Genomic DNA, 55,128 nt, shown 5'->3' with positions numbered 1-55,128 from the left:
GCTTCGAGGAGTGCCATTCGGTCGGTGTGCTCCGGCCAGAGCAGTGCCTTGAGCCAGGCCACGTCATCCGGGTCCCGGACATCGAGCGGGTTGATGTCGATGCCGAGGCGGGACGCCACGGCCGGCATGAGCACTTCGGGGGGCGCACCGCGAGGCTCGGACACGAGGAGCACGGGGGATTCCGGGGAGCCCAGTTCGGTCGTGCCGTAGCGGTAGCGGTACCGATCAAAGAGCAGGTTCAGCCCGGCGCTAGGTCCGATCTCGAAGAGGGCGAGCGGCTGGCCGGCGTCCTCCGCGACAGAGGCAAAAGCGGGGAGCAAGACGGCCGACCGGCGGACTTCGTTGGTCTGGACGAGACGCGCGCGAACAACGGGCAGGAGTTCGCGGCGGCGAGAGATGCAGAACTCGCGGAACAGGCCGACCGCTTCGGGAGCGGCCGCCCGGGAGCCGCCGAGGGTGCCGTAGTAAGCGGCGAGAGGATGATCGAGATGTTGGGCGAGCCGGGCGTGGACCGCGGCAAAAAGGACGTTCGGCGGGGGTTGGCCCGGGAGCGCCTCCGCGGCCAGGTCGAGGAGTTCTTCGTCTGCAGCGACAGCATTCCCGAGAAGCTGGTAGAGGGGCGAGAGGTTCGCGACGGCTTCGATGTCGCTCCAGTTGCGAAAGAGTGCGACGAGGCGTTGGCGGTCCATCCGGGACAGATTGTATACAAGGTCTCCGGGACGGCACGGCACGGTCGCCTAAGCGAGAAGAGGCTTGCGGCCGAAATCAGACGCCGGGCGCCCGGGCGCGATGTCCCGCCGCGTCGAGGTCTCGGTGGATGATGTTGATTTTCTGCCATATCTTCTGGCTGAGGCCCGTCGCGGTGCCCTCCAGGTCGGTCACTGCATCCGTGACGACGGGGTCCGGATAACTCTGCGCGTAGATGGCCGCGACCTTTGAAGTCAGTGAGAGCAACTCGCTGCAGTAGTCCAAGTAACGGAGAAGCTGTTCCGAAGACAGGTTTCTTACGGGCGACGAAGCGGTCGGGACACTCGCGGAGACGCCCGAACCCGCGTCCTTGGTGAGCTGGTGCATGTCAATAACGTGAACGATCGAGCGTAATTCGTGGAGGGCCGAAAGGACGCGAGAGCGCCGCTTGCGGTCTTCAAGGCGGACCAAAAAGAAGAGACTCGCCCCCATGAGCAGCACGATGTTGAAGGCGCTGTCGATACCCTGGACCGTGTCGAAAAGGTCATTGCTCGTGTGCAATCCCGACATCATCACGATGGTAAGAGCCAAGAGGAGGACGAAACCCGCGACGAGGATGCCAGCGACCAACGCGCGCAGCCGCAGGTCTGGCTTCGCGATGGCTGCCGCGCGTGCCTGTGCTTCACCGGCTGCGTCGGCCAACTCACAACAAACGGCCGCGAGGCCGGCGCCCGGGAACCGTTCGCGGATTCGGCGCTCGAGGACCTTGATTGTGGCGACGAGCCGCGCCGCATCCAGGGTGCGGTACATGTCCAATACCCTACTGGCCGGGCGATCCGAAGGAAAGCAGTGAACAGTTGCTCGAGTGGCGAGCGAAACCGCGCTGCGATCCTGCCGCGTCTTGGTGTCTTCCGTCCGCACTCGCTACCATTCCTCCGCGAACTTTCGCCGGAATCGAGCAGGCACCGATGCATCGGGACGCAGCGTGGGACATCCTCGTCGAATACTCGCAGGAAGAACGCACGCGAAGGCACGGCATCGCCGTGGAAGCCGTCATGCGGGCATACGCGCGGCTGTTGCACGAGGACGAGGAGAAGTGGGGCATTACCGGCCTCCTGCATGACTTCGATTGGGAAATTCATCCGACTGAAGACCTCCATCCGAAGGCCGGATCTGTGCTCCTCGAGGCGCGCGGCGTGCCCGCCGACATCCGGTATGCCATCCTTTGCCACGCGCCGTTCCTGGGGATGGAGTACACCTCGAAAATGGACCGCGCGATTTACGCTTGCGACGAACTTTCGGGGTTCGTCACGGCCTGCGCGCTGGTGAAGCCGGACAAGTCGCTCGCTTCGATCGAGCCGGCATCGGTGCGGAAGAAGATGAAGGACAAGGCGTTCGCCCGGAGCGTGAGCCGGGACGACCTGGTAAACGGAGCGAAAGACCTGGGCGTGGAGCTCGACGAACACATCCGATTTGTGGCGGAAGCGCTCAAACCGGTGGCAGAAAAACTCGGAGTGAACCCTTGAGAAACGAACGTGTCCCCGACCGAAACATCGCGATGGAACTGGTGCGGGTAACGGAGGCTGCGGCGGTAGCAGCGGCGAAGTGGATGGGCCGCGGCGACAAGATCGGCGCCGATCAGGCGGCAGTCGACGCCATGCGGATGATGCTCGACACGGTCGACATGGACGGCGTTATCGTGATCGGCGAAGGCGAAAAGGACGAAGCGCCGATGCTGTTCAACGGCGAGCGCGTAGGCAACGGCCACGGACCCCAGGTGGACGTAGCGGTGGACCCGCTGGAGGGCACCCGGCTCACGGCCCAGGGGCGGCCGGGCGCGGTGAGCGTCATCGCGTGTGCACCGCGGGGCACGCTCTACGACCCCCACGAGATGTTCTACATGGAGAAAATCGCGGTAGGCCCGCAGGCTCGCGGCGCTATCGACCTTTCGGCCCCGGTGGACTGGAACATTCGCCAGGTGGCGAGGGCCAAGGGCATCCCGGTGGAGGAGGTGACGGTCATCATCCTGGACCGGGACCGGAACACGGACATCGCCGACCAGGTACGGGCAGCCGGGGCACGGATCAAGTTCATCACGGACGGCGATGCCCCGGCGGCGGTTTCAGCGGGCATCCCGAGTGCGGGTGTCGACATGATGCTGGGCATCGGCGGTTCACCTGAGGGTGTCGTCGCCGCGTGTGCGCTGAAGTGCCTGGAAGGGGACTTCCAGGGGAGGCTATGGCCGCGAAACGACGATGACCGGCGCCTGGCCGAGGAGCGGGGGATCGACCTCACGAAGGTGCTGCGGATCGAAGACCTGGTGAAGGGCGACGACGTGTTCTTCGCGGCCACCGGCGTGACCGGTGGCGACCTCCTCCAGGGCGTTGAATACACCGCCGGAGGCGCCGTGAGCGAGTCGCTCGTCATGCGTTCACGCTCCGGGACGATCCGCCGAATCCGGACCGAGCACCACTGGCGGAAGCTCCAGGGTCTCGACCACACGGTCAACTGATTCACGACTCGAGGCCGGACTGGCAATCGACTTCCTCGGCAACGGTCCATCACACGCGCCAGAGACGCTCGTCCTGGCGCACGGGGCAGGCGCGCCGATGGACTCCGAGTTCTTGGGGTTTGTGTCTGAGGCGCTCGCGGCGCGGGGGGTTCACGTACTCAGGTTCGAGTTTCCCTACATGCGGGCGAGACGTGAGAGCGGCAAGCCGCGGCCGCCCGACCGCGAGGCAGTCTTACTGGATACCTGGCGGCAAGCTATCCGCGAATGTGGAGTCGAGGGCCCCTTCATCGGCGGCAAATCGCTCGGCGGCCGCATGGCCAGCATGGTCGCAGACGAGATGGGGGCGGCCGGACTCATCTGCCTGGGGTATCCGTTTCACCCACCGGGAAAGCCGGAACGGACGCGCACGGCACACCTCGAAGGCCTCCGGACGCCGACGCTGATCGTTCAGGGCACCAGGGACCCTTTCGGCAACCGTGAAGACGTCGCCGGGTACGCTCTCAGCACTGCCATCCAGGTCCGATGGATAGAGGGCGGCAACCATGACCTGCAAGTGCCGGGCAGGGCGAAAGCAGAGACGTGGTCGGAGACGGTTGAGGCAGTGGGAGCATTCGTCCGCGGCTGACGTCCGGTTCAGTTGGCGGCGGCCTTTTCCACGAGCGTGCGTACCTCATCGGGCGTGTAGGGGCCAAGGGCGGCGTAGGTCACCTTCCCGGCTGCATCGAGGACGACGAACCCTGGCTGGTAGTTGATGCGGTAGCTTTCCGAGAACTTGCGACCGGCATCGGAATCACGGTCAACCTGGATGAGCTGGACGTCGGCGCCGTATTCGGCCTGTAGCGCCGGCCACACGGGCCGGATCTTCTTGCAGGTCGTTCACCAGTCGGTGTGGATCCAGTAGACCACCGGTTTGCCCGGCGATGCGCCGAAGACAAACCGTGACGGGTCGACCGACGACGGCGACGCGGCTTCGAGCGAGGCACCTGGGGTCGATTCGGTGGCGCGAACCGCCGCATCCGGTTGTGCCGTAGACGCCGGTGAATCGCTGCCGCCGCAGGAAGCGGCGAGCGCGGCGAAACCGAAGAGGACTGGAAAGACGAGCAAGCGGCGTAGCATCGAGTTGGAATGATAGCGGTGGCGCCGCATTGGACGGGAAAGGCGCCTTTCGCGAGCGTATCGGCCGAGCGGGGGCCGAGAGGATGTCCGGGGGCCTGAGGAAAGCCGAAAGAGCGAAACGCCGTATGCGGAGTGGCACCGTAAAGAGGCGATCCACGGCCGTGCAAAAGTTACACACCGTTTACATGGGACTTGGAGCTTGAGGGCGGTACTCGTTGACCCTACTTCTACGCGGTTCCTACACTGCCGAGTGATGAGGAGAAACATCATGGAGCGAATTCGTATCCGGCGACTGGCGCTTGCAACAGTGCTCGGCGCCCTGACCCTTATCCCGGTAGCGTCCGCGAGTGCGGGCAGCATTCCGGGCAACCGGCAGGAGCTGGCACCAGGACGCGGCTTCGACCACGTTGCCGTCCTCCCCGCGCTGCTCCCCAACAGCAAGGAAAACACGAGCTCGATCGCCCAGAACAATGGCAGCGCCCCCGCAACCATTGTGATGGACATCTACACCCCGCAAGGCGTGCAGATCCCTTCGGCTACCGTGGTCTTCCCGAACGTGCCTCCCGGAGGCACGCGCGTCTTCGCCCAGGCGCTGAACACGGGCCTGACGCCCGGCTTCCGCGGCGTCGGCGTCATCAGCAGCGACCAGCCGATCAATGCGCTGCTGGTGCGCGACATCGAGTCGAGCAGCACATTCGCGAAGTCCTACTCGATCCACAACGCCTATCCCACCGGCGGCACGAAAGTGACTTTGCCGTACGTCGCGAACGCCCTCGACGCAACCTATAACACTCGTTTCGCGATCGCGAACACGGGGGCGGCTGAAGCGTGCGTGACGATCCTTTACACCTTCCCCGGCGGCGTAAAGTCCCCGGTCACCGATGCAGGGTCGGGCAGCGCAGCATGCGCTGGCGGCGGATACAAGATCCCGGTTGGCGGCCAGATTAGCTTCGCGCCGACCGCCATCGACGGCGCCATCCCGATGCCGGGCAGCACCGCCAACTCAATCATGGCGGCCACGATCACGACCTCAACTTCCAGCGTGACGGTCGGTGTCGACGCCTACCTCTCCGGTGGGCTTCGCAAGCTGGCTTCGTACGATGGCTTCATCGTCGGCGGGGCCGGGGACACGACCGACGACGTTGGCACAACGATCTCGATCCCGCTGGCCATCAAACTCGATGGCTACTACACCCAGATCCTCCTTTCGAACGCCAACGCGACGGCTGCGACTGCAACGGTTACCTACACGGGCAACACCGGGACCTACGCGGTGCCGCTGAGCATCCCGGCGAACGGTACCGCCAGCCACAGCGTTTACGAAGCAGCCGGTGGAATCCCGGAAGGCTTCGTCGGGGCGGCGAAGATCACTTCTGACCAGCCGCTGGCGGCTGTGCTGTTCCGCTCGAAGATGACTTCGGCGGGCAGCTTCGTCGATGAAGACCTTTACACGGCGGTGAACGGAGTGCCGACCGACCGCGCGACGACAAGCGCGAAGTTCCCGCTCATCTTCCGCCGGGCGTACGCCTCGGGTGGGGCCGGCGGATACAACACGTGGGTCAGCGTAACGGTGGCGAGCGGCGGGACGGCGACCCTCACCTTGACCGCGATCAATGACACGTCGAACTCGGCGCCGGGCTGTAACGCAGCCGGGACGTACACGGCGAGCAAGACGATCACGGGCTCGTTCATCTTCTACCAGGGGCTGACGACGGATAGCGGCATTGGCGCTTCGCCGCCTGCCTGCTTCTGGGGCGGCATGACGATTACGAGCGACGTGCCGATCATCGCCATCGCGGATGCGACGAACGACCTGAACGCCGGCGACAACGACGGCCTCTACAACGCCTTTAGCAACTAGGCCAAAGGCTTCCAGACCGACGAAGGGCTCCCCGCACGGGGAGCCCTTTTTCGTGTGCGGGGCGGTAGCCCTTCCGGTTATTCACGATAGGATGGCTTCATGTCGATCGCACTTGGCGGCATCGTTGCGTTCATCTTCCGCGGAATGAACCTGCTCGTCGCGCTCGCGCTGATCTTTCTCTGCTCGCACCAGCTCGACAAGGACGGCTATGGGACGTTCGTCCTCGGGCTCACGGTCGTGGGCATCGTCAACGCGGCCACAGGCGGACTTACGGCGGCGACCGGCGTCCAGATCTCGTCGCACCGGCGACCTCCGGGGATGGCCCTGGCGAACGGTGGTGTGCTTGGGCTGGCGCTGGGAGCAACCGCGGTGATCGCGGGGTTCGGGGCGAGCACGCTCTACGCCGGCGAAGCCCATCGCGAAGCGATTGCGGTCGGTCTCTCGTGCGCAGCGGTGATCGTGAGTAGCGTCGTCGCAGGGACGTTCCTGGGGCGAGAGGCATTTGTCCGCTACAACATGGCTCTGGTGGCGCCGCCACTCTTCTCACTCGGACTAATCACTTTCGCGTTCTTCGGCATGGACAAGCCCTCACCCGCCATCGCGCTGGAGATGTACGCGCTGGGGCAGTGGCTCGCAATCGTCTTGTTGTTGGTGACTGCCGGACGGACGTACCTGCGCGGGCTGTCCCTGCATGCGCCCGTCGCGAGACAGATCATCGGCTTCGCAGTTGTCGCTGGAGCTGCAAGCGGGATCTCGTACCTGAACTACCGCGCCGACGTCGTACTCGTAGACCACTGGGAAGGGCGGGCGAGCGTGGGGACTTACTCGCTCGCGGTCTACCTCGCCGAATCGGTGTGGCAGGTGAGCGGTTCGCTGGCGCTGGCGACGTACGCCCGCCTGGGAAGCAGCAGCCGGGAGGAGGCGGTAGCGCTGACGACGCGGGTGATGCGGCACACGGTCATCCTGCTGGCCGGCATCTGCACGGTGCTGTTCGCCGGCGCAGACGTTATCCAACGGGTCCTGTTTTCGGAGTACGAAGGGATGGCCTCTGCGCTGCGCCTCGTGCTCCCGGGCGTGCTGATGTACAGCCTTGCTCAGTCCTACTCCGGCTACTACACGTGGCAGCGGGGCATGCCCTGGGTCTCGGCTGCCGTCGCGGGGGCGGGTCTCTGCCTGGACCTCGTGCTCGCCGTGGTGCTCATCCCGAAGTTCGGTATCAACGGCGCCGCGCTCGCAAGTACGCTCGCAAAGAGCGTGGCTATCCTCGTGGCACTGGTTGTCTTCGTGCGGGCGGAACGCATCTCGCTACAGCAAGTGTTCCGCTTCGGCCGGGCTGATGTGGACGACTACCGGGTGTTGTTTGGCCGAGTGCGGGCGCGTCTCGCTCCGTGAGCCTGGCCGGGAGCGAAAGGTTCCGCGGCATTGGGACCGTGCTTTACGGGCGGTCCGTGGAGATAGCGTCGCGCGGAGTCAGCGAAGCCTTCGAGCGTGGGATAGGAATCGGCAGGCCGCTCTCAGGGTCAGTCAGCACGGTCATGGCGATCCCGAACACTTTCGCCAGCCCGACCGGTTCCATGACTTCGGCGGGCGCTCCATCGAAGGCGACGCGGCCTTCGCGCATGGCGATGACGCGCCGCGTATAGCGCGCTGCCAGGGCGAGGTCATGGAGCACGGCAACCACCGTTATGCCGTCGTGATTGAGACGCTGGAGCAGCTCCATCACTTCCACCTGATGAGCGATGTCGAGGAAGCTTGTCGGCTCATCCAGGAGGAGGACCCGGGGCTGCTGGGCGAGCGCCATGGCAATCCAGGCGCGCTGGCGCTCCCCGCCGGAGAGGTGGGCAAGCGTGCGGGCGGCGAGGAGTTCGACATCGGCGGCTTTCATGGCCCAATCGACCGCCTCGAAATCGGTGCGAGTGAGGCGCTGCAAGATGCCCTGGTGGGGAAAGCGGCCGCGATAGACCAGTTCGCGGACGGTCAGGTCGGCTCCGCCATCGGGCGACTGGGGGAGGACGGCGAGTTGGCGGGCAACCTGGCGCGCACCAAGCGAGCGGATGTCGGTTTCGCCCAGAAGCACGCGACCGCGGGTAGGGCGCTGGAGGCGGCCGATCCCGCGGAGGAGAGTGCTTTTACCGCTGCCATTGGGGCCGACTATCGAGACCATGTCGCCGGATTCGATATCGAGCGAGACGTCGTCGACGGCGGTGAGGCGGCCATAGCCGAGAGAGAGGCCCTGGATGGAGAGCCTCACTCCCGGAATCTCACGAGGTAGAGCAGGAAGGGGGCACCAACGCCGGCCGTGATGATGCCCATGGGGACTTCGCTGGGGCTGATGACGAGCCTGGCGATCAGGTCGGCGATGCTCACGAGGAGCGCGCCGTAGAGCGCGGAAACCGGAATCAGCGCGCGGTTGTCGCTGCCGACGGTGTAGCGGGCGAGATGGGGACAGACCAGCCCGACGAAACTGACCATCCCCGCTGTCGCAACGGCCATGGCCGTGAGGACGCCGACGACGGCGAGGATCGCAAGCCGGGTCCTATCGGTGACTACACCCAGGCCAGCCGCGACGTCATCTCCGAGGGCGAGAATGTTGAGCCGGCCGGAGAGCAAGATCGCGGCAGCGAATCCCGGCACGAGGTAGGGAAGCATCGCCCGGAAGTCGCGCCACTCGGACCCGTAGAGCCCGCCGGCGAGGAAACCCAGGCTGGTCTGGAGAAATGTGCGGGAACTCGCCAGCAGGCCAACGATGGCGGCCCCAAAGAAAGCGGAGAGGGCCACACCGGCGAGGGCCAGCCGCACCGGCGAGACCGCGCCACGATAGGCGATCACAAAAAGCACGCCGGCCCCGATGAGACCACCGGCTGCACAGGCGGCAGCTATTGCCCACTGCGGCACACGCGGGTCGATGACGATGACGGTGGCACTTGCGAGGCCGGCGGCCGCGGTGACGCCGAGGATGGTTGGGTCGGCGAGGGGGTTGCGGGTGACCCCCTGGAGCAGCGCGCCGGAGACGGCGAGGGCGGCGCCGACGAGCATCGCATCGACAAGCCGTGGGAACCGGATCTGCCAGACGATGTTCCGAGCGAGCGGCTCCGAATCGGATGTCAGCCCGCTCCAGACTTCGTTCCAGCTGAGGTGGACGGCGCCCAGTTTCATCGAGAGCAGGGACACCGCAAGCAGCCCGGTGACGCACATCAGGAGGACAACGGTGGAGCCAGCGAGGCGGGCGGGAACGCGCCTTTCGAGCGCGCTCCCTTGCTTTGGAGACTCGGCTGCCATGCCGGTCATCGTATCGGGCCCTTCTGCTACGGGGCGCTTACGGCCGCGGCTACGGCCTTGAACGCTTCGATGATGCGCGGGCCGGGGGCCTGGACGAAGTAGTCGACCTTTGCGTCGATGACGTGGTTCGAGGTGACGGCCTTCAGTGCCTTGAACGGCGGGATGGCCGGGATCAGTGTGGCAAGCCGTGGCGCCGGTTCCGGGGCAGCGGTTATGGCGAAGATGTAGTCCGGGTTGAACTGGACGAGCTTCTCGGCCGAGAGGGTGGTATAGCCCGGGAAGGGGCCGGAGTCCGCCTGGCTGGCGGCCGGGTTTTCGATGCCCAGCTGGGCGAGGATGTCGCCGGCGTAGCTGGTGGTCTTGGCGGCATAGAACGTATTGTCGCGGTCGGCGATGAGGGCGAGTGCGGTCACCTTCTTCCCGGCGATGGCCTTCTTTGCGTCATCCTTCGCCTTTTCGATATCGGCGATGACCCTGTCAGTCGTCGTCTTGCTATCGAACACCTGGCCCATGAGCTTCAAGGCATCGAGCACCTGCTGGTAGCTTTCGGCGCCGGCGAAGATGACCGGGACCGGCAACTGTTCGAGCGGTTGTCGCAGCGCGGGCTGGGCATGGATGGAAGAGTCCGCGACGACGAGATCCGGCTTGAGGGCGAGGATCTGTTCGAGGTTCGGCTGGTAGGCGGTCCCGATTTCTTTGGCCGACTTCGCGGCTTCGGGGAAAGTCGCCGTGGTTGTGCGACCGACGACCTTCCCGCCAGCGGCGTAAACCAGTTCCACGGCTGTTGGGCTGACTGCGACAATGGTCACCGGCTTTGACTTGATCTCGACTTCGCGGCCGAGGAGGTCTTTCACCTTGACTGGATAGGCCGCGGCCGCGACTGGAGGGCTGGAGGAAACGGTGGCGGAAGCGCTGGCATCAGCCTGAGTGGGCTCAGTGTCTCCGTCATCGTCATCCCCGCCGCAGGCAGTTGCGAAAGCGGCGACGGACAGGGCTGCGAGGGGCAGAGCGACGAGACGGATAAATCGGCCGTTGAAACTTATCATTCTTACCACAACCATCCTTAGTACATGTGAACCAGGTAGATTTTTGCAGTATAGCAGCGCTTCGCCTTGCGTCACGTCGACTGCGGACAAGCTCGCCTCGGCTACCGAAGATGGAGCGTGCGAAGATAGCCGCAGGCATTCGCCCAAGGAGCCGCGCCATGACCCATCCCGAACTCCCGCACCTTCCCGGGTCTCCGCTCGAACTGGAGGGCGTCGAGAAAGCGCTCCTCGCGCTGAGCTACGGAGTGCATGTCATCGGCTCCCGGGCCAGCGACGGCACGATGAACGCGATGCTCGCTGACTGGGTGATGCAGGTTTCGTTCAAGCCGCGCCTGGTGGCAGTCTCGATTGAAAACGACGCGCGGACGTTACGGTTCATCCGGGAGACCGGGGCTTTTACGGTGAACCTGTTGCACGAGAAGGACGGCATCGACATCGCGAGGAAAGTGGTGATGCCCTCGGAAGCGAAAAAGGTGCGTGGCCGTTCTGAGGAAGCCGCGGCGCAAGTGATTAACAAGCTGGCAGGAATTCCCTACGGGCTGCACGGGAACGGATGTCCGGTACTTGACCGCGCGCTCGGCTGGATCGCTTGCACCGCGGAAGCGTTCCACCCGGCAGGCGACCACACGATCGTCGTTGGCCGCTGCATCGATGGCGAACGCATACGCCCCGGCGAGATGCTCATCGAGCGCGACCTCGGGTGGGAGTACGGGGGGTAGCGGCCCGGCCGTCGCGGTGTGGCCTGCGGAGTGAGTAGACTCCGTGCCGTGGCGCGGATCGACTACGCGAAGATTGCCGGGGACTACGCGCAGGCCCGCGGACTGACGGAAGGGGGCCTCGCGGGCTGGCGCGAGGCAGTCCGGCCGTATCTCGGGGGCCTGGCATTACCGGTGGTCGACGTTGGGAGTGGCGCCGGGCAGTTCGCCGCTCTGTTCCCGAGTTGGTTCGGCGTCCAGGTTGTGGGGGTGGAGCCCTCGGCTGCCATGCGTGCTGAGGCAGTGGCGAACACATCGGACGCGCGGGTCACCTACCTCCACGGCGATGCCCAACATCTGCCGCTGGCGGACCTGAGCGCCGGGGCCGCCTGGATTTCGACGGTCATCCACCACATTCCGAACCTGCCGGCTGCTGCCGCCGAGATCCGGCGGGTGCTCACGCCCGGAGCCCCGGTACTGATCCGAAGCGCGTTTCCCGGGAGAACTGGAGGAGTCAGCCTGTTCCGCTTCTTCCCCGAGGCCGCGAAAGTGGTGGAAACGTTCCCAAGCATCGAGCAGGTGGAACAGGACTTCGGGGCGGCCGGCTTCAGACTGGAACGCGTCGAGCCGGTGGTACAGGTAAGCGTCCAAAGCCTGCGCGAGTTCCGTACACGGGTGGCGCTGCGGGCCGACACCACGCTGCGAGGCATCACGGATGAGGCATTCGCAGCGGGACTGGCACGCCTGGATACAGCCATCCTGGGCGGCGAGGCCGAAGGGCCAGTGATCGACCTTCTCGACCTGGTGGTATTGCGCTGATCACCGGTTACCGCGTCATATCTGATGGGACATAGACCGGAGCGATGAACCAGAGCGGCCGGTACCCGCAGGAGAGCGCGTTGTTCATGGAACGCACGTTGGTGAAGCCGTAGGTATAGATGGGGAGGCGCCCCTGGGAGCGAATCCAGCGAGTTGCATGGATCGTCAGGACCGCAGCGAAGCCGTTTCCGCGAAACGTCCGGAGGACGTCGAGTCCCAGTTCATCCACGCCGGGGTACTGATCCCAAATGCCCGTGACCGCGACGGGCGCACCGGTGGAATCGACGACGGCGAAGGCGATTCGGGAGGCTGCGATGCGGCGGCGCTCTTCGGGTTCGCCGAGGGCGTTGTCGAACTCACCTCCCACGCGCAACTGTTCTTGCTCGGAGAGGGAAAGCTCGCGAAGGGCGAACCCCGGGGGCAATTCTCGGACGGGCAGGTCCGCCGCGAGGACTGTCCCGCCCGATGCGCTGTGGGCCTTCGCGCCTTCATGGCCGAGCTCGCGAGCATAAGCGGCGAGGTCTTCGAGGAACGACGGGAGAAAGACGCGCTGATTCGCGTTGAGCTGCTGCTGGCGCGCCCAATCGCCGAGGCGCGGGTCACGGACGGAGAGGACCGAGCCGGCACCGCAGGTAGTGGCGAGGGCAAGGTGCGGCTCGCGCGACGCTGTCGGGCGCCCAACGATCGCGAGGCCGTGGGACTGGTAGTCCTCCGGTGCGCAGCCCATTTCGGCGGCGAGGGCGCGCTTGAACGCCTCTGCGGACTCGCGGAAGAGCTTCGTTGTCACAGTGCGGATCACATCCCGGGGGCGGCGACGCGGACCGCGGAGGCGACAGGCACGAAGCCGCAGGTGAGCGCGTTGCGATGCGAACGGATGTTGGTGGGGCCGCAGTAGTAGGTTGCGACGGAGCCTTCATCGGCGATGAGCCGGGCGAGGTTCGTCACGACCACCGGAGCGAGTCCGAGCCCGCGGTAGGGGCGAGCTACATCGACGCCGATCTCGAGCATCCCCTGGCCATCGTCGTATGCGCCGGCGACGGCAGCCGGGGAGTCGCCAGCGAAGAGCACAAAGCCGAACTTCCAGATCGAGGCGACGTACTCGTGCCCGGCCTCGCCGAGGGCGTTGTCGAACTCGTTGGAATCCACATGGAGGTCATGGAAGCCCCTATCGACGCGGCGGCCAGCGAATCCGGGCGGGACGCTGATGGCTACCGGGTCCGAGCCGGGGAGGAAGCTCAGGTTCGGGCTGCGATAGGCAAGGGACTCGCCGCGGCTCTTCGCTTCCTCGACCAATGGGGCGAGGAGCGTGGGAGGGAACATCACGCGGTAGTGCATCGCCGGCGCGTGCGCCTTCACCCAGTCCAGATATTGGGGGACGACGGAGACGACCGTGCCCGTCCCGAAGGTGACCGCGATCAGGGCAAGCGGCTCATGCGCGCCGGCGGGCCGTTCGACGATGACGAGCGAGTGGTCGTCGAAGTGCTCGGGGGCGCAGCCGAGTTCGGCAGCTCTTGTGACCCGGTAGCGGTCCAGGGCTTCGATGAAGTAGTCGGTGGCCATCGCCGGGATCATAGCAGTCGGGCGCGAGTGCCCGGTGAGGCTCAGTCTCTCGGTAGCCCGAGGCCGCGCGTGGCGATGATGTTCCTCTGGATCTCGCTGGAGCCCGAATAGATCTGCGGTGACACGTTGACGAGGTGGCCCTTTTCCATATTGCCATCGAACACGGCGTGCTTAGACTCGGGCTCCAGGTAACCGGCGGGGCCAAGCTGATTGACGCCGAAGTTCGTGATCTTCGCGCCGAGTTCGGTCGCGAAGACCTTGATTACAGAGGCCTCGTAGTTGGCGATACGCCCGGCTTCCTGCATCCATGCGGTGCGGTAGCTGAGGAGGCGGCCCGTCTCGTTCGAAAGCCAGAGTTCGGCCAGGCGATGGCGGAGGATATCCCGGTAGGCGCCGCCCGGCCTGCGCGCTTTCATGTCGCTGATGAGCATCTCGAGCTGGCGCTGGTTCGCGGCGATGGAGGCGACGTTCGAGCGCTCGAAATCAAGAAGGGTCATGGCGACGTACCAGCCATTGTTCTCTTCGCCCACGCGATTGCGGACCGGGATGCGGACGTCTTCGAAGAAGACTTCGTTGAACTCGTGGTAGCCAGCCATGTTCACGATCGGCCGGACCTGGATTCCGGGCGACTTCATGTCGACGAGGAGGAAGGAGATGCCCTTGTGCTTGGGGGCATCCGGGTCGCTGCGGACCAGAAGGAAGCACCAGTCGGCATGGTGCGCCCCTGTCGTCCAGATCTTCTGACCGTTGACGACGTAGTCATCGCCATCGCGGACTGCGCGGGTCTGGAGGGCGGCGAGGTCGCTGCCGGCGCCCGGCTCGCTATAGCCCTGGCACCAGGTGACATCAGCCTCGGTGATCCGGGGGAGGTGTTCAGCCTTCTGTTCGGGGCTGCCGTGGACGATGAGGGTGGGGCCGATCATGCCGACGTTGAAGACGCGCCCGCCATCGGGCGCGCCGGCGTAGGAGATCTCTTCGCTGAAGACCATCTGCTTGATGTGGCTCCAGGCGAGGCCGCCGTACTCCTTCGGCCACGCGGGGGCGACCCAGCCCTTCTTCGCAAGCTTCTTCATGAAGTCCATCTGTTCGGGCCAGTTCTCCTGGCTGGTGGGGCGGACGGGGCCGGCGCCTCGCTCATCGGGGAGGGCATCAGCGAGGAAGGCGCGGACCTCTGCTCGAAGTGCGTTATGTTCCTCAGTGAACTTGAATTCCATCGATCCTGACCCCAAACCGGGCAAACGTCCGGGATATCCGGAGAGGAGCTTACCGCAGGGGTCCGGCGAGTGTCGCCCCGATCGAGTGGGCACCGGTGGTACTCCCGCACAGGCGGCGCACCCGCGAAGGAGGGGGTACGATGGGGAAACGGCGCGCGGACAGTGCCGGTCCATCCTCAGCAGGCAGGGGCGAGCGACTCGTGAACATCTTCTTCGACGTGGACAACACCATCATCACGTGGGATGTGAAGTTGCGGCCGGGGGTGCACGAGGTCTTCACGCGGCTGCGCGAGGACGGGCACACGATCTACCTGTGGAGCGGCATGGGGCCTCGCTGGGAAGTGGTGCAGCGGTTCGACCTGCACGAACACGTCGCCGACTGCTTCTGGAAGCCACTGCACAACCACCACGCACGAATGGAAGAACTCGGGATCACGATCTTCCCGGACTACGTCATCGATGACCACGTTGAAATCATCCACGCATTCACGGGTTCACACGTCCCAGAGCCGATGCTGCCGCTCGACCGGGACAAGGTGATGTGGCGGGTGTATGACGAAATCAGCGCGCATGTGAGCCGCACACAACTGGACTGAGAGGAGCCTGGCTCGCGGTGGGCCGAGTTTCACGGAGCTTCCCGCAAGACCGGTGAGGTTACCGTCGAGTCGTGCCGCGAGGATCGGAGAGCGTGGACCCTTAGATCTGCTTGTTGGCTTCCAGTTGCTGCTTGAGGGACTCGAGCGAAGGGACGGGCTTACCGTTGAGCGAGTCGAGGGCATCGATGACGTCGTCGTTGGCGTCTTCGGCGAAGGCGAGATCGACCAGCTCCTGGCGGTCGGGCTGTAGGCCCGCTTCAAAGAGATGCTTTACGAGGGCTTCGACGTCGGTCCAGCTGGCAGGCATGTGCGAGTCCTTCTTGTTGCGGAAGCAGGCGACACCTGCGCCCGTCCGGGGGATTCGAGATGGCGGTGCGGCTACTTCGAGAAGATGTCGCCAGTGAGCGGCTTGCCGTAGTCGATGTAGGGGGGCCACAGGGATTCGAGCTCTTTGCGGATGGGATCGCCGTCCGGAAGATAGCGCTGGAACTGGGGCTCGACATCGCGGCGGACCCATTCCTTGCCGATGGTGTCCTTCTTGATCTTGTCCTGAAGGAGCATGAGGCCGGTAAGGAGCGATTCGGGACGCGGCGGGCAACCGGGCACGTAAACATCGACGGGGACGAGCGTGTTGACGCCGGGGGTGACGCTGTAGGCATAGGCGAAGGGCCCGCCCATGATGGCGCAGCCGCCCATGGCGAGAGCCCACTTCGGTTCGGGCATCTGGAGCCAGATGCGGCGGACAGCGGGAGCCATCTTCCAGGTGACCGTCCCGGGCACGAGCAGGAGGTCGGCCTGGCGGGGAGAGGCGCGGAAGATTTCGGCGCCGAAGCGGGCGATGTCGTACCGCGGGGTGGCGGTTGCAATCATCTCCATGGCGCAACAGGCCAGCCCGAACATGCACGGCCAGAGCGAAGAACGACGAGCCCAGTTGAGGAGCTGATCGACGCTCGTGACGAGGATGTTCTGCTGGAGTTCTTCCTCAACGCTCGTGTCGATGAGGGGAAGCGGCGCGTAAACCTTGTTGGCCTGTGGCATTGCTTGCGGATTCTATCACAATGTCTGGGGCGAAAAGCCACTGTCCCGGATGGGACTGGACGGCCTTCCGGCGACGCCGTCAGCGGCGGTTGCTGTAGTGGACCTGGCCGTCGTTGATGGGCTCATCGATGTAGAGTTCGCCGTTGCGGATCTTGATGTTGTAACCGCAATCGGGGTTGGTGCAGACCCAGGCCTTGTAATGGATTGGGGCGCCCTGGCTGCCGAAATCGCTGAACGGGACCAGGTCGCCGTCACCGCACTTGCGGCACTTCGGTAACTGATACATCCCAACACCCTCCCCGTAGTGGGCGCGGATATTACGACAAGATTTTACAAAGGGCCAAGACAGCGGGAAGTGAGCGGGCGAAGGCGGCTCAGTTCGCTGATACGGGCTTTGCTCTGGCCGCCTTCATGTCAGCCAGGAGAAGGTCCATGTCTTCCTGTGGGACTTCATGAAGGTTGCCCTGGTAGGCAAGCGTCCAGTTGGCGCGCGGCCACTTCTGGGTCCACTGGAAGCGGTCGTGGTAGGGCTCGGCGTCCAGCCACTGGTCGTCATCGAGGACGATGACCTTCTCGATGCCGGCGCGGTAGGGGTACATCTCGTTTGGCTTCTTATCGCTCTGCCAGATGCGGGTGTGCTCTTCGACGACGGGGGTGGTGACACGGGCGATGGCGGCGAACTGCTTTCGGCCTGTGACATAGAAGGCGAGCAGGTCACCCGGCTGGATGCTGTTGGCCATGTTGCGCCGCGTGCTCTTGAAGCCGTGGCGGGTGAAGCCCAGTTCGCGTGTCTTCGCGAAGATTTCGGGGCCTCCGACGACAACCCAGTTCCGTGCCATGTGATCCTCCTACGCCGTTAGGGCGCCCGGTTTCCAGTGTAATGGCCGACGAGGACGCCGCGGGAGAGCCATGGGAGGTCGCGGCCACCAACCAGCGACGGGTTCCGCCTCATCCCCGGCCCCGGGCGCCCGGGCTGATGTGTCGTCTTGCAGGCAACCCGCGGCGCCCGCGAAGGGCCGCTAACCGGCCGGGTTGGCGGCGAGGTGGCTGAACTGTGCGGGCGGCCTTTGCCGCCGGTATGCCTCGACGATCGGGGCGAGTTCTGCCGGGCTCGCCCCGTGCAGGATGACGCCGTCGCAGCCGAGTTCGAATTGACCCCGGATCTTGGCTACGCATTGCTCAGGGCTCCCCGTGGCCGCCGACGCGAGCCATTCGTCCGGGATGAGCGTGGCGACATGCTCGAGCTGCTCGGTGGTCGCCAGCGTGTCGAGGGCGCCCGGAAAGCCGCGGACGAGGTCGTCCGCCCGGAACCGCTGGAGGACCGCGGGATCCCACCGGTTCGTGGAGACCATCAGGTCGCCATAGGCCTGGAGGTAGGTGGCCATCCGGCCGACGGTCTTCTTGAGCCTTAGGTCGGCGGGAAGGTGGTCGCCAATCGTGGCGAAGCAGGACCAGACTCTGACGCTGGCAGGGTCGCGCCCGGCTTCTTCAGCCGCCCGCTTGACGGCGCGCACGCAGCGGTCTGTTGTCTCATCGGTGAAGAAGGTATGGAGCACTACGGCGTCGAACGCGCGCCCACCCAGCGCGAGCGAGTTCGGGCCGAAGGCGGTGAAGGTCATTGGGATGTGCTCAGCGTAGCCAGGCATCGCGAGCAGCGGATAGCGGCCGGCCGGTCCGTCATGGCCAACGACCACCTCGCCCCTCCAAATGCGCCTCATGAGGCCGACGAAGTCCTCAATCTGGGCGGTCGTGATCCGACCCAGCCCGAATCGATCGAACATTGGGCCAATCCCGCGTCCGAGGCCCAGCGAAAACCGTCCATCGGTGAAACGATGCATGGTCATCGCATAGGCAGCGGTCACCATCGGGTGCCGCGTGTTGTGATTGGTGGCCGCCGTCGCGATCCCGATCTCCGTGGATACCGCACCGACGGCGCCCGAGAGCGTGGCGGCCTCTTTGATGTTGAAGCGTTCCGAGATGAACGCAGACCCGAGGCCCATCGCCTCGCCCTGCCGGACTTCATCGATGAGATCGCGCGGGGAGCGGGGCGCTCCCGCCAGCGTGTAGAAGCCGAGTTCGTTCATTCGTTCCATGGGTACCCTCCGCGGCTGACCCCGCCGTGCCGGCGGTCGCCGTGGCCGGGCAAACTGGCCTGCCGCCTGACGCATCGCGAATGGTACACGGCGATGGCTCCCTGGAAGGCATCGGCATGTTCATGGCCCCGAAGGACTCTCTGGTTGGGGCAACGGGCCGCTCTACGGCGACCAGTCGCCTGTGTATCCGCGAATGAGGACATCCGGGGGAAGCGGTTCGATCGCGACTTCGCGGAGGGCGAACGGGGCCGGCCCGGGCCCCGAGGGGACGAGCGGAATGCCTGACTGGCCGAGGATCAGCGGGGCGACGTAGGCGTGGACTTCGTCGACGTGCCCACCATCGAACAACGACGCGAGGACGGATGGGCCGCCTTCGGCGATGAGCGAGACGATATCCCATTGCCCGAGCGCCCGCAGCAGCTCACGGAGGTCGATGCCGGCTTCGCGGTAGTCGAGTTCCAGGAGCTCCGCGCCGGTGGCTGCCACGGCTCGACGCCACTGCGGCGAAGACTTACTCGTCACGACGAGCGCACCAGGCCCCAGCACGCGCGCAGCAGGGTCCGTGCGGCCGCGGCCGTCCAGGATCACGCGCAGCGGCTGGCGAGCGAGAAGTGAGCCCGCTTCCCGGGCGGTGAGCGCCGGGTCGTCGGCCAGGACGGTGCCGCTGCCGACGAGAATGGCGTCGACCCAGGCGCGGTCCTGGTGGGCGCGAGCGAGCGCGGGCTCAGAAGTGAGCCACGTGATACCGGCCGAGGGCGCGCCGACCTTTCCGTCGAGGCTCATGGCGAACTTGGCAATGACGTATGGGAGGCCGGTCTGGCGGAACTTCAGGTAGGGCCGAAGGAGTTCCGTCACGGCCTCGGAGCCGTCGCCAAGATCGACCTGGATGCCCTGTGCCCTCAAGAAGGCTGCACCCTGACCGCGCACGGGCGCATGGGGATCGCTGAGGCTGATTACTACGCGACTGACGCCCGCCTCGATGATGGCTTCAGCGCAAGGGCGCGTCCTCTTGCCTTCGAATGGCATGCAGGGTTCGAGGGTCGTGTAGAGGGTGGCTCCGCGGGCATCGACGCCGGCGAGGGCGGCAGCTTCGGCGTGGGGGCCGCCGTAGGGCGCGGTAGCCCCGATGGACACGACTTTACCGTCGCGGACGACGACCGCTCCGACCCATGGGTTTGGGCTGGTGCGGCCCCGGACGGCCCGGGCGGAATCGATTGCCACCTGCATGAACGTGGAGGCTTGCACGGGACAAGCGTAGGGGAGCGGGGCCGCATGCCGCGAGCGGTGGCGCGCGGAAGATGACTGCTTCGACTCAGTCCTCGGGAGAAGTCGAGTCCCAGGTGATCTGGTACTTGCAGTTCGGGTCGCCCTCGAGGCGATGCGCCGTCCTCGTGATGGTGGCGCCCGGAAGGACACGTTGCATGGACTCGCACTCGACCCGGCAGATGCCTGGATGGCGGGTCGCGACGCTGAGGAGGGGGCAGTGGCGGAGGGTGAGCTCGGCCGGACTCTCATCGACGACTTCGAGGCGCGGGAAGTAGCCGAAGCGCTCGATCAACTGCACGAGTTCGAGGAGGCGTTCGGGACGCGAGCCGGCGAGGACGAGCTGTCCGGCGAGCTGGACCTGCTCCTGGACCAGGCGGCCGACGATGCGTTCGACGACGGAGGAATCCTCGGCCTCGATAGCGGCGAGGAGGGTGTTGGCCACTTCGGCGTAGAGCTGGGGGAACATCCTCTCGCCGCTGGCAGTGAGCCGGAACATGTGGCGGGGCCGGCCGGGGCCGTTGCGAAGGCGGACGAACGTGACCAGGCCCAGCGCTTCGAGGCCAAGCAGGTGCTGCCGGACGGCGCCGGGGGAGAGGAACGTTTCGCGAGCAAGCTCTTCCGTCGTAGCTTGACCATCGCTCTTGATCGCGATGAGAAGCGTTTGGCGGGCCTGGCTCAGAAATTCCAGACCTCCGCCGGAGGCGCGAAGCTGCATGTATCCCTACCATACCGCCGCACTGCCAATAGGCGACGGGGGAAAACCTTTCCCCGGAGAATTCTCGACAAATTCTGTCGAATTGTTGATTGGGGACCGGCGAGCCCGCGTTTTCGAGGCCGGAGCTCAGCTCGTGAGCATCTTGAGGGCGTACTCCATGTTGCTCTTCATGGAAGGCTTTATGTCCTCCCAGTGAGGGTCATCGCGCTTCCCCCGCCGGTGCAGCATGAGGTTGAAGCCGCTGATGATCCCGAACTTGTACATGGCAAGCGCCTTGAACCAGCGAACGTTGCCCTCGACTTCGCCGTAGCCCTCGCGGTACCAGGTTTCGAGTTCGTCGCCGTGGGGCATGCGGGTCGGCTGGGTGTGAGCCCAGGCTTCCGGATCGCTGAAGGCGCAGATCCAGCCGAGGTCGTTCAGGGTGGGACCGATGCCGCAGAGCTCCCAGTCGATGACGGCCAGGAGTTCCGCCTTTCGCGAGTAGAGCAGGTTCGACCACTGGAAATCGCCGTGATAGACGGCGATGCGCGCGTCGTGGGGGATGTTTTCGAGGAGGAGCTGCTTCACGCGCGGCTGGAGTGCCAGGAGTTCAGGTTCGGCGGCGCGCTCGTAGAAGCGGTCCCAACGGGTTACATCGAATTCGTAACCCCAGAACTGCCCGAGGTAGGGGGCGTTCGCCGGGTCGACCTTGTGGATGCCGGCGAGGGCGGTCATTGCATCCCTGGCCATCGCCCGTAGCTGTGCATCCGAAAACTGGAGGGGCCATTCGTCCTTGAGGGTGTCGCCATCGAGGCGCGGCTGGACGAAGTAGGGCACACCGAACCAGTCCTCATCGGCGCTGGCCCAGAGAATCGGGGCATGAGGGACGTTCGTGCCCTGGAGCGTACGGATAGCCGCGACCTGGCGCATAACATCGGCAGTGCCCTCGTGCTTCACCCCGGGGGGAGGGAGGCGCAGGAAGTAGCTGGTGCGCAGGCCATCGGAGATCGTGTCGAAGAAGTAGGAGAATCCGGCGTGACCGGGGCCTTTGGCGACATTTTCGATGGTGGCGTTCGGGTCCTGCAGCTTCGTCCGGATGAACGGGACGAGCCTGTTCCCGACTTCTTCGAGTTCCATGTTCCCCTCCGGAATGAAACGAGGCGGCGGGCGCTGGCCCACCGCCTCGGGGTGTGATCCGCGGCTGGTCCGAGCCTACTGGACGCCGAAGTCCCACTTGTTGCCGGCCTTGAAGCTCTGGAGGATGCGGCGGGACACGACCATGCGGTGGCTTTCATCCGGGCCATCGTAGATGCGGGCTCCGCGGGCATTGCGGTACATCCCTTCGAGCGGGGTGTCGCCGGAGACGCCGCGGGCGCCGTGGACCTGGATTGCGCGGTCGATCACATCGTGGAGGACCTTGGCGCCGAAGAACTTGATGGCCGAGATCTCGACACGGGCCTCATCGCCCTGGTCGATCTTCTTGGCTGCATTGAGGGTGAGCGCCCGAGACGCCTGGATTTCGACGTAGGAATCGGCGATCCAGTTCTGCACGGTCTGCTTCTCCGAGAGCGTCGAGCCGTAGACCTCGCGCTGGAGCGAGTACTCGATCATGAGTTCGAAGGCGCGTTGCATCTGGCCGAGCCAGCGCATGCAGTGGTGGATGCGGCCAGGGCCGAGGCGCTTCTGGGCGATGCGGAATCCGCCTCCGGCTTCGCCCAGGATGTTCGTGAGCGGCACACGGACATCGGTGTAGCGGACTTCAGCGTGGGAGCCTTCGGTTTCGCCCATCACCGGGACAGGCCGGACGATCTCGAAGCCGGGAGTGTTGGCGGGGACGACGATCTGGCTCATGCGGCGGTGGGGCGGCTGGTCGAGCTCGCTGGCGCACATGACGATGGCGAAGGTTGCACCTTCGCCCTGGCTGGTGAACCACTTGTGGCCGTTGATGACCCATTCGTCGCCATCGCGCCGGGCAGTGGTCTGGAGGTTCGTGGGGTCGGCCCCGGAGACTTCAGGCTCGGTCATGGAGTAGCAGGAGTAGATATCGCCGTTGACGAGCGGCTTCATGTACTTATCCTGCAGCTCCTTCGAGCCGAATTGCCAGAGGATCTCGGCGTTCCCGGAATCCGGGGCCTGGGAGCCGAACGCCAGTGGGGCGATGGGACTCCGGCCGAGGATTTCATTCATGTAGACGTAGGGCATGAAACCGATCCCCATGCCGCCGGCCTCAGACGGGAGGTGGGGCGCCCACATGCCCATGGCTTTCGTCTTGGCCTGGAGTTCCTTCATCCTGGCTACGCCTTCGGTGCTCCGGCGCGGGCTGTGATGGTGGAAGAAGTCCTCGTTCGGGTAGATATCCGACTCCATGAAGGTCTTGACCCGTTCACGAAGGGCCTGAACCTCGGCGTCTGTGAGCTTGCGATCGGTGGCGTGGGCGTGGGGGGCAGTCATTTCGGTGGGCATCCTTGGGTGATTTGGAGGAAGAGGAACTGTAGCGCGATAGGGCAAGGGATTCCAGTCACATGGGACGAGGCCGGGTTACTCGCCGGAGGTTGTCCAGTACTCCCGCCCGTCGGGCGTGCGGGCGATCAAGCCTTCTTCCACGAGGGTGCGGCGCAGGAGCGCGGCATCGCGGAAGGGCGCCCATCGGTCCAGGACCTCGGTCACGCTGGACTCGTTGTAGCGGCGGCCGCGTTCGAACTTCGCGATGAGGTAGAAGGCGGCCGCCCGCTGGTGCTTTCGCCGGGTTGGCCATTGCTTCAGCCGGCCCTGCGGATCGAGCCAGTGGCCCAACTCGCGGGCCGCTTCGGCGGGAGTGGGTGTGGTCATGCGTGGCGACTTTCGGATGCCAGCAGCCGCGCGAGGACGAGGTAGTCCCGGTCGGCGTGCGTGATGTTCGCAGGGACCATGGCCTCGGCGAGGGCGTTGCAGGTTGTCTTGGTCAACGCCAGCGAGACCGGGTCTTTCTTCAGCAGTTTCTCGGCCAGCGTCCGGGCCCTGGGGAGAGCCTCCCCATCCGGGACGCGGTGGTTCAGGAACCCCCACCGCAGCGCATCTTCGCTCGAAAACCGGTCGCAGGACATGACCAGTTCCTTGGTCCGGGCAGGGCCGAGCTCGCGCATGAGGCGGGGCAACGCATTCCAGGTCAACGGGATATCCAGGTCCACCTCCGGGATGGAGAACCAGGCGGATGCGGAAGCCAGCCGAATGTCCATGCACGAGAGGAAGACCACTGCACCGCCGATCGCGAGGCCGTTGACCGCGCCGATAGTGACCTGGTCCAGGCCTTCGATCGCCGCCGAAGTCCGGTTCCCGGCGCTCGACCGAATTCGCTCGCGGAGTGGCGAGGGCTCCGCGTTCGCCGCCGCGAGTGCGGGCCGGTTCGGGTCAGAGGTGCTCCCACCCAGGTCGGCCCCGGCGGAGAACGCGCGCCCTTCGCCAGTGAAGATGACAACGCGGGCATCCGCATCGTCGGCGAGGTTGCGGCATGCCTCCTGGATTTCCGCGTGCATCCGGAAGTTGATCGCGTTCAACTTGCCGGGGCGTGCGAGCGTGATTGTGACCAGGCCGGGCAGTTCCCGGTCGCGTTCAATGCGAATCGTCTCCATGGCTGCTCCTCCGGCGGCATAGTCGCCCGCGGGAAAGGAGTTCGGCAAGTTGTTGCTAATGAGACTTCATCTCACTATGATGCAACTGATACTGAATCTCAGGTAGCACCCGTGAGTCTCCTCGCCCGTCTCTCCGCACTCATCGTTTTCATCTTTGCAGTGGTCGCGGCGAGCGCGTGTGGCGGCGGCGGACCGGAGACGACAGGATCGGGGATCCAGGTTGTTGCAACGACGACTCAGATCGGCGCGCTCACCCGGGCGGTCGCCGGCGAAGGCGTCGCGCTGACGGTGCTGCTTTCAGCCGGGGCTGACGCCCACGACTACGAGCCCAGTCCCCTCGCGGCGAAGAAGATCGCCGCGGCGCGCGTGATCCTGCGCAACGGCCTCGGCCTGGACGACTGGCTCGACTCGACAATCGAAGGTTCGGGCACGAAGGGCACCGTCGTCACGGTCACGGATGACATCGACCTCAGGGTTGGAGACGGCGAGGCGGACCCGCACGTCTGGCACAGCCCTGCAAATGCGAAGTCGATGGTCGACAACATTGTCACGGCTCTCAGCGAAGCCGACCCGGAACACGCATCGGCGTTCGCCCAGAACGGCGAGGCCTACAAGAAGACGCTCGACGAGACGGACGCGGAGATCCGGAGGCTGATCGACCAAATCCCTTCCGAGAACCGCAGGGTGGTCACCAACCATGACGCACTCGGCTACTTTTTCGACCGGTACGGCATCGTCTTCATCGGGGCGATTATCCCCACGGCGAGCAAAGACGCGCAGCCCTCGGCGAAGGAGCTCGCCGAACTGCAGGACCTCATCGAGACGCAAGGGGTGAAGGCGATACTGGCCGAAAAGGAGGTCGACCCGAAAGTCGCCCGCGAACTCGCGGAGGACACCGGCGTGAGGATCGTTGAAGGCCTGTATGCTGACTCCCTCGGGGAGAAGGGCAGTGGCGCCGAAACCGTCGACGGGATGCTCCTTGCAAACGCACGCAAGATCGCGGAGGCACTGCGATAACGGCTGAGACACAGGCCCCAGGTTCGGCGTCCGGCGGCCCTGCGCTTGAAATTGCAGGGCTCTCCGTCAGCTATGGGGCGAACACGGCGCTGAGCGGAGTCGAGGCGCGGATCCCGGCCGGGATGGTGGTCGGGCTGATCGGGCCGAACGGGAGCGGCAAGAGCACGCTGCTGAAGGCGATCGCCGGCGTCCACACGCCGTCCGCGGGCAGCATCCGCCTCGGCGGTAAGCCGATCCGCGAGAGCGCCTCGCACGTCGCCTTCGTGCCGCAACGGGAAGAGGTGAACTGGGACTTCCCGGTGACGGCGCGTGACGTGGTGCTGATGGGCCGTTATCGGTCGGTTGGTTGGCTTCGCTGGCCCGGGCGCGAAGACCGCCGCCGGGCGGATGAAGCATTGGCGCGGTTGGGACTGGAAGGCATGGGCGACCGCCATATCTCGCAGTTTTCGGGCGGGCAGCAACAGCGCGTGTTCCTCGCGCGTGCGATGGTCCAGGACCCGGAACTGGTCCTGTTGGACGAGCCGTTCACGGGCATCGACGTGAAGAACCGCGAGGTATTCCATGGGGCCATCCAGGACTTCGCGCGGGCGGGCATTTCGGTCCTCATCGCGACTCACGACCTGGCGGAAGTGCAAGCGACGATGGACATGGTGATGTGCCTGAACCGGAGGATGGTTGCCTTCGGGCCTACCGCCGAGACCTTCACTCCAGGGAACCTGCGCACCACGTTCGGCGGACAGGTGGCGGTCTTCGAGGCGGCCTCATGAGCTGGCTGACCGAGCCGCTTGAGTACCCCTTCATGCAGCGAGCGCTGATGGAAGTCGTCATCATTGGCGTCCTCTGCGGGCTGGTGGGCTGCTTTGTGGTGCTGCGCGGGCTGGCGTTCATCGGCGACGCCCTGGCGCACGCCGTCTTCCCAGGCGTCGTGCTCTCGTACGTAGCGGGGCGGAGCATCCTGTTCGGGGCGTTCATCTTCGGGTCGCTCACTGCTCTCGGGATCGGGATCCTGTCGCGCTCCCGCCGTGTAAGCGAAGATTCGGCGATCGGGGTCATCTTCGCGGCGTTCTTCGCCCTGGGGGTAGTCATCCTGAGCCGTCAGGGGGGCTTCCGCCAGGACCTGGGCTCGCTGCTCTTCGGGAACATTCTTGGTGTTTCGACGACGGACGTATGGGTCACGCTGGTGGTCGCGCTGATCGTGGGCGGCATCCTCCTTGGCCTGCTGAAGGAGTTCACGCTGACCGCATTCGACCCCACGATGGCCCGTTCTGCGGGCTACCCGGTATTCGCGCTTGACCTGCTCCTCTTGCTACTGGTCTCGGCGACCATCGTGGTGAGCCTGCAAACGGTTGGGAACATCCTCATCCTGGCGCTGATAGTGACGCCGCCAGCTGCCGCCAGGCTGCTGACCGACCGCCTCAGCTACATGATGATGGCCAGCGTGGGGCTGGCCGTGTTTAGCGGCGTAGCGGGTCTTTTCGTCTCTTACCACGCGGCGACGGCTGCCGGCGCGACGATCGTCCTGACCGCGACCGGAGTCTTCCTCGTGTGCGTCGTGCTCGCGCCCAATCACGGCCTCCTGGCGACGAGCAGGGCGCGCCGGCGGGGCCGGCATCACGCCCACCACTTTCACACCAACGAAGAGATCGAAGTCAGCTAACGGGTGTCCTCGGCGAGCGAACCAGGTGCTACTCGCGCTCCATCTGAGGACGCCGGTGGCGGTCTTCCGGGTTGTCCCAGCCTTTGAAGTTCGGCGCGCGTTTCTCGGCGAAGGCAGCACGGGACTCCATCAGATCCGACTTCGCACCATGGTCGCGTAGGCGGTCGGCGAAGCGGTCGACTTCCGGTGCAACGCGCGGCCGCATTTCGCGCATGATGGCGAGGGTGTTCGCTCGCGAAGCGGGCGGGAGCGACATCAGGTGCGCAGCCATCCGGTGCGCCTCCGGCAGAAGGTCTTCGGGCTCCACGAGGCGGTTCAGAAACCCGAGCTGGTAGAGCCGCTCGGCATCGAACCGGAACGCAAAGGCCATCTCAGTGGCGACGGCGTGGGGAATGTTGGCGATGTGGCCGTGGTTGAATCCCCCGAGCAGCCAGCGCTTGGCTTCCGACATCTCGAAGACGGCGCCTTTGACGGCCAGCCTGAGGTCGCAACGCTCGACGAGTTGGAAGCCGCCGCCCATGGCGTAGCCGTTGATCGCACAGATCACGGGCTTGTCGAGCGTCCCGGAGGTGAACGGATCGCGGCGGATGCTGGAGTCGAGCCCGGGAGCGCCGCGCTGGAGCGACTCTTTCATGTCCTCTCCCGCGCAGAAGGCCCTCCCGGTACCGGTGTAGATAGCGGCTTCGAGTTCGCTGCGTTCGTCGAACTCGTTCCATGCGTCCGCGAGCGCAGCCCGGAGTTCGTTGCCGAGGGCGTTGAGTCGCTCCGGACGGTTCATGCGAATGACGAACACCGCGCCGTTGGTCTCGGTTTCGACGATTGCCATGTTCAGCTCCGAAGGGTGGTGTCGCGTTCGCCGATCCTACACGGTGTAGACTCGGGCGATGCCGCACGGCCGCCCAGCCCTCGATGGCATCCGCATCCTCGACTTCACGCGGGCCCAACAGGGGCCGTTCGCGACGATGCTCCTCTGTGACATGGGCGCGGAAGTCATCAAGGTGGAGCCGCCCGGCGGCGAGCAAGGGCGGGCGAACGGCCTCGGGCCCGACGGGTTTTCGTCGTACTTCGAGGGTCACAACCGTGGGAAGCGCAGCATCACACTCGACCTCAGGGTGGCGGAGGCCATCGACATCGTCCGCCGGCTCGTGCCGTCATGCGATGTCGTCGTCGAGAACTTCCGGCCCGGGGTCATGGAAGCGATGGGGCTTGGCTACGAGAGCCTTCGGCTGCTCCGCCCGGACATCATCCTGGCATCGGCTTCGGCCTGGGGCCGGAACGGCCCGTGGGCAGAACGGCCAGGGTATGACCATGTCGCCCAGGCACTGAGCGGAGTGATGTACGAACAGGGAGAAGGTCCGGGTGGCACCCCGCAGGCGCTCATCGGCGGCTTCGCCGACCAGATCGGGGCGATGCTGCTTGCCTTCGGCGTGTCCACGGCACTGGTGGCCCGGGAGCGGGAGGGGATCGGCCAACACATCGATGGGTCGCTCATCGGCGGCATGGTGGCGATGCAGTCGAAACAGATCATGGAGTTCCTGCGCACCGGGAAGCAGACCGGATTCGAGCGCCGGCGGGCGGCAACCTACACGAACTACGAGTGTGGAGACGGCAGGCACATCGCGATCGCGGCGCAGGACCAGAAGTACTGGGAACGGCTCTGCGAGGCGCTCGACGAGGGTTGGTTGAAAGACGACGAGCGGTTTGCAAGCCCCTTTCCACGTGCGCGAAACAAAGACGCGCTCGTCGGGGAGTTGGACCGCATCTTCCGCAAGCGGCCGATGGCGGAGTGGTTGGAGCCGCTTGCAGCAGCGGGCGTGCCCCATGCCCCGGTGTTGGACTACGCGGGCATGTCGGAGCACCCTCAGTACTGGGCGAACGAGTACCTCGTGGAGATCGAGACGCCGCACCTGGGCCGACTGCGTGTGCCGGGGGCGCCAGTCCGGATGAGCGCGACCCCTCCCCGTGTGGATTCGGCGGGACCGATCCTGGGCGCCGATACCGAGGATATTCTGCTTGCCGCTGGTTACGACTGGGACGAGATCGCGGCTTTCAAGGAGTGCGGCGCGACGCGGACGGCGTAGCCGGACTCACACCGGGGAGACGCGCCGGTGTGCGAGCGGCAGAAGGTCAGTGTTGGACGGCGTGGCCGCCATCGAGATTTATGGATTGACCGGTGAACCAGGCGCCCTGGTCGCTGCAAAGGAACATCACGGCGTGGGCGATCTCCTCGCCGGCGCCCATACGATGAAGGGCGATGCGGGCAGTCGCCTGATCCCAGGCCGGGGTCCCGCGGATGTCATCGATCCGAACGGTGTCCACGAGTCCCGGACAGATCGCGTTGACGCGGATCTTGTACTGGCCAACTTCCTGGGCCATCCCTGCAGTGAGCGCCTGGATACCGGCCTTGCTCGCGGCATAGGCGGTGGTGTTCGGGGGAAGCAGCTTCCCGGCGATCGAGGAAATGTTGACGATGCTGCCGCCATGGCCGGCATCGATGAGGTGCTGGCCGAAGACTTTGCACATCAAGAAGGTCCCTCGCAGGTTGACGCGGATGACCGTGTCCCAGGCATCTACGGGCATGTCGACCACTGGCACGCGGTCGCGTCCCCGGGCGGCGCCGGCGTTGTTGACGATGAAGTCGACGCGCGCATATTCGGCGAGAGTCCTCGCGAGTAGCGCCCTAACGGCGGCTTCGTCGCCGACATCCGAAACGACGGCAAGAGCGGTGCCGCCGAAGGCGCGGATTTCGTCGACTACCGAGTCGATATCACGCCAGCCTGCGGCTTTCTCGTCTTCGGGGTACTGATCTTGCGGCCGGCCGGTACCGGTCAGCACGACCATGCAGCCGGCGCGTGCCATCTCGACGGCGATGGGCCGGCCGATGCTGCGCATGCGGCCAGCACCGGTGACGATGGCAACCTTGCCTTCGAGTCCCGTCAGTTGAAGCGGCTGCATGTGGATCCCCCGCGGAGCGTGTTGAAGCCGCAGCCTACAGGTCGCGGGCGCCAGCCGGGAACGCCTCCGGGATGGGCGACTTCCACTGCCCCGGTGTTGAATCGGCCGCGAGCCGCCGGGCGAGGGGTGGTGGCGCGGACTACCGGGCCGCTTCGGCAGTGAGACCACCACCGTGGCGGGAGAGGTGTTCGGCCATCACTTCCAGGTACATCGCCTTGCAGGGGTTGGCCGAGCCTTCGGAGTGGCCAAGCACCACGATCTCGCTCCGCACGCTGGCCGGAGTCACTTCGAGGATCCCCACGGTGCCGAGGCGGGTGGAGAGGTGGTGCGGGAGGATGGGGCTACCTGAGTTAATGAGGAGGACATTGTCGCGAAACTCAAGCCGCTCGACGTGGGTATCGCCGCCGATGAGGACGTCAACCCGCTCTCCATCGAGCGAGGACTGGAGGATCTGGTCGATCGGGCGCGATTCGGGGCGCAGCTCATGGGCCATGCCGATGCGCCAGCCGTGGATGTCCAGCATTTGTTTCTTCGCCATGCGCGCGTCATCAAAGATATCGTTGTTTCCCTCGGCGATGAGCACCGGCGCGAACTGTGCGCACCACTCGACGACGGATGGCGCGGTGACATCGCCCGCATGGAGGATGAGGTCGACGCCGCGGAGGACGTCGGCGATCTGCGGGCCGAGTTCATCGAGCGAGCGGACGAGTGATGGGAGGTGGGTATCGGCGATTAGCCCTATTCGCACCCGAGTACGCTATCCTTGCGCGGCTAAGCGGACAAGCCGTGTCGCAGCCACCACGCGGGAGTCCCGGGAGACCGGGGAATCTCCTCGCGCGCAACGCGGACGGCGGCCGATCTTCGAGGAGGTTCGTTGTCCATGAGTCAATCGCGCCAGGCGGCCATCGCCGGCATCCACGAATACCCACTGCGCGTAGCGCCGGGTGTTTCCGCCATGCAGATCAAGGCTGCATCACTGAAAGCTGCTCTCGATGACGCCGGGCTCAAGTGGAGCGACGTCGACGGGTTGTACGACGCCGGCGACGGCGAAGGCGGAGGTGGGCTCGGCCTCGCGGCATACCTCGGCCTGAAGCCACGGGTGATCGATACAACCCAGGTGGGCGGCTCTTCGTACGAGTTCCATACGGCCCATGCCCTGCGGGACATTGCAGCGGGCCGGGTCCGGGTCGCCGTCACCACGTACGGTTCCACCGCTGCATCGAGCCGGATGGCGATCGGCACAGGCGGCCGGTTCGGCGGCGCGTCCTGGCAGACGAACATGGAAGCGCCATACGGGTCCACCCTCATCAGCAACTACGCCATGGTGAAGCAGCGGCACATGCACCAGTACGGCACCACGAACGAACAGCTCGCCGAGATCTCGGTCGCAACTCGCAAGCACGCGATGCGTAACCCGGATGCAGTGAAGGCGATGACTGACCTGCAGTTCGTGAAAGTGGACAACATCACCGTGGCAGACGTGCTTGAATCACGGGTCGTCGCTACGCCGTTGCGGCTACTGGAGTGCTGCATGGTATCGGACGGCGGTGGCGCACTGGTGATCGTTTCGCCGGAAGTGGCCCGCGACATCAAGAAGAAGCCCGTCTGGGTCATTGGCTCGGGCGAAGCGACGAAGTACCGCGAAAATGGCGGCGACATCACGGTCAGCGCCGGCGCCCAGAGCGGCCCGGCGGCATTCGCGCAGGCGGGGGTGACGCCGAGCGAGATCGACATCGCGATGATCTACGACTCGTTCACGATCACCGTCGCCACGTGCCTGGAGGACCTGGGGTTCTGCAAGAAGGGCGAAGTTGGGGCGTTCATCGGCGACGGCCACCTCGCGTTCGACAAGCCGGGACTCACCATCAACACCGATGGCGGCGGCCTCTCTTCGAACCACCCGGGCATGCGCGGGCTGTTCCTGTTGCTCGAAGCCACGCGCCAGCTCAGGGGTGAATCGACTTCGCAGGTGAACGGCGCGAAGCTCGCGGTCGCACACGGGAACGGGGGCCTTCTCGGCGCTACCCACACCGGCGGGACCGTGGTCCTCGCTGCGGACTAGTACACCACTGAGACAGGGGTGCCAGGAGGGTGCGGGAGATCACCGCACGGCCCCGGCCCCCGGCCCCTCGATGAAAGGACTTTGAGATGCCAAATCGACCGCAACCGCACTTCCCCGAACCCGATACAAAGCACTACTGGGACGGCGTCAAGGAGGGCGAACTCCGCTACCAGACGTGCAACAGCTGCAACGCCGTGAACTTCTACCCGACCGCCCACTGCCAGGCTTGCGGCAGCGGAAGCCAGGCCTGGAAGGTTTCGAAGGGCGAAGGCACGGTCTACACGTTTTCGGTCGTGATGCAGAACCGCATCCCCGGCTTCCAGGAGTTGGGCGCGTACGCCGTCGCCTACGTGGACCTCGATGAGGGCTTTCGCATGCTCACCAACGTGCTGGTCGACGGCGACCCGACAACGGGTGTGAAGATCGGCCAGCGCGTACGAGTTGACTACGAGAAGCAGGACAGCGGCGAATACCCCATTCCCGTCTTCCGCCCGATCTAGACCTCTCCTCCCCTCTTCTCTCCCGTTTTCGGGAAGAGAAGAGGGGTTGGTGGAGAGAATGAATCCCACCAGAGGCAACAGGAGCCGCCCATGCCGCTGAACCCGCAGGCCCGTGCCGTCCTCGACGTGATGGCCACCACCGGCTTCAAGCTCGCCGGAGACCCGGCGGCCGTCCGAGCCATGATCGCCCTGACGCCTCGGCCGCAAGGGGAGGCGGTCACCGCCGTCGAAGATCGGATGGTCCCCGCGAACGGCGCCGAGATCCCGGTGCGGATTTATCGACCCGACGACGCGCGGGCTGCGAAGCCTGCGCTCATCTGGTTTCATGGCGGTGGATGGGTGATCGGAAGCCTCGACGGCGCCGATTTCGGCTGCCGGATGATGGCGAATGCAAGCGGTTGCGTGGTCATCTCGGTGGACTACCGACTGGCGCCCGAACACAAGTTCCCAACCGCGGTTGACGACTGCATGGGCGTCACTCAGTGGATCGCAGAGAACGGGGCGTCGCTGGGTGTGGATGGCTCGCGGCTGGCTGTCGGCGGCGACAGTGCCGGGGGTAACCTGGCGGCGGTCGTTTCGCAGCTGGCCAGGGACGCGGGCGGTCCATCGCTTTCGTTCCAGGCGCTGGTCTACCCCGTGACGAATTACGATTACGGTACGGATTCGTACCGCGAAAACGCAGCGGGGTACCTACTTGAGCGCGCATCGATGGAGTGGTTCTGGGGCCACTACCTTCGCAGCGAAGCCGATGGCGCGAGCGCGAAGGCTTCGCCACTCCGCCACACAAACCTTACGGGGCTTCCGCCTGCGATCGTGATCACCGCCGAGTTCGACCCCCTGCGCGACGAAGGCGAAACCTATGCGGAACGCCTGCGCGCGGCCGGGGTCCCGGTCGAGCTCATGAGGTTCGCGGGCGAAATCCATGGCTTCTATGCCAACCCCGCGATCGACGAGGGGTCTGAAGTCGCGCGGCTCATCGGGAGGGCAGTGGGCCGGGCCCTGGGTTAGCTTCCCGAGACCCGTTCAGCGAGCGGCGATGAGGACGCAGATGCCAACGAGGACGATCACGGCGGCGATGGCCCGGTGGCGCCCGAGGCCCTCACGAAGGAACAGCCAACCACCGATCGGGCCGAGGATAACCGAGGTCTCGCGGAGCACGGCGACGTAACCGACTGGCGCGTGGTTCACGGCGACCAGCACCATGCCGTAGGCCGCCACGGAAGCGCCGCCAGCTGCTGCGTACCGCTTCCAGGAACGCTTCGCGGCGGCGCGGATCGCGTGGCCCCTGCCGGCGGCGAGCCCGGCGAGCGAAAGCGCGACCCCCACGCTCACACCCTGGGCGGCGGCATACCCCAGCCCGTTCGAAGCGCGCGATCCCTGCGTATCGACCAGCGTGTAGGTCGCGATGAGAAGGCCGGTAGCCAGGGCCCAGGCGTAGGCCTCTCGCGTGCCGCCGAGCTGCATGAGGGCGAGCAAGCCGACCGCGGCGATGAGCATCCCGGCCACGCCAACCGGCGGGAGCGTATCGCCAAGGAGCACCGCTCCGCCGGTCGCCGCTATCAGTGCCCCACTCCCGCGAGCGAGGGGATAGGTCATAGAGAAGTCGCCGCTGTGGTAGGCGCGGGTCAGCGCAGTCACGTACCCGAAGTGGATTGCCGTCGAGGCGGCGAGCCAGATGAGCGCCTCCCCGCGAGGGGGCCCAGCGAGGAGCAGCACCGGGAGGAACAGCAGCCCACCGAAGAGGAACTGGAGCGAGGCGGCGATGTAACGGTCTCCGCCCTGTTTCAGGGCGAGGTTCCAGGAAGCGTGGAGGACTGCCGCACCCAGCGCCAGGATGGTCGCGATCAGCATCGCCGGGGCATTCGTAGGCGGTGTGTCGTCACGTCGAGCGGCATACTGGCGCAGCATGGCACTCCACGCGACCGGCCAGTGCAGCCGCTACCGTATCCGGCACCAGCAGGTCCGAAGAGACCGGTTGCTACGGAAAGGGATGATGCGGAACCGACCTCAGGCGGCATCCTCCCGAGGTTCCCTTGCAACGACCAGGCGGTCACGACCGGCGCGCTTCGCCTCGTAAAGGGCACGGTCTGCGGCAGCGTAGGCGCCATCCAGGTGGATGCTGGCGTCAGCAAGGCCGGCGCTCACGGTCACCCGGAGTTCGCCCTCGGCGACCGCGAAACGCGCTTCGCGCACCGCGGCAATTGCCCGCAGGCAGGCTGCTTCGGCATCCGTCCGCGCACCCGGGAAACAGACGCCGAACTCTTCCCCGCCAACCCGGCCCACGACGCCGTCTTCGCCGAGCGCATCGGAGAGGAGTCGCGAGACTTCGGCGAGTACGGTGTCGCCGACGGGATGACCGAAGGTGTCGTTGATGCGCTTGAAGTGGTCGATATCGAAGATGGCGAGAGCCGCGTGAGCCTGTGTTTCAACCTGGCCGAACCATGCGCGGCGGTTGAGCGCACCCGTGAGGGCGTCATGCATGGCGTCCTCTTCCGCACGGGCGCGAAGATTGTCGATCTCCTGGGTCACCCGGGCGAGCTCGCGGGTGCCCTGGAGGAGGGCCTCGTTGACCGCACGGATCTGCGATTCCCAACTCAAGATCCGCTCGGCGACGCGCAACCGTGCGGAGAGTTCGACGGCCTGCAGCGGCTTCGTGAGAAAGTCGTCTACACCGGCCTCGAGGGCAACGGCCATGTCTTCCGGACGGTCGTGCGCGGTGAGCATGATGACGTAGGTGTAGCCATCGAGACCCGCGCGCCTGACGAGACGGCAGAGCTCGACGCCATCCATCCTCGGCATGTCCCAGTCCGTGACGAGTACCTGGTAGCCGCCGCGTTTCAACTTCTGCATGGCGTCGAAGCCGTCGGACGCCGTTTCACACACGTGTCCGAGCTGTTCCACCGCCCGTTCAATCATGCGGATGGTGAATCGGCCGTCCTCCGCGACAAGAACTCTGAGCACACTTCCTCCCATTACAGCAGTGGCCTGCCCTTTGCCGCCCTCCTGATTTTCGACACATTCTTGCGAGTCCGCAGCCTCGTGCGTACCGGCCGGATGACTAAACACTCTCGTTATGTCGCCACGATGCACGCGAACGGGCCAGGGAAATCCTTCGTGGCACCAGATGGGGAGCCAATCAGCGATCCCTCGCGCATCGGCGGCATCGCGAAGCGCTGGCGCGCGGCGAAAAAGTCCCGGGAGACTACGGATTGCGGATGGCCCCCCGGGCCGCCAGCCTATCGACGGTTCCCGCGTCGAGACCGGATTCCAGGAGCACTTCACGGGTGTGTTGGCCGAGCTGTGGAGATGCGGTGGAGGCGGTCAGCGGAGTTTCGGAAAACGCTACCGGGGGAGCCACTACCGTGAGCCCACCGAGGGTCGCGTGTTCCATTCGGACGACGAAGCCATTCTCCCGAACCTGTTCGTCGTCGAGGAGCTGCTCGCGCAAGCGCATAGGCCCACAAGGGATGCCGGCCGACGAGAGTTTGCGATGCCAGTTCTCGGTCGTGTCCGTCCGCAGGATCTCCTCAACCGTTCCGTAGAGCGCTGCCGTGTAGGCGCGTGCGTCCTCCGGCTCCCAACCTGGCTCGCGAGACCACCGGTCATCGAAACCGACGACTTCCATCATCTTCATGCGGAGCGGCCGGGCCATGGCGGCAATCGAAATCATCCCATCCGAGGTCCGGAGGAAGCCGTAGTAGACTCGCGCCGGAACGTGCGGCTGAAGCTCATCGCGCTTCGCAAGCACGTCAGCCCACGAGGCGCCACCTGCGAAGGCGTGCTTCAGGTACTCCACGAACTCCTCCCTCCAGTTGTCGATCACGTCAACGTGGTTGATGTGATTGTTCTGGAGGACGAGCGCCGCCTGCAGCAGTGCGACATCGAGCCTTTGCCCTTTGCCCGTGCGTTCCCGGTTATAGAGGGCGGTTGACACCCCCCAGGCAAGGAGCAATCCGGCCGTGTAGTCGATGATCGGCTCCGGGGGCGGCATTGGGCCATCAGCAGTGATGTTCAGTAATCCAGAATATCCAGCAAGAACGACATCCATTCCGGGGGCATCGGCCATGGGGCCGCTGCGCCCATAGGCGGTGTTCTCGGCGTAGATGAGCCGCGGGTTAGCACGCGAAAGGCTTTCGTAGTCGAGCCCGTGGCGTCTCGCCTGTCCGGGGCGGAAGTTGGCGACCACAACGTCCATCTTGAGGACGAGGGCGCGGACGGCCGCGGAGACTTCCGGGTCACTGAGGTCGACCGCCAGCGAGCGCTTGCCGCGGTTCTTGTTCAAGAACTGGCGACCCTCTCCGGGGACGATCGCGCCGTTGCGCCGCGTCTCGTCTCCATCGAGCGACTCCACCTTGATAACGTCGGCACCGCCATCGGCGAGGAGCTGACCACAATAGGGCGCGGCGATGAAGCGTCCGAATTCGATGACGCGCAGTCCGCTAAAGGGTCCCGGCATTCGGCCTCCTGTGGTCAGTCGCCGTCTTGAAATTCCTCAGGTCTCCGTCCGCCCAGGTGAGGGAGACAACGTACTCGCGGAACGTTCGCACCACATTCGATTCCCATCCCCGGTCGCGGGAGACAAGAAAGAAGTTCCGCTTCGGCGGAGAAGCGAGCCGGAACGTGGCAAGCCGGCTGTCGGCGGGGTCCACAGAGTACTGGGAAACGATCGCGATCCCGGCACCATCGCGGACGGCTCGTTTGATTCCCTCTAACGCACCGACGCTGAGACGGGAGGTGGCCGTGACGCCTGCAGCGGTGAACCAATCGCTGATTAGTGACTGGATCGGGGCCCGGCGGTTCCTGAGCGGATCGTTGGGACCAAAGTGAACGAACCGTTCTTTCGCGATATCGAGGGGGGTGACAGGGCGCCGCAGCTTTGCCAGGCGGTGTTCGGCTGGAGCGATCCCGACGAGGGTGTCGGAGAGGAACGGCGTCTTGTCGACGCCGGGCGTCGGTGTGGCATCGCTATGGATGCCCAGGTCAAAGCTCCGGTCCAGCACGCCGTTGTCCACTTCGTCGTTGGTGCCAGTGGCACGGACGCGAATGTAGATCCCAGGATGCTCGCGTTGAAAGCGGACGGCGATGGTAGGAATGATGAACTCGGCGGCAGTGGTCCCGGCGGCGAGGCGCAACTGACCCTGATCGAGGGCGACATCGTCTCGGAGGTAACGGATCAGGTCGGTCTCTTCGTCCTTCGATCGGCGGGCGTACTGATAGACCACTCGCCCGTGTTCGGTGAGGACGACACGCTTGCCGTGCTGTTCGACCAGTTTTGTATGGAGCTGAGCTTCCAGCTTCCGAACGTGCTGATGGACTCCCGGTTGAGAGAGGGAGAGGGCGGCAGCAGCTCTTGTGTAGCTCTCATGTTCCGCAACGGAGAGAAAGCACTGCAGGCCTTGTGAGTTGAGCTCCACTCGGCGAATCATCGTTCATGTTGATGATTTGCTCAAAGATGCTGGACGTATCCCCATGGCTGACCTCGGTCCAACCCGAAGAACCAGCGGCTAATAATCATCGCGAGCGATGATTATCATCACTATCATCACATTGAAGTCCGCCGCCATCGGCGCGTATGCTCCAGCCCAGGTGCAAGGAGGGGAAACTTGCCGCTGCCACTTGATGGCTTCCGCATCATCGATTGCTCCACGGTCCTGGCCGGGCCGCTTGCGGCTACCCACCTCGGGGATTTCGGCGCCGATGTGATCAAGGTCGAACTTCCGCAGTCCGATCCACTGCCGATGCGGGCCACCCGCCTCCACGAAGAGCGGAACAAGCGCTCGATAACGGCCGACCTCCGGACCGAGGAGGGCCAGGACATCCTGCTGAGGCTGATCCGGGATGCCGACGCGCTGATCGAGAACTTCCGTCCGGGAACGTTCGAGAAGTGGAACCTCGGCCCGGATCGCCTGTTGAAGGAGAATCCACGGCTGATCATCCACCGCCTCAGTGCATTCGGCCAAACCGGACCGTGGAGTTCTCTGGGTGGGTATGACCGGCAGGCCCAGGCGATCTCCGGAGCAACCTACGTCACTGGGTTCCCCGATTCGGAACCTGTCCGGAGTGGATTCGCGACGGCGGACTACATGGCCGGCATCTGGGGCGCGTTCAGCATCATCCTCGCCGCGTACTGGCGGGACGCGCGGGGTGGGACCGGACAGGTGTCCGACCTCGCGCTGTTCGAACCGATGCTTCGCGCGAGCGAGGGTTCGATCACGGAATTCGGGCTTAGCGGGAGCGTCCGGGAGCGGGCCGGCAACAGCAACCCGGGCGTGGTCCCGGCGTCGAACTTCCGCACGAGGGACGGCGTGACTGTCGCCATCAATGCCAACAACGACCGTCAATGGGCGCGCCTCGCACGCGTCATTGGGCGTGCGGACCTCGCGGTAAACGAAGATTACCGCATGGCCTCGCGGCTGAAGCACGCGGAGGAGATCTACGCACTCATCGGCGAGTGGGTCGGAGCCCGGGACGTCCGTACGGTCGAAGCGGCGATGGTAGAGGCAGGCGTGCCGTGCGCACCGGTCCTCAACGTTCGCCAGATCCTTGAACACCCCATGATTCGTGGCCGCGGTTCTATCGTGAACATCCCATGGGAAGAGACGGACCTGGCGATGGTCGCACCCTTGCCGCGTCTGTCAGCATCTCCCGGCGAGATCCGGAGCGCAGCTCCCCGGACCGGGCAACACACCGTCGAAGTGCTGAAGGGGATAGGCTTCGACGCAAACCAGATCGCCGAACTCGCCGAACGAGGCATTATCGGCAAGCCAACGTCGTGAGCGCTGCCTGTCGCGAGCAGCCCTGGGGCGCCACCTGAGGAGGAGAATTCAATGAAAGACGACATGAGCATCATCCGGGGGAAGCGGACGCCAAGCAGGCGAGACTTCATTCGCGGTGCGTCGGTCGCAGGGATCGGCGCGGCCGCCGCGGGCCTCGTGGGTTGTGGGGATGACGACGACGCCGAAAATGGCGGGGATGGCAGCGCCAGCCCGACTACGGCGGCGACGCAAGCCCCGAAGCAGGGTGGAGTGCTCCGGGGCGCTCAAACGGCCGACCTCAACATGTCGACGGGATATCCGTTCGTCGCCCTGGCAGAAAACCCGTTCATCAACGCGCTGCCGATCGAGCCGGTCATCCAGTACACGGACAGCCTGACGCCGACGCTGAACCTGGCGGAGCGGTTCGAGTTCAACGCCGACCGCAGTTCGCTCGTGGTGAAGCTCAAGCCGGGGCTCACCTTCCACAATGGCGCGCCGGTGACGGCCGATGACTTCGTGTTCGGGATCAACCTGATCCAGAAACCCGCCGACTTCGGAATCAAGGGCACCTTCCAGCTCTCCGCGTTTGCCAATGCGGTCAAAGAATCGAAGGTGCTGAGCGCCACCGAGGTGCAATTCACCTTCGACAAGCCCCGGGTGAACATGGCCGATTTCTTCGCCCAGCTTCCGGTGGTGCACAAGGCGAGCTACGAAGAGACGAAGACAGGGAAGGCGATCAACGGGACGGGGCCCTTTGTCTTCAAGAAGTGGACGCCGGGCCAGATCCTCACCTTCGAGAAGAACCCCAACTGGCATCGCAAGGCCGATAGCGGCGGGCCGTACCTGGACGGAATCGAGGTTCGGTTCTTCGGCGACCAGGACGCAATGGGGCTCGCTTACCAGTCTGGCGAACTTGACCTTCTCCTCGGGCCGCCAGCCGCCCTCGCGGCGCAGAACCGGAAACTGACCCATGTCCCTGTCAAGACCGGGCTCGAATACATGGGCATGAACGTGACGCATCCAGACCTGGTTGACGCCCGTGTCCGCAAGGCGATCTTCATGGCGGTGGACCGGCCGCGCATCATCAAGGAGCTGGGAGAAGACTTCGGCAAAGTCACCTGCCAGCCGTGGCCGAGCACCTCGCCAGCATTTGATCCGAAGCTCGAGGACCCGCTCTACAACCCAACCGAGTCGAAGAAGCTCCTGGCCCAGGCCGGGTGGAAGCAGACTGAACCAATCCCGTTCGACCACCGCACAACCGCGGCCTACGTCGCCGAAGCGTCGCTCATCCAGCAGAACCTGAAAGACGTGGGCATCGAAACGAAGCTCATACCGTCAGATCCGACGGCATTCCTGGCGATCCTTCGGGATCGGAAGTTCAAGGGGCTGTGGGTGACCTCCCACGCGTTCGCGCACATGGCGCCGCTGACGAACTTCCAGCAGACGTTGCCGTATCAGCAGCCCAACATGAGCTACTACGAGTCGCCGACCTATCTCGACATCCGCGCTCAGCTCGAGAAGCTCGACCCGCTCAGTGACGCGGCAAAGGCGCAGTACAAGCGCTTCAACGAGATCTGGGTGGAAGACCCCTGGCTGGTGCCGTTGCAACCGAACACCGGCCCGCAACTCGTGTCCGAGCGCGTCCGGGGGTTCGGGAAGTACCTGGTGACCCCCGGAATCGCCAAGTACTGGGAAGTCTGGCTCGCTTGAGTTGGATGCATGCATGACCACGGCGCCAGGCGAGGCGGGGCGGCGCCGTGATTAGCTACATCATCGGCCGGTTGCTCCAGGCGGTGCCGGTGCTGGCTCTTGCCAGCATCGCCGTGTTCTCCGTGCTACGGCTCATCCCGGGGGACCCGGCGGACATCATCGCCGGCGAGGACGCAACGCCGGCCGAAGTCCAGGTGCTGCGCGAACAACTCGGACTCAGCGACCCGATCCCTGTCCAGTACGTGCGCTGGATCGGCGAGCTTGCCCGTGGTGACCTCGGCGTCTCGCTGCGCACCGGGGTGCCGGTGACCGAGCTGCTGGAGCTCTCTCTTCCGCCGACACTGGAGCTGGCGGCCGCGTCCTATGTGATCGCGCTGGTCATCGGGATCCCGCTGGGCACCATCGCCGGCGTTAAGCCCCGGTCGCTCTGGGACTGGGGGCTCTCGCTCTTCACCGTCGGGACGCTGGGCGTGCCCAGCTTCCTGCTCGGCGTGCTCCTGCTGTGGCTGTTTGCAGTCACGCTCGGGTGGCTGCCAGCGAGTGGGCGCGTTTCGCCCCTGAACGATCCCGTGGACTCGATGCGGCACCTTGCGCTCCCGGCGATCGCTCTCGGGACGGGCCTGGCGGCGGTCCTGGCCCGTTACACGAGGACAACCGTGCAAGCAGCCATGGGACAGGACTACATCCGCACGGCCAGGGCGAAGGGACTCAAGGACTACCAGGTGGTCGTCCGGCACGCGCTGAGGAACTCGCTTATCCCTATCGTGACAATCGTTGCTCTTCAGCTGGGCAATATCATGGCCGGAGCTGTCGTCATCGAGCGGGTCTTCACACGGCCCGGGCTCGGGCGGTTGGTTGTGGATGCAATCCTCAACCGCGACTACATCATTGTGCAGAGCACGCTCATTATCCTCGTCGTCATCTTCATCATGGTGAACCTCGCGGCCGACCTCGCCTACGGCCTCCTGGACCCGCGGGTGAGGCGACGATGAGCGTGAGCTTTCCGGAACTCACGTACACGAGCCGTCGCGAGCGACTTGTCCGGGAATCGATGTTCTGGGGCAGCCTCGATCGTCTTGTCCGCAACCCTCAGGGGCTTCTCGGGCTCGTGATCCTTGGCCTCCTCGTTGGAGCCGCGATCTTCGCGCCACTCCTTACGTGGCACGAGCCAAACATCCAGAACGCATCGGCGCGGTTCATGCCACCAAGCCTGGAGCATCCCTTCGGGACGGACGAGCTGCGGCGCGACCTCTATTCGCGCACGCTGTTTGGGCTGCGCGTTTCGCTTGCGTTGAGCCTCACCTCCGTGACGATCGGATCGACGATCGGCATTATGTTCGGCTTCTTCGCGGGCTATGTCGGTGGTTGGGTCGACGCGGTAATGATGCGGCTCATCGACGCTCTGCTAGCGTTCCCGGGCCTTCTTTCGGCGCTGGCGATTGTGACGATCCTCGGGCCGAGCATTCGAAACGTGGCCATCGCGATCGCATTCTTCTCGGTACCTTCGTTCGCGCGGCTCTCGCGTGCGCAGATGCTTGCCGAGCGCAACAAGGATTATGTGGCATCAGCACAGGCGCTCGGCGCCGGACCCGTTCGGATCGTGTTCCGGCACATCGCCCCGAATGCCATCGCGCCGTTGCTGACCCAGGTCGCCCTGTTCATCGCTTCGGCGGTGTCGGTGTCTGCAGCGTTGAGCTTCCTGGGGCTCGGCGAACGCGCACCGGACGCTTCACTGGGCGGGCTGATCAACACGGCAAAGAGCAACCTCCAAAAGGCGTGGTGGTACCCAACATTCCCGGGGCTTGCGCTCGCCCTGCTGCTGCTTTCGCTGAACCTCCTGGCAGACGCCGTGAACGACGCGATCAACCCATTTGCGCGCCGCAGAGCCTGACGAAGGAGAGAGCACCGTGCGGTTCACCTTTACCCCTGACCAGGAGCAGTTCCGAAGCGACGTTCGGGCGTTCCTCGACGAGACGCTGACACCGGCGTTCTGGCAGCACCACCGCCAGCACCGGCTTCCGGGCTGGTCGCCGGAGTTTTCGCGAGCGACGGCAGAACGAGGATGGCTCGCCACTTCATGGCCGGTTGAATACGGCGGCCTCGGGCTTGGCGCGATTGAGCAGAGCATCTACATGGAGGAGATGGCCTACGCGGGCGCTCCACAGGAACATCACCGCCGGGCGATTCAGCAGGTCGGGCCTTCGATCATGCTCTTCGGGACGCCGGAGCAGAAGGCAGACTACCTTCCGAGGATCGCCAGCGCGAAGATCAGCTTCGCCATGGGGCTATCCGAGCCCAACGCGGGATCGGACCTTGCGAATGTGGAAACGATGGCGAGGCGAGACGGCGATGACTACGTCATCAACGGCGTGAAACGCTACACGAGCGGCGCCCATTACTCCGACTACCTGTGGTGTGTGGCGCGGACGGACCCGAATGCTCCGAAGCATCGTGGCATCTCGATGATCGCGGTGCCATTGCAGGCCGCGGGAGTGGAAGTTCGGCCGTTGCTCGACCTGCAGGGAGACCACCATTTCAACTACGTGTACCTGAATGATGTCCGGGTGCCGATCAGCAACCGGGTGGGTGAAGAGAATCGTGGGTGGTACGTGAACGCCCAGACGATGGACTACGAGCGATCCGGGGGGGCCCACATCGGGTCGTCGCGCCGGCTCGTCGATCAGGCGGTCCGATGGGTGCGGGACCACCCTCAGCACCCATTGAGTGACGGCGACCGGGGGAGGCTGGCTGATATCGTGACGATGAATTCGGTGGCATGGCTGCTGGGCTACCGCGTCGCCTGGATGCGCAGCGAGGGCCTCTTTCCGAACCACGAAGCCTCGATGGTGAAGCTTCTTACCGCACACATCCGCCAGGCCGTGCCCAACCTGTTGTTGCACATCATGGGGCCGGCGGGGCTGGCAGCGGACGCTGAAGGGTGGGGCATCGATTACCTGGAGTCGGCATCGGCGACCGTCGGACAGGGAACCAGCGAAATCCAACGCAATGTGATCGCCACGCGGGGACTCGGATTGCCCCGCGGATAGAGTCCAAACTGAGGCTGACCTGGGAGGAGAGAAGTGGCTATTTCGGCCGAAGCCTGCAGCGAAGTCATTCGGGTGTTTGACAGCCAGGGCTGGCACCGCACGGCGACCGAGGTCGATCTCCAGTCCGGGCGGTGGCTGGTCGACACGCTCTCGATGATGGGGGTGGAGGCCCGGGCGGTCCCTTTTCCGTTCAGCCGGATCGACGCATCCGAATGCGTCGTCTCCGCCGGGGACTTCCGAGTGGCTGCCGTCCAAACGATGGATTCCAGTCTGCCGCCGCCGAATACCACTATTCGTGGCGTTTTCGGTCCGGGGAGCATCGACCTGGTGCGGGTACAGTCGCACGGGGTGGCGGCGGAACTGGACGGGATTCGGCGGAGTGACTGCAAGGCCATCGTGGCAGCGGTCGCCGGGTATCCTGGCGGGACCACTCTTCTCAACGCCTGGGGTTATGACAAACCTGACGGTGTCCCCGTCTTGCAGGTCCCTGAGACGGCCTGGGAAGCCCTGGTCGCTGCACGTGAAGCGGGTGTCCCGGTTGAGGTCCGTTGCGGGGGAACGCGGACGGCAACCACCGGCGTCAATGTCCTGGCAGTCGTCCCCGGCAAGCGACGGTCCCTACCGCCCGTCGTCGTGCTGACCCCGCGCAGCGGCTGGTGGCACTGCGCCGGCGAACGCGGTGGAGGAATGGCAATCTGGCTGGAAGTGGCACGAACGGCCGATCAGCTCGGACTGGACCGCGACCTTATCTTTCTTGCCACGACAGGCCACGAACTGGGCTTCCTGGGCATCAAGCGCTACTTCGACTCCGATCCCGACCTGGCGAGGCGGGCATTCGCATGGATACATCTCGGCGCGAACATCGGGGCTGCGGGAGCGCAGCTGATGATCCGTGCATCGGACCAGGGATTGCTGACCGTGGCGCGGGAGTTGGCTCCGACGTTCGGGGCGATTTCCCCGTCTCCGCTCTTCGCAACCACTGATCGGCCAGTGGGAGAAGCCGGCGAAGTCCTGGTTCGCGGCGGGCGATTCATATCCCTCGTCGGCGCCAACGCACCTTTGTTCCACTCAACACTCGACCGGTGGCCAGGCGCTGTTGACTTCGGCGTTGTCGCGACAGCAGCGGACGGGGTCCTGGAGACGATTCGCGCGCTTGACCGCCAGGTGTAGACCCCGATACCGACGGGGTCGCACCTCCACCTCTGCCGCAGCGCGCGTGGAGTGGGTGACGCGCCTCAAGCAGGCGGGGCCCGGCAGATTCTTCTCGACGTGGAGGGGCGCCAGCGAAGCTATCCTTCTCGGCCCGGGTCCAGCACCGCCTCAAGCATGTCTCCTGGCTGGCGGAAGCCATGCCGCGCGTAGAGGGGCCTGCTCAATTCGGAGGGCCACAGGATCACCGAATCAACTCCGTGTTTGCGGCCGAAAGCCAGGGCCGCCTCGATCATCCCCCTGGCGACGGCACGGCCGCGGGACGCCGGGTGGACGTACACGCTCGTGACGTAGGCGTGCCACTCCAGTTCCGGGCCTGGGTTGGGGATCTTCTCGATAAGCGACAACCAGAGCGAGGCAACGACGGCGCCGCCTTCCTCGGCCACCCAGCAGAACCAGGTCGAATTGGAGACAAGCCGCGATTCCATCCAGGGGACACAGCGGACGAGGAACTGGTCCCGGCTTTCCAACGGCTGGCGCATCTCCGCCCGAAACGCGTATCGAAGGTCCGCGAGGGCGTCCGCATCCTGGATGTTGGCCGGCCTTATCACTGGCTAATTGCTCACGACGGCGAGGCGCGGCGAGGTGCTCTGCGCGTCTGGGGCAAACCGTGGCCGATTGAAGGTCGCCCTGACCTCGCCGCGGCGGACGATCGCGACCGTCCGCCAGCCCTGGGGTCGCGGGTCGATTATCGCGAGCGTGGCTTCTCTGCCGACTGCAATCTCCCCGAGTTCGGGGCGGTTCATGGCTTCCGCTGGATTGCTGGTCACCAGCTTCATTGCCTGTGCGAGATCGAGCGTACGCGAATCGACCAGCCGTTGGACCGCCAGCAGGAGCGACGGCGCGTGGTAGTCGGCGACGAGGATGTCGCAAAGTCCGAGGGCGACCAGCTCGACGGCGGACACATTCCCGGAGTGGGATCCGCCGCGGACGATGTTTGGCGCGCCCGCGACAATGGTCATGCCAAGTTCTCGCGCCTTCAGTGCTGCATCGATGGTCACCGGGAACTCCGCGATGGTCGCCCCGAGCCCACGCATGAACTCCGTGCGCTCGGCCGAGTCGTCGTCGTGTGAGCCGAGGATGACGCTCCCGGCCTTCGCCTGTTCCGAACAACGCCGGAACGTTTCTTGGGCGAGGCCGGGGTTCTCGGTCGCGAACCGGACTTTGGCATCGATGTGCGCGTCCATCTCGGCTTCAGATTCGAGCGAAGCCCACTTCGTGATGGCGCCCCGGTAAATCGTCAGGTCACGGTACTGGCCCTGTCCGGGAGTGTGGTCATTCAACGTGACGATTGGCTGGTGCCACTGGGCGGCGCGGTCGAAGAGTGCGGTCAGCCCCTCGGGCTGCCAGACATCCGCGCGGAAGAGTACTCCGTGCTCGGCAACCGTCTCCCCCGGAGCCAGCGCACGGATCGCGAGGGCGCGTTCGTTCGCGACATCGAGCGTGCGGCCCTTCTTCTCCATGCCGGCGAAGGTGATCGCGTGCATCGCGAGGGTGATGCCGGAAGCGGCCGCCCTTCGGTCGAAGTTCGAGATGGCAAAATCGAGTGGCAGCCCGATGCCGGGACGCGGGTTTATCTCGCCCTCGAGCCCATCGTTGTGCAGATCGATCAGGCCGGGCACGACAAGCGCGCCGTCGAGGTCGAGGCCGCTCGGCCGATCAAAGCTGTCGATGGCGACGATCCGGTCGTCTTCAGCCACGAGCGAGCCTTCGACGATACCGCCGGACACGAGGATGCGCGCGTTGGTCAGAGTCAGTTCAGTCACGGGTGCCTCCTGCGAAGGCGAGCTCGCGTTCGCTGCTTTCGACGCTCGTGACGTTTCCGCCGTCGAGACGAATGACCTGGGATGCCAGCCGCCGGAGGCTCGGCGCGTCGTGGAATGCGCCCACCATCGTCGTCCCGGCCGCGAGCCGCTCCGAGAGCAATTCGACAACCGCCCCCTGGTTGCCCGCGTCGAGGGCGCTTGTCGGCTCATCGAGCAACAGCAGTTCCGGTTCACGAATCAGGGCGCGCGCGACGTTCACACGTTGTTGCTCGCCACCCGACAGGAGCGACGGGTACGAGTCCCAGAGGCTCTCGTTCAGGTTCAGCCTCGAGAGCAGGAGGCGAGCCTCCCGCAGAGCTACGTCCGCGGAAGCGCCCCGGGCCACCAGCGGACTGGCAACGGTCCTTTCGACGGTCACTCGAGGGATGACGCGCAACGCTTGCGACACGTAGCCGAGAGCCTGCCGCCGAAGCGCGAGCATCTCGTGCTCGCCCGTGGAGGCGAGGTCGAACGTCGTGCCCTCGGAGGTTGTAAACAGGGCCGACCCGCCATCCGGCAGGTAGGTGCGGAAAAGGCACTTCAGAAGGGTGCTCTTGCCCGACCCGGAGCGGCCGACGAGGCCGGTAAACTCGCCTCTGCGGACCTGGAACGTGGCACTTTGCAGACCCTCGATGACGAGGCCACCGCGAATGTGCAGGGTGAATCGCTTGCTCAGCCCAAGGACGTCGAGCGCGTGTGCAGACATGGAGACTCCTTTCGTGGGCCAGTCCTACGTCATGGATGCGACGAGAAGCTGCGTGTAAGGGTGGTGCGGATCTTCGAGCACCTGATCAGTCAGGCCGCTTTCGACGACCTGTCCGTCCTTCATGACCATGGTCCGGCCCGCAAGCAGACGAATGACGCCGAGATCGTGAGAGACCACGACCATGGCGATGTGAAGCTGTTCCTGGAGTTCGCGGACCAGATCGAGGACGCCGGCCTGCACCGAGACATCAAGGCCCGTGGTCAACTCGTCGAGTAGCAAGACGCTCGGGTTGTTCGCCATGACCTTCGCCAACTGGACTCGCTGCTGCATACCGCCGGAGAAGTGGGCCGGGATGTCATCCATCCGGTCATGCGGCACCTCGGTGCGGCGAAGAAGGTAACCCGCCCGGTCTCGAATCTCGGCAACCGAACGGACGCGGACGTTCAAGAGCCGTTCGGCGATGTTCCCGCCCGCCGTAATGTGAAGGTTCAATCCGGCCGCCGGGTTCTGATAGGCGAGGCCCATGGTCGCGGCTCGAAGCTCTCGCCGTTCGGGTGGTGACGCGGTGAAGATGTCGCGTTCTCCGCGGTGGAATCCGGAGAGGTAGGCGCTACCCCAGGTCGGTTCCTCATCCAGGAACAAGCAGCGCAGCACAGTGGACTTCCCGGAGCCACTTTCCCCGACGATGCCAAGCGTCTCGCCGGGGAGCAGATCGAACGAGACGTTGGTGCAGGCGAGGATGCTGCCGCAGTTCGCGCAGGAGTTGGCACCGGCCAGGGGGCCGGTGTTCTTTGAACAGAGCCCGCACCCGCGGCCGTAACGCTTGCCGAGCCCGTCTACCCTGAGGACCCACGAACTGTTCATTCAACCCCTCCAGTCAGGCGAGAGTCGCAATAGCCCGAATCTGAGCAAGTGAAAGCATGGCGGCCGTCGTCCAGGACGACTTCGTTCATGTACACGGCTTCAGCGCCGCACTTCTGGCATTTCCTGTCCGGAAATGACTCGACGTAGAACGGGTAGTCCTCGAAATCGATGGGGACCACCTCGGTGTGGGGCGGAATGGCGTAGACACGTTTCTCGCGCCCGGCCCCGAAGAGGTAGAGCCCATCGGCCATGTTTAGCTTCGGGACATCCCAGCGGGGGATCGGACTGGGGGAGAGAAGATATCGACCCGCGACCATCACCGGGTAGCCGGTAGCGTGCGAAATCTCTCCCCGGCGGACGACGTCCTCGTAGAGGTAGACCCAGGCGCGGGAGTAGTCAGCCTGCGCGTGCATCGCCCGCGTCTTGCGTTCGCTGGGCTCGACCATGCGGAGCGGTTCCGGCATCGGCACCTGGAAGACGAGCACCTGCCCGTCTCGCAAGGGCGTCTCCGGGATGCGGTGACGCGTCTGGATGATCGTCGCTTCCCGACTGTCTGTTGTTGTCGGAACGCCGCTGGTGTCCGTAACCAGGCGGCGGATGTTCCAGGCGTTCACGCCCTCGTCCGCTCCCTGGTCGATGACCTTCACGGTATCATCCGGCCCGAGAATCGAGAGAGTGACCTGGATACCGCCAGTACCCCAACCGCGGGCCACCGGCATTTCGCGGGACCCGAAGGGGATCTGGTGTCCGGGGAGAGCGACGGCTTTCAGGAGAGCACGGCGGACTTCTCGCTTGGTTGTTTCATCGAGGAAGCCGAAGTTGTAGGCTCCGCGGCCGGGCGTCACGTTCTGGGCAACAAGGGTGGCTACGCTAGACAAGAGCCGCCTCTCTTTCCGTCGTTGTTGCGGCGTGGCGGTCCCGGCGCCGTCGCATGCCCTGGAGGATGCTCTGGAATTCGACGTAGTGCGGAAGCTTCAAGTGTTCGACGAAGCCCGTCGCCTCAATTCCGTCGATGTGCATGAGAACGAACTCCTCCTGCGAGGCCATTGCGCCCCCACCCTCGGCAAGCTGGCGGTCGAGCATCGCCATCGCGATGGCCTTCCGTTCGTTTTGGCCGAAGACCAGCCCGTAGCCGAGTGCGAACTGTTCGACGTCCTCAGCGTTCGGGTGGCGGTGAGGGGAGATGGTGAACTCCTCCGCTTCTGTGACCTGAACCTCGCCCACTTTCACGGGCTGGCCTGTGTACGGATGGCGAATGCGGAAGGGAATCAAACCGACCCGAAGCTCCGCGACGGTGCCATGGGCGAACGTCCCGTAACCTCGCATCGATGAATAGCCGAACGCGGTGATCGAGCCCGTTTCGGCACGTGCGAGCGTTTGCAGCCTGGCGGAACGGCTCGCCGGAAAGACGATCGGGCTCCGGGTGATGTCGTCGGGTTCGGGAGACGACTCGTTGGGAGCGGGAAGGAGACCTTCCGCACGGAGGAGGTCCGCTATGCGCGTGAAGACCGGAGGCTCAGCACGACAGGCATCCGGCTCCGCCTGGTCTTCCGCGAAGGAGCCCGGCTCGGCGATTCGCCAGTCCAGGAGCCGCTGGGTGTAGTCCCGCGTCGCGCCAAGCAACTGACCACCGGGCGCAAATTGGAATGCCGGCGTGATCCGCCGGAGGACTCGCATCTCGCCGGTGTCAGTCGGGATGGAGTAGGCGATCCGGGGTAGCGTCGAGCGGTACGCACGGACGATGAAGCTCGCCTCGTGGAGGTCGCCTTCGGCCTGGACGAGTGCGACGGCGGCGGCGGCCGGGTCATAGAGACCGCCTTCGCTCATCACGCGATCGACGCCGAGCGACATCTTTTCGGCTACTTCCGAGGGGTCCAGAGCGTGACGCCGGCGGCCCAGCGTTCGCCTTCTGACCAGGTCTTCCGCTGCCTTGATGGCGGACAGTCCGCCTTGCATCGCTGTGTATCCCATCAGCTGGCCTCCGGGGTGATTCGAGTTGTTCGAGGAAGCCCCACGAGGCGGCCTTCGGCATCGACGAGGAACAGGTCGATCCCGAGGGGGTAAGAGCCGCAGGCACCATCGCGGGCGAGGAAGGATGCGGTGCTGAGACCGCTTACCCGGAGGGAGGCCACGCCGGCGATTCCCGGCCCCGCCAGGAGGTACGGTTCTCCCTGGGCAAGAGAACCGACCGAGACGATCGCGGTCGCGCCGCTTTCGGGTAGTTCGGGCTCGCCTCGGCGCAGGAGGGTGAACGCCGCGCCCGGGTCTTCGATGAAGAAGACGTAGTCAGCCTGTGCCATCTCCACCAGGCGGCTGCCCGTGCCCAGGGATGCGAACCGGGCCAACGCCTGGTCGGCGCCGGGCACGGCGATGGACACCTCCTGGTCCGCCAAGGCAAGCAGCAATCCGTAGGCATGCCGGGCGGCCGCCACCGGGAACGTTGTTGGGCCGACAAAGCCGATGCGGCCGGGCCGCGCCAGGCATTCGAGCGCTTCACGGAAGTCCGACTGCGCCTGGCGCGCTTGCGGAGTGAAGATGACGGCCTGCGCGCTCATTCGGGGATCTCGTCGAACTGCACCCGGGTAGGGGCAAGGGCATCCCACTCGGCTGTGCGCCGGCGTTGTTCGGCTTCGATCGAGTTCCGGAGGAGCCGCTCGATGTCTTCGAACAAGAGGTTGGCCTCGGCCGCAGCATCGAGGACCGCTCCTGCCAGCGCCTTCTGCGGCGCATAGCCCATCACCATGCAGTAACCGCGTTCGCCTTCAAGTTCGACTTCGGCCTCGGTGATGGAGACCTCACCGAGGTTGAAGACGGAGCCTTCAGCGGTCTCGATGGCCCGCATCATGCAGGCGCCGGAAACCGGCGGGCGAAGGACGGTCACCGAATGAGCTGCGAGGATTTGATCGGCGAGAGCAACCAACGCCGGCTCATCGGCGATTGCCAGGGCCTCGAAGCGTTCTTCTCGGGTTCGCATGTTTCGTACTCCCTTCTCCGGCACTCTGACGAAAACGGGTGTCCCGGCGGTTAGCGGGCCTTTAACAGCTGCGTGCAAGAGTCTCCAAATGGCTGAAGCAACTTCAAAAGCCCAGGGGTTACTGGACCGGCTCCGCTATCACGAAAGGGGCTACACCGAGGTCGAAGCGGCCATCGCCCGGGCGCTCATCAGCGATCCCGCGCGCGCCATCCGCGAGCCCATCGAGTTGCTTGCCAAGCGTGCGAACGTGAGCAGCGGGTCAGTAGTCAGGTTCGCCCGACTGATGGGCTATCCGGGCTTTCGCGCCCTGAAGTTCGCGCTCGCCGCCGAAGGGAGTGCGGAACCTGCGACTGCATCGACTTCCAGCCAGATGGAGCTGCTACTTGAGGCACACGCCCGGGCCATCCAGTTCGCAGCCCGCACCCTCGATCCAGCCGCTTTCCGGCTCGCCGCGGAAGTTCTCGCCGGCGCGGGATCGATAGATATCGTTGGAGTTGGCGCCGCGAGCGCGACGGCGCGCGCCGCGGAGTTCCAATTCACCATCGCCGGCTTCCGCTGCCGCCGAATCGATGACCCGAGCGAAGGGGCAGCGGCGGCTTCGTTCCTCGGTCCGCAGGGGGCGTTGCTTGCGATTTCTCACAGCGGCCGGACGCGGGCGACCGTCGATGCGGCCCACCGTGCGCGGGGTTCGGGGGCCTGCGTGATCGCGGTTTGCAGCGCTGCCCGGTCGCCGCTGGCAACCGTGGCGACGCACGTGCTGGCAGTCGAGAGTTCCCAAACCCGTTACGCCACCGATGAGCTGCCGTTTCGCGCGGCCCACCTGGCGATTGTCCAGGCACTGGCCCGTGAAGCGTTCGAGTCAACAGCACCGGACCTGCGTGCTTCGCGGCGCGGAGCCTGGGCCGCGGCGAGGTTCGACCTGCGCTATTCCGACGACCCTGGTGTCATGCGTTCATCGTCCGATCGCGAGACTTTAACGGACTGATTCAGGTTCGATAACAACGCGGGCTGAGCATCCTGCGGCATGACCGCTATCGAAGTCAGCAACCTCCGCAAGACATTCCCGAACGGCCACACGGCCCTGGCCGACGTTTCGTTCCGGATCCCTGAAGGCCAATTCGTCTGCATCGTCGGGAGGAGCGGCGCCGGGAAATCGACGCTCATGCGGTGTCTCAACGCTAGCGTGCCGATCACGAGCGGAGAGGCGGTTGTTGGGGGGCAGGCCGTGAGCGCGCTCAATTCGAGCAGCCGGCGCGTCCACCAGCGACGCGTCGGGTTCATCTACCAGGAGTTCAATCTCGTCGGGCGGCTCAGTTCGCTTCAAAACGTGCTGAGCGGGCGGCTGGGTTTCATCCCCACATGGCGTGCGATCTGCATGTACTTCACCCGTTCGGAGCGGGAGATCGCCCTCGAGGCGTTGGCCCGCGTGAACATGTTGCACAAGGCGCCACAGCGGTGCGACTCCCTTTCCGGCGGCGAAAAGCAACGAGTCGCTATTGCCCGGGCGCTGGCCCAGCAGCCTGAACTCCTGCTTGCCGATGAGCCGGTTGCGAACCTCGACCCGGAGCTGGCAGAAGGAGTACTGAAGGACCTCCGGGCAGCAGCGAAGGACGCTGGCCTGACGACGCTCCTGAACATCCACAACATCGGCCAGGCCCGGCGCTACGCCGACCGCATCATCGGAATCGCCCAGGGTCAGGTGGTCTTCGATGGCAAACCCGAAGAGTTCGATGCCCAAGCGGAGAACCGTGTCTACCGGTTCGACCAGGAGATGGAGAGCGACATTGACCTCCGGCGGGAGCTGGACCCACACGTCGTCCATGACCTGGACAAGGCCATGAAGCGCGCGATGAAGACAACTGCCGAAGTCGAGATGGACCCTGCCCGCACGGGTGATCGGCGGTCTTCCTGATGGCGCTGCAACCGGAACTTTCACAGGCCGGCCAGGGCCGGCGGGGCGCCCAGAAGTTCACCGAGAAGTGGCAATCATCCATCAGCGGTGTCCTCTTCGGGCGTTCCGCCAGCTACGCCCCAGATTCGGCGGAGCTGGCGCGGGCGCGGGCGCGCTGGGCTACCCCGATCAACCGTCCGAGCCTGCGGTTATTGCTGTGGACGGCGGCGCTCCTCGCGTTCCTGGTGTGGTCGTGGCAGGGAGTCGGCGCGGATGTTGTGAAGCTTGTGCGCGAAATCGCGGATGCCCAGCCAATCATCGAGCAGTTCGCGGACCCGGATTGGAGCATTCTCCAGGACGCGATCGACGCGACGGTGGTGACCGTCCAGATGTCGGTGATCGGCGTCCTCGGCGCATCGATCATCTCGCTACCATTGGGGCTCCTGGCGGCGCGGAACGTTGCCAGCACGCCGGTCTACATGGGGACTCGCCTGTTCCTGAGCTTCGTCCGGTGCGTCCCGGACCTGGTCTGGGCGATCTGTTTCGTTGTCATCGTCGGCCTCGGGCCATTCGCGGGGACGCTGGCGATCGTCGTTGGTTCGAGCGGGAGCTTCGGGAAGCTCTTCGCGGAATCGATCGAATCGGTGGACCCAAAGCCGGTGGACGCCGTGAGGGCGACGGGAGCACCGAACATCTCGGCGAGCGTCTGGGGAATCCTGCCACAGGCATTCCCGATGCTGCTCTCGTACATCCTCTTCTACTGGGAATCGACCGTCCGGAACGCGGCGATTTTCGGGCTCGTCGGCGCCGGCGGTATCGGGCAACTCATCGACCTCCACCTCGGCCTGCTTCGGTATGACCGCCTGGCGGTCGACATCGTCTGCATCTTCGTCGCGGTCGTGATGATCGACCGAATCAGCGCGCTCATCCGATCGCGCCTTCTCTAACAGGAGACCCGGCGGGGGAGCCCCGCCTTCTCAACACACAGGGGTGAAAGGTAAGGAGGAGACACATGAAACTCCGAAGATTCCCGCTGCTCGCACTGGCGGCGATCGGCATCGTGGGAGCCAGCCTGGCGGCCGGTTGCGGCGGCGACGATGACGACGACGACGACGTGGGCGGCACAACTCCCGCAGCCACGGCCGCTCCAACCGCCACGCCGACGGTTGATCCGCAGCCGTGGAGGGGCACGCAGGTCCGTTTCGGCCTGCTCCCATCGGAAGACCAGCAGTCGGTCCTCGAATCCGGCAAATTGCTCGAGTCCTACCTCGAGAAGCAGCTTCCCGGCCTCGACGTGAAACTCTTCGTTGGCCCGGCCTATGCGGCGACGATCGAGGCGATGAAGGCGAATGAACTTGAGTTCGCCTTCTTCGGACCGTTCTCGTACGTCCTTGCCAAGGACGGCGGCGCAAAGATCGAGGCGGCCGTCACGATCCAGGATTTCGAAGGGATACCGCCGAGCTACTACAGCGTCATCTATGCGCGGGGTGATAGCGGCATCACCAGCCTGAAGGACTACGCGGGGAAGGAGGACAAGTTCAAGTTCGCCTTTGTCGATGCAGGCTCAACTTCCGGATTCCTGGCGCCGAGCAAGATGCTCATCGATAGCGGGGCGAACATCGACACGGTCCGCAAGAACCAGATCCTGGCCGGTGGCCACGACAAGTCCGCGATCGCGACCTACGCGGGCCAAACCCAGATTGGCGCCAGCTTCGAAGCGATGCTCTATGACCTCTGCAAGCAGGGCACGATCGATACCCTCATCGACAAGGCAGGGGGCGGGAACAGCCCGGGCGATTGCAAGAAAAGCGGCGCGAACACCGACCCGAAGGACGACCTCATCACGCTTGCCAAGTTCCAGCTGCCGGCGAGCCCCTTTGTCTACCGCACGA

Annotated in this window: 61 protein-coding genes (1 of these 61 only partly in view); 25 read left to right on the top strand and 36 right to left on the bottom strand. The window is 65.1% G+C overall.

Annotated features, from left to right (window positions below):
• Both IPG14_RS07590 and IPG14_RS07585 read right to left on the bottom strand, forming a co-directional pair.
• Nucleotides 1-689: the 5' portion of a DUF2332 domain-containing protein gene (locus tag IPG14_RS07590; RefSeq protein WP_343391401.1), read on the bottom strand. 391 nt of this gene lie to the left of the window's left edge; 689 of the gene's 1,080 nt are visible here — the first part of the coding sequence; its start codon is at nt 687-689; the stop codon falls past the left edge of the window.
• Between the two features lie 76 nt (nt 690-765).
• Nucleotides 766-1,497: a hypothetical protein gene (locus IPG14_RS07585; RefSeq protein ID WP_343391400.1), complete on the bottom strand. Its 732-nt coding sequence runs from the start codon at nt 1,495-1,497 to the stop codon at nt 766-768.
• Nucleotides 1,498-1,655: 158 nt separating this feature from the next.
• On the opposite strand from IPG14_RS07585, the gene IPG14_RS07580 reads away from it, so the two are divergent.
• The 3 genes from IPG14_RS07580 to IPG14_RS07570 are packed head-to-tail and all read left to right on the top strand — an operon-like array spanning nt 1,656 to nt 3,824.
• On the top strand, nt 1,656-2,213 hold the full coding sequence (locus IPG14_RS07580; RefSeq protein WP_343391399.1) for an HD domain-containing protein: 558 nt from the start codon (nt 1,656-1,658) through the stop codon (nt 2,211-2,213).
• 32 nt (nt 2,214-2,245) lie between these two features.
• Entirely contained in the window at nt 2,246-3,199 is a 954-nt protein-coding gene (gene glpX / locus IPG14_RS07575; RefSeq protein ID WP_343389116.1) for a class II fructose-bisphosphatase, read from the top strand.
• A gap of 19 nt (nt 3,200-3,218) precedes the next feature.
• A complete protein-coding gene (locus tag IPG14_RS07570; RefSeq protein ID WP_343391616.1) occupies nt 3,219-3,824 on the top strand; it encodes an alpha/beta fold hydrolase in 606 nt (201 codons plus the stop codon).
• An 8-nt stretch (nt 3,825-3,832) separates the two neighbouring features.
• On the opposite strand, the gene IPG14_RS07565 is transcribed toward IPG14_RS07570, so the two are convergent.
• Nucleotides 3,833-4,060: a hypothetical protein gene (locus IPG14_RS07565; protein ID WP_343391615.1), complete on the bottom strand. Its 228-nt coding sequence runs from the start codon at nt 4,058-4,060 to the stop codon at nt 3,833-3,835.
• 15 nt (nt 4,061-4,075) lie between these two features.
• Complete coding sequence (locus IPG14_RS07560; protein WP_343391398.1) at nt 4,076-4,315, bottom strand: hypothetical protein; 240 nt, start codon at nt 4,313-4,315, stop codon at nt 4,076-4,078.
• 268 nt (nt 4,316-4,583) lie between these two features.
• On the opposite strand from IPG14_RS07560, the gene IPG14_RS07555 reads away from it, so the two are divergent.
• Nucleotides 4,584-6,176: a hypothetical protein gene (locus IPG14_RS07555; protein ID WP_343389052.1), complete on the top strand. Its 1,593-nt coding sequence runs from the start codon at nt 4,584-4,586 to the stop codon at nt 6,174-6,176.
• 99 nt (nt 6,177-6,275) lie between these two features.
• Nucleotides 6,276-7,568 carry a polysaccharide biosynthesis C-terminal domain-containing protein gene (locus IPG14_RS07550; RefSeq protein WP_343391397.1) on the top strand — a complete coding sequence of 431 codons (1,293 nt, stop codon included), beginning with the start codon at nt 6,276-6,278 and terminating at the stop codon, nt 7,566-7,568.
• Nucleotides 7,569-7,611: 43 nt separating this feature from the next.
• Here the strand turns inward: IPG14_RS07550 and IPG14_RS07545 are convergent, their stop codons facing one another.
• From IPG14_RS07545 to IPG14_RS07535, 3 genes are read right to left on the bottom strand one after another with little or no spacing between them, the layout of a single operon-like run.
• A complete protein-coding gene (locus IPG14_RS07545) occupies nt 7,612-8,427 on the bottom strand; it encodes an ABC transporter ATP-binding protein (RefSeq protein WP_343391396.1) in 816 nt (271 codons plus the stop codon).
• Nucleotides 8,424-9,455 (bottom strand): iron ABC transporter permease, encoded by a 1,032-nt coding sequence (locus tag IPG14_RS07540; protein ID WP_343391395.1) that lies wholly within the window; start codon nt 9,453-9,455, stop codon nt 8,424-8,426. The genes IPG14_RS07545 and IPG14_RS07540 overlap by 4 nt, the downstream gene beginning before the upstream one ends.
• A 26-nt stretch (nt 9,456-9,481) precedes the next feature.
• On the bottom strand, nt 9,482-10,501 hold the full coding sequence (locus IPG14_RS07535) for an ABC transporter substrate-binding protein (protein WP_343391394.1): 1,020 nt from the start codon (nt 10,499-10,501) through the stop codon (nt 9,482-9,484).
• 158 nt (nt 10,502-10,659) lie between these two features.
• Between IPG14_RS07535 and IPG14_RS07530 the strand changes: the two genes are divergently transcribed.
• Both IPG14_RS07530 and IPG14_RS07525 read left to right on the top strand, forming a co-directional pair.
• A complete protein-coding gene (locus tag IPG14_RS07530; RefSeq protein ID WP_343391393.1) occupies nt 10,660-11,220 on the top strand; it encodes a flavin reductase family protein in 561 nt (186 codons plus the stop codon).
• Between the two features lie 48 nt (nt 11,221-11,268).
• Nucleotides 11,269-12,015 (top strand): methyltransferase domain-containing protein, encoded by a 747-nt coding sequence (locus IPG14_RS07525; RefSeq protein ID WP_343391392.1) that lies wholly within the window; start codon nt 11,269-11,271, stop codon nt 12,013-12,015.
• Between the two features lie 7 nt (nt 12,016-12,022).
• Here IPG14_RS07525 and IPG14_RS07520 read toward each other — a convergent pair whose 3' ends face one another.
• The 3 genes from IPG14_RS07520 to IPG14_RS07510 are packed head-to-tail and all read right to left on the bottom strand — an operon-like array spanning nt 12,023 to nt 14,789.
• Nucleotides 12,023-12,802 carry a hypothetical protein gene (locus IPG14_RS07520; RefSeq protein ID WP_343391391.1) on the bottom strand — a complete coding sequence of 260 codons (780 nt, stop codon included), beginning with the start codon at nt 12,800-12,802 and terminating at the stop codon, nt 12,023-12,025.
• An 8-nt stretch (nt 12,803-12,810) separates the two neighbouring features.
• The gene (locus tag IPG14_RS07515) at nt 12,811-13,575 is read right to left on the bottom strand and encodes a hypothetical protein (RefSeq protein ID WP_343391390.1); all 765 of its coding nucleotides are present in this window, start codon (nt 13,573-13,575) and stop codon (nt 12,811-12,813) included.
• 41 nt (nt 13,576-13,616) lie between these two features.
• The gene (locus IPG14_RS07510) at nt 13,617-14,789 is read right to left on the bottom strand and encodes an acyl-CoA dehydrogenase family protein (RefSeq protein WP_343391389.1); all 1,173 of its coding nucleotides are present in this window, start codon (nt 14,787-14,789) and stop codon (nt 13,617-13,619) included.
• A gap of 140 nt (nt 14,790-14,929) precedes the next feature.
• On the opposite strand from IPG14_RS07510, the gene IPG14_RS07505 reads away from it, so the two are divergent.
• Nucleotides 14,930-15,385 carry a hypothetical protein gene (locus IPG14_RS07505; RefSeq protein WP_343389062.1) on the top strand — a complete coding sequence of 152 codons (456 nt, stop codon included), beginning with the start codon at nt 14,930-14,932 and terminating at the stop codon, nt 15,383-15,385.
• A 100-nt stretch (nt 15,386-15,485) separates the two neighbouring features.
• On the opposite strand, the gene IPG14_RS07500 is transcribed toward IPG14_RS07505, so the two are convergent.
• From IPG14_RS07500 to IPG14_RS07450, 11 genes are all read right to left on the bottom strand, one after another.
• Nucleotides 15,486-15,692: a hypothetical protein gene (locus IPG14_RS07500; protein ID WP_343389063.1), complete on the bottom strand. Its 207-nt coding sequence runs from the start codon at nt 15,690-15,692 to the stop codon at nt 15,486-15,488.
• 71 nt (nt 15,693-15,763) lie between these two features.
• The gene (locus IPG14_RS07495) at nt 15,764-16,423 is read right to left on the bottom strand and encodes an NADH-quinone oxidoreductase subunit B family protein (RefSeq protein ID WP_343389064.1); all 660 of its coding nucleotides are present in this window, start codon (nt 16,421-16,423) and stop codon (nt 15,764-15,766) included.
• Nucleotides 16,424-16,502: 79 nt separating this feature from the next.
• Nucleotides 16,503-16,709 carry a hypothetical protein gene (locus tag IPG14_RS07490; RefSeq protein ID WP_343389065.1) on the bottom strand — a complete coding sequence of 69 codons (207 nt, stop codon included), beginning with the start codon at nt 16,707-16,709 and terminating at the stop codon, nt 16,503-16,505.
• An 88-nt stretch (nt 16,710-16,797) separates the two neighbouring features.
• A complete protein-coding gene (locus IPG14_RS07485; RefSeq protein ID WP_343389066.1) occupies nt 16,798-17,262 on the bottom strand; it encodes an EVE domain-containing protein in 465 nt (154 codons plus the stop codon).
• A gap of 180 nt (nt 17,263-17,442) precedes the next feature.
• Nucleotides 17,443-18,516 carry a TIGR03857 family LLM class F420-dependent oxidoreductase gene (locus IPG14_RS07480; RefSeq protein ID WP_343391388.1) on the bottom strand — a complete coding sequence of 358 codons (1,074 nt, stop codon included), beginning with the start codon at nt 18,514-18,516 and terminating at the stop codon, nt 17,443-17,445.
• Nucleotides 18,517-18,678: 162 nt separating this feature from the next.
• Nucleotides 18,679-19,761: a bifunctional diaminohydroxyphosphoribosylaminopyrimidine deaminase/5-amino-6-(5-phosphoribosylamino)uracil reductase RibD gene (gene ribD, locus IPG14_RS07475; RefSeq protein ID WP_343391387.1), complete on the bottom strand. Its 1,083-nt coding sequence runs from the start codon at nt 19,759-19,761 to the stop codon at nt 18,679-18,681.
• Between the two features lie 67 nt (nt 19,762-19,828).
• A complete protein-coding gene (locus IPG14_RS07470) occupies nt 19,829-20,497 on the bottom strand; it encodes a winged helix-turn-helix transcriptional regulator (protein ID WP_343391386.1) in 669 nt (222 codons plus the stop codon).
• Between the two features lie 126 nt (nt 20,498-20,623).
• A complete protein-coding gene (locus IPG14_RS07465; protein WP_343391385.1) occupies nt 20,624-21,613 on the bottom strand; it encodes a phosphotransferase family protein in 990 nt (329 codons plus the stop codon).
• A gap of 75 nt (nt 21,614-21,688) precedes the next feature.
• Nucleotides 21,689-22,927 carry an acyl-CoA dehydrogenase family protein gene (locus tag IPG14_RS07460; protein WP_343389071.1) on the bottom strand — a complete coding sequence of 413 codons (1,239 nt, stop codon included), beginning with the start codon at nt 22,925-22,927 and terminating at the stop codon, nt 21,689-21,691.
• A gap of 87 nt (nt 22,928-23,014) precedes the next feature.
• A complete protein-coding gene (locus IPG14_RS07455; protein WP_343386470.1) occupies nt 23,015-23,305 on the bottom strand; it encodes a DUF2087 domain-containing protein in 291 nt (96 codons plus the stop codon).
• Nucleotides 23,302-24,084: an enoyl-CoA hydratase/isomerase family protein gene (locus tag IPG14_RS07450; RefSeq protein ID WP_343391384.1), complete on the bottom strand. Its 783-nt coding sequence runs from the start codon at nt 24,082-24,084 to the stop codon at nt 23,302-23,304. The genes IPG14_RS07455 and IPG14_RS07450 overlap by 4 nt, the downstream gene beginning before the upstream one ends.
• A gap of 111 nt (nt 24,085-24,195) precedes the next feature.
• On the opposite strand from IPG14_RS07450, the gene IPG14_RS07445 reads away from it, so the two are divergent.
• The 3 genes from IPG14_RS07445 to IPG14_RS07435 are packed head-to-tail and all read left to right on the top strand — an operon-like array spanning nt 24,196 to nt 26,758.
• Nucleotides 24,196-25,101 carry a metal ABC transporter substrate-binding protein gene (locus tag IPG14_RS07445; RefSeq protein WP_343391383.1) on the top strand — a complete coding sequence of 302 codons (906 nt, stop codon included), beginning with the start codon at nt 24,196-24,198 and terminating at the stop codon, nt 25,099-25,101.
• Entirely contained in the window at nt 25,098-25,868 is a 771-nt protein-coding gene (locus IPG14_RS07440) for a metal ABC transporter ATP-binding protein (RefSeq protein WP_343391614.1), read from the top strand. Before IPG14_RS07445 ends, IPG14_RS07440 begins: the two co-directional genes overlap by 4 nt.
• The gene (locus tag IPG14_RS07435) at nt 25,865-26,758 is read left to right on the top strand and encodes a metal ABC transporter permease (RefSeq protein WP_343391382.1); all 894 of its coding nucleotides are present in this window, start codon (nt 25,865-25,867) and stop codon (nt 26,756-26,758) included. Before IPG14_RS07440 ends, IPG14_RS07435 begins: the two co-directional genes overlap by 4 nt.
• Nucleotides 26,759-26,786: 28 nt before the next feature.
• Here IPG14_RS07435 and IPG14_RS07430 read toward each other — a convergent pair whose 3' ends face one another.
• On the bottom strand, nt 26,787-27,584 hold the full coding sequence (locus tag IPG14_RS07430; protein WP_343391381.1) for an enoyl-CoA hydratase/isomerase family protein: 798 nt from the start codon (nt 27,582-27,584) through the stop codon (nt 26,787-26,789).
• 58 nt (nt 27,585-27,642) lie between these two features.
• Here IPG14_RS07430 and IPG14_RS07425 point away from each other — a divergent pair, with 58 nt between their 5' ends.
• Nucleotides 27,643-28,839 (top strand): CoA transferase, encoded by a 1,197-nt coding sequence (locus IPG14_RS07425; protein WP_343391380.1) that lies wholly within the window; start codon nt 27,643-27,645, stop codon nt 28,837-28,839.
• 46 nt (nt 28,840-28,885) lie between these two features.
• On the opposite strand, the gene IPG14_RS07420 is transcribed toward IPG14_RS07425, so the two are convergent.
• Together IPG14_RS07420 and IPG14_RS07415 are read right to left on the bottom strand one after the other, a co-directional pair.
• Nucleotides 28,886-29,713 (bottom strand): SDR family oxidoreductase, encoded by an 828-nt coding sequence (locus tag IPG14_RS07420; protein WP_343391379.1) that lies wholly within the window; start codon nt 29,711-29,713, stop codon nt 28,886-28,888.
• A gap of 139 nt (nt 29,714-29,852) precedes the next feature.
• Nucleotides 29,853-30,461, bottom strand: a complete 609-nt coding sequence (locus IPG14_RS07415; protein WP_343386477.1) for a metallophosphoesterase family protein — start codon at nt 30,459-30,461, stop codon at nt 29,853-29,855.
• 132 nt (nt 30,462-30,593) lie between these two features.
• On the opposite strand from IPG14_RS07415, the gene IPG14_RS07410 reads away from it, so the two are divergent.
• From IPG14_RS07410 to IPG14_RS07400, 3 genes are all read left to right on the top strand, one after another.
• Nucleotides 30,594-31,775 carry a thiolase domain-containing protein gene (locus IPG14_RS07410; protein WP_343391378.1) on the top strand — a complete coding sequence of 394 codons (1,182 nt, stop codon included), beginning with the start codon at nt 30,594-30,596 and terminating at the stop codon, nt 31,773-31,775.
• An 86-nt stretch (nt 31,776-31,861) separates the two neighbouring features.
• Entirely contained in the window at nt 31,862-32,275 is a 414-nt protein-coding gene (locus IPG14_RS07405; RefSeq protein ID WP_343386479.1) for an OB-fold domain-containing protein, read from the top strand.
• 90 nt (nt 32,276-32,365) lie between these two features.
• Nucleotides 32,366-33,283, top strand: coding sequence for an alpha/beta hydrolase (locus tag IPG14_RS07400; protein WP_343391377.1), 918 nt, complete (start codon nt 32,366-32,368; stop codon nt 33,281-33,283).
• Nucleotides 33,284-33,298: 15 nt separating this feature from the next.
• On the opposite strand, the gene IPG14_RS07395 is transcribed toward IPG14_RS07400, so the two are convergent.
• From IPG14_RS07395 to IPG14_RS07380, 4 genes are all read right to left on the bottom strand, one after another.
• A complete protein-coding gene (locus IPG14_RS07395) occupies nt 33,299-34,183 on the bottom strand; it encodes an EamA family transporter (protein WP_343391376.1) in 885 nt (294 codons plus the stop codon).
• Between the two features lie 99 nt (nt 34,184-34,282).
• Entirely contained in the window at nt 34,283-35,236 is a 954-nt protein-coding gene (locus IPG14_RS07390) for a diguanylate cyclase (protein ID WP_343389083.1), read from the bottom strand.
• Between the two features lie 241 nt (nt 35,237-35,477).
• Nucleotides 35,478-36,731: a CoA transferase gene (locus IPG14_RS07385; RefSeq protein WP_343391375.1), complete on the bottom strand. Its 1,254-nt coding sequence runs from the start codon at nt 36,729-36,731 to the stop codon at nt 35,478-35,480.
• Complete coding sequence (locus IPG14_RS07380; protein ID WP_343391374.1) at nt 36,715-37,689, bottom strand: LysR family transcriptional regulator; 975 nt, start codon at nt 37,687-37,689, stop codon at nt 36,715-36,717. Before IPG14_RS07380 ends, IPG14_RS07385 begins: the two co-directional genes overlap by 17 nt.
• A 189-nt stretch (nt 37,690-37,878) precedes the next feature.
• Here IPG14_RS07380 and IPG14_RS07375 point away from each other — a divergent pair, with 189 nt between their 5' ends.
• The 6 genes from IPG14_RS07375 to IPG14_RS07350 are packed head-to-tail and all read left to right on the top strand — an operon-like array spanning nt 37,879 to nt 44,957.
• Nucleotides 37,879-39,051: a CoA transferase gene (locus IPG14_RS07375; RefSeq protein ID WP_343389086.1), complete on the top strand. Its 1,173-nt coding sequence runs from the start codon at nt 37,879-37,881 to the stop codon at nt 39,049-39,051.
• 51 nt (nt 39,052-39,102) lie between these two features.
• On the top strand, nt 39,103-40,740 hold the full coding sequence (locus tag IPG14_RS07370) for an ABC transporter substrate-binding protein (RefSeq protein WP_343389087.1): 1,638 nt from the start codon (nt 39,103-39,105) through the stop codon (nt 40,738-40,740).
• Nucleotides 40,741-40,787: 47 nt separating this feature from the next.
• Nucleotides 40,788-41,732, top strand: coding sequence for an ABC transporter permease (locus tag IPG14_RS07365; RefSeq protein WP_343391373.1), 945 nt, complete (start codon nt 40,788-40,790; stop codon nt 41,730-41,732).
• Nucleotides 41,729-42,631 carry an ABC transporter permease gene (locus tag IPG14_RS07360; RefSeq protein ID WP_343386489.1) on the top strand — a complete coding sequence of 301 codons (903 nt, stop codon included), beginning with the start codon at nt 41,729-41,731 and terminating at the stop codon, nt 42,629-42,631. Before IPG14_RS07365 ends, IPG14_RS07360 begins: the two co-directional genes overlap by 4 nt.
• A gap of 16 nt (nt 42,632-42,647) precedes the next feature.
• Entirely contained in the window at nt 42,648-43,787 is a 1,140-nt protein-coding gene (locus IPG14_RS07355) for an acyl-CoA dehydrogenase family protein (RefSeq protein ID WP_343391372.1), read from the top strand.
• Between the two features lie 33 nt (nt 43,788-43,820).
• On the top strand, nt 43,821-44,957 hold the full coding sequence (locus tag IPG14_RS07350) for a hypothetical protein (protein ID WP_343391371.1): 1,137 nt from the start codon (nt 43,821-43,823) through the stop codon (nt 44,955-44,957).
• A 119-nt stretch (nt 44,958-45,076) separates the two neighbouring features.
• On the opposite strand, the gene IPG14_RS07345 is transcribed toward IPG14_RS07350, so the two are convergent.
• From IPG14_RS07345 to phnG, 8 genes are read right to left on the bottom strand one after another with little or no spacing between them, the layout of a single operon-like run.
• A complete protein-coding gene (locus IPG14_RS07345; RefSeq protein WP_343391370.1) occupies nt 45,077-45,547 on the bottom strand; it encodes a GNAT family N-acetyltransferase in 471 nt (156 codons plus the stop codon).
• A 3-nt stretch (nt 45,548-45,550) separates the two neighbouring features.
• On the bottom strand, nt 45,551-46,762 hold the full coding sequence (locus IPG14_RS07340; RefSeq protein ID WP_343391369.1) for an alpha-D-ribose 1-methylphosphonate 5-triphosphate diphosphatase: 1,212 nt from the start codon (nt 46,760-46,762) through the stop codon (nt 45,551-45,553).
• A complete protein-coding gene (locus IPG14_RS07335) occupies nt 46,755-47,507 on the bottom strand; it encodes an ATP-binding cassette domain-containing protein (RefSeq protein ID WP_343391368.1) in 753 nt (250 codons plus the stop codon). Before IPG14_RS07335 ends, IPG14_RS07340 begins: the two co-directional genes overlap by 8 nt.
• Nucleotides 47,508-47,531: 24 nt before the next feature.
• A complete protein-coding gene (locus tag IPG14_RS07330) occupies nt 47,532-48,371 on the bottom strand; it encodes an ATP-binding cassette domain-containing protein (protein ID WP_343389091.1) in 840 nt (279 codons plus the stop codon).
• On the bottom strand, nt 48,368-49,249 hold the full coding sequence (locus tag IPG14_RS07325; protein ID WP_343386496.1) for an alpha-D-ribose 1-methylphosphonate 5-phosphate C-P-lyase PhnJ: 882 nt from the start codon (nt 49,247-49,249) through the stop codon (nt 48,368-48,370). The genes IPG14_RS07330 and IPG14_RS07325 overlap by 4 nt, the downstream gene beginning before the upstream one ends.
• The gene (locus IPG14_RS07320; protein WP_343386497.1) at nt 49,242-50,342 is read right to left on the bottom strand and encodes a carbon-phosphorus lyase complex subunit PhnI; all 1,101 of its coding nucleotides are present in this window, start codon (nt 50,340-50,342) and stop codon (nt 49,242-49,244) included. The genes IPG14_RS07325 and IPG14_RS07320 overlap by 8 nt, the downstream gene beginning before the upstream one ends.
• Nucleotides 50,342-50,926 carry a phosphonate C-P lyase system protein PhnH gene (gene phnH / locus IPG14_RS07315; protein ID WP_343391367.1) on the bottom strand — a complete coding sequence of 195 codons (585 nt, stop codon included), beginning with the start codon at nt 50,924-50,926 and terminating at the stop codon, nt 50,342-50,344. The genes IPG14_RS07320 and phnH overlap by 1 nt, the downstream gene beginning before the upstream one ends.
• The gene (phnG, locus tag IPG14_RS07310) at nt 50,923-51,345 is read right to left on the bottom strand and encodes a phosphonate C-P lyase system protein PhnG (protein ID WP_343391366.1); all 423 of its coding nucleotides are present in this window, start codon (nt 51,343-51,345) and stop codon (nt 50,923-50,925) included. The genes phnH and phnG overlap by 4 nt, the downstream gene beginning before the upstream one ends.
• 88 nt (nt 51,346-51,433) lie before the next feature.
• Here phnG and IPG14_RS07305 point away from each other — a divergent pair, with 88 nt between their 5' ends.
• The 4 genes from IPG14_RS07305 to phnD form a co-directional block, all read left to right on the top strand.
• Nucleotides 51,434-52,330 (top strand): MurR/RpiR family transcriptional regulator, encoded by an 897-nt coding sequence (locus IPG14_RS07305; RefSeq protein ID WP_343391365.1) that lies wholly within the window; start codon nt 51,434-51,436, stop codon nt 52,328-52,330.
• Between the two features lie 39 nt (nt 52,331-52,369).
• Entirely contained in the window at nt 52,370-53,257 is an 888-nt protein-coding gene (gene phnC, locus IPG14_RS07300) for a phosphonate ABC transporter ATP-binding protein (protein ID WP_343389096.1), read from the top strand.
• Nucleotides 53,257-54,183 carry a phosphonate ABC transporter, permease protein PhnE gene (gene phnE / locus IPG14_RS07295; protein ID WP_343391364.1) on the top strand — a complete coding sequence of 309 codons (927 nt, stop codon included), beginning with the start codon at nt 53,257-53,259 and terminating at the stop codon, nt 54,181-54,183. Before phnC ends, phnE begins: the two co-directional genes overlap by 1 nt.
• A gap of 65 nt (nt 54,184-54,248) precedes the next feature.
• On the top strand, nt 54,249-55,128 hold an 880-nt coding region (gene phnD / locus IPG14_RS07290), incomplete at its 3' end, for a phosphate/phosphite/phosphonate ABC transporter substrate-binding protein (RefSeq protein WP_343391363.1).

This window comes from Candidatus Amarobacter glycogenicus, assembly GCF_016704105.1.
GTDB classification, from domain to species: Bacteria; Chloroflexota; Dehalococcoidia; order Tepidiformales; family Tepidiformaceae; genus Amarobacter; species Amarobacter glycogenicus.
This window is presented reverse-complemented; position numbering and strand designations above follow the sequence as displayed.

Excerpts from the sequence above, each read along its gene's own strand:
- IPG14_RS07385 (WP_343391375.1), bottom strand. The coding sequence starts at position 36,731 with ATGCCGGGACCCTTTAGCGGACTGCGCGTCATCGAATTCGGACGCTTC.
- IPG14_RS07495 (WP_343389064.1), bottom strand. The coding sequence starts at position 16,423 with ATGCCACAGGCCAACAAGGTTTACGCGCCGCTTCCCCTCATCGACACG.
- IPG14_RS07400 (WP_343391377.1), top strand. The coding sequence starts at position 32,366 with ATGCCGCTGAACCCGCAGGCCCGTGCCGTCCTCGACGTGATGGCCACC.
- IPG14_RS07425 (WP_343391380.1), top strand. The coding sequence starts at position 27,643 with ATGCCGCACGGCCGCCCAGCCCTCGATGGCATCCGCATCCTCGACTTC.
- IPG14_RS07320 (WP_343386497.1), bottom strand. The coding sequence starts at position 50,342 with ATGGGATACACAGCGATGCAAGGCGGACTGTCCGCCATCAAGGCAGCG.
- IPG14_RS07550 (WP_343391397.1), top strand. The coding sequence starts at position 6,276 with ATGTCGATCGCACTTGGCGGCATCGTTGCGTTCATCTTCCGCGGAATG.
- IPG14_RS07370 (WP_343389087.1), top strand. The coding sequence starts at position 39,103 with ATGAAAGACGACATGAGCATCATCCGGGGGAAGCGGACGCCAAGCAGG.
- IPG14_RS07505 (WP_343389062.1), top strand. The coding sequence starts at position 14,930 with ATGGGGAAACGGCGCGCGGACAGTGCCGGTCCATCCTCAGCAGGCAGG.
- IPG14_RS07535 (WP_343391394.1), bottom strand. The coding sequence starts at position 10,501 with ATGATAAGTTTCAACGGCCGATTTATCCGTCTCGTCGCTCTGCCCCTC.
- IPG14_RS07555 (WP_343389052.1), top strand. The coding sequence starts at position 4,584 with ATGGAGCGAATTCGTATCCGGCGACTGGCGCTTGCAACAGTGCTCGGC.
- IPG14_RS07420 (WP_343391379.1), bottom strand. The coding sequence starts at position 29,713 with ATGCAGCCGCTTCAACTGACGGGACTCGAAGGCAAGGTTGCCATCGTC.
- IPG14_RS07490 (WP_343389065.1), bottom strand. The coding sequence starts at position 16,709 with ATGTATCAGTTACCGAAGTGCCGCAAGTGCGGTGACGGCGACCTGGTC.
- IPG14_RS07430 (WP_343391381.1), bottom strand. The coding sequence starts at position 27,584 with ATGGCAATCGTCGAAACCGAGACCAACGGCGCGGTGTTCGTCATTCGC.
- IPG14_RS07485 (WP_343389066.1), bottom strand. The coding sequence starts at position 17,262 with ATGGCACGGAACTGGGTTGTCGTCGGAGGCCCCGAAATCTTCGCGAAG.
- IPG14_RS07465 (WP_343391385.1), bottom strand. The coding sequence starts at position 21,613 with ATGGAACTCGAAGAAGTCGGGAACAGGCTCGTCCCGTTCATCCGGACG.
- phnH (WP_343391367.1), bottom strand. The coding sequence starts at position 50,926 with ATGAGCGCGCAGGCCGTCATCTTCACTCCGCAAGCGCGCCAGGCGCAG.
- IPG14_RS07435 (WP_343391382.1), top strand. The coding sequence starts at position 25,865 with ATGAGCTGGCTGACCGAGCCGCTTGAGTACCCCTTCATGCAGCGAGCG.
- IPG14_RS07410 (WP_343391378.1), top strand. The coding sequence starts at position 30,594 with ATGAGTCAATCGCGCCAGGCGGCCATCGCCGGCATCCACGAATACCCA.
- IPG14_RS07455 (WP_343386470.1), bottom strand. The coding sequence starts at position 23,305 with ATGACCACACCCACTCCCGCCGAAGCGGCCCGCGAGTTGGGCCACTGG.
- IPG14_RS07515 (WP_343391390.1), bottom strand. The coding sequence starts at position 13,575 with ATGGCCACCGACTACTTCATCGAAGCCCTGGACCGCTACCGGGTCACA.
- IPG14_RS07510 (WP_343391389.1), bottom strand. The coding sequence starts at position 14,789 with ATGGAATTCAAGTTCACTGAGGAACATAACGCACTTCGAGCAGAGGTC.
- IPG14_RS07360 (WP_343386489.1), top strand. The coding sequence starts at position 41,729 with ATGAGCGTGAGCTTTCCGGAACTCACGTACACGAGCCGTCGCGAGCGA.
- IPG14_RS07450 (WP_343391384.1), bottom strand. The coding sequence starts at position 24,084 with ATGGAGACGATTCGCATTGAACGCGACCGGGAACTGCCCGGCCTGGTC.
- IPG14_RS07330 (WP_343389091.1), bottom strand. The coding sequence starts at position 48,371 with ATGAACAGTTCGTGGGTCCTCAGGGTAGACGGGCTCGGCAAGCGTTAC.
- IPG14_RS07460 (WP_343389071.1), bottom strand. The coding sequence starts at position 22,927 with ATGACTGCCCCCCACGCCCACGCCACCGATCGCAAGCTCACAGACGCC.
- IPG14_RS07395 (WP_343391376.1), bottom strand. The coding sequence starts at position 34,183 with ATGCTGCGCCAGTATGCCGCTCGACGTGACGACACACCGCCTACGAAT.
- IPG14_RS07585 (WP_343391400.1), bottom strand. The coding sequence starts at position 1,497 with ATGTACCGCACCCTGGATGCGGCGCGGCTCGTCGCCACAATCAAGGTC.
- IPG14_RS07580 (WP_343391399.1), top strand. The coding sequence starts at position 1,656 with ATGCATCGGGACGCAGCGTGGGACATCCTCGTCGAATACTCGCAGGAA.
- IPG14_RS07480 (WP_343391388.1), bottom strand. The coding sequence starts at position 18,516 with ATGGAACGAATGAACGAACTCGGCTTCTACACGCTGGCGGGAGCGCCC.
- phnE (WP_343391364.1), top strand. The coding sequence starts at position 53,257 with ATGGCGCTGCAACCGGAACTTTCACAGGCCGGCCAGGGCCGGCGGGGC.
- IPG14_RS07540 (WP_343391395.1), bottom strand. The coding sequence starts at position 9,455 with ATGGCAGCCGAGTCTCCAAAGCAAGGGAGCGCGCTCGAAAGGCGCGTT.
- IPG14_RS07530 (WP_343391393.1), top strand. The coding sequence starts at position 10,660 with ATGACCCATCCCGAACTCCCGCACCTTCCCGGGTCTCCGCTCGAACTG.
- IPG14_RS07560 (WP_343391398.1), bottom strand. The coding sequence starts at position 4,315 with ATGCTACGCCGCTTGCTCGTCTTTCCAGTCCTCTTCGGTTTCGCCGCG.
- phnG (WP_343391366.1), bottom strand. The coding sequence starts at position 51,345 with ATGCGAACCCGAGAAGAACGCTTCGAGGCCCTGGCAATCGCCGATGAG.
- glpX (WP_343389116.1), top strand. The coding sequence starts at position 2,246 with ATGGAACTGGTGCGGGTAACGGAGGCTGCGGCGGTAGCAGCGGCGAAG.
- IPG14_RS07405 (WP_343386479.1), top strand. The coding sequence starts at position 31,862 with ATGCCAAATCGACCGCAACCGCACTTCCCCGAACCCGATACAAAGCAC.
- IPG14_RS07500 (WP_343389063.1), bottom strand. The coding sequence starts at position 15,692 with ATGCCTGCCAGCTGGACCGACGTCGAAGCCCTCGTAAAGCATCTCTTT.
- phnC (WP_343389096.1), top strand. The coding sequence starts at position 52,370 with ATGACCGCTATCGAAGTCAGCAACCTCCGCAAGACATTCCCGAACGGC.
- IPG14_RS07335 (WP_343391368.1), bottom strand. The coding sequence starts at position 47,507 with ATGTCTGCACACGCGCTCGACGTCCTTGGGCTGAGCAAGCGATTCACC.
- IPG14_RS07470 (WP_343391386.1), bottom strand. The coding sequence starts at position 20,497 with ATGCAGCTTCGCGCCTCCGGCGGAGGTCTGGAATTTCTGAGCCAGGCC.
- IPG14_RS07305 (WP_343391365.1), top strand. The coding sequence starts at position 51,434 with ATGGCTGAAGCAACTTCAAAAGCCCAGGGGTTACTGGACCGGCTCCGC.